Source organism: Limosilactobacillus coleohominis (genome assembly GCF_016901675.1).
In the GTDB taxonomy this organism is placed as follows: domain Bacteria; phylum Bacillota; class Bacilli; order Lactobacillales; family Lactobacillaceae; genus Limosilactobacillus; species Limosilactobacillus intestinavium.
The window spans coordinates 1-42,724 of the sequence record NZ_JACJKU010000003.1 but is presented as its reverse complement, the minus strand read 5'-3'; the positions used below and the strand labels follow the sequence as shown (position 1 = coordinate 42,724).

General features: G+C 38.9%; 38 protein-coding genes, 3 pseudogenes and 1 riboswitch. Of the genes and pseudogenes, 18 read left to right on the top strand and 23 right to left on the bottom strand.

What is annotated here, in order from left to right; translation table 11 throughout:
* From H5975_RS00655 to H5975_RS00640, 4 genes and pseudogenes are all read right to left on the bottom strand, one after another.
* Positions 1-241 (bottom strand): annotated as a pseudogene (locus tag H5975_RS00655) (hypothetical protein); the annotation flags it as partial.
* Between the two features lie 63 nt (positions 242-304).
* Positions 305-748 carry a Fur family transcriptional regulator gene (locus H5975_RS00650; RefSeq protein WP_178660911.1) on the bottom strand — a complete coding sequence of 148 codons (444 nt, stop codon included), beginning with the start codon at positions 746-748 and terminating at the stop codon, positions 305-307.
* A 10-nt stretch (positions 749-758) separates the two neighbouring features.
* Positions 759-1,313 (bottom strand): guanylate kinase, encoded by a 555-nt coding sequence (locus H5975_RS00645; protein WP_178660913.1) that lies wholly within the window; start codon positions 1,311-1,313, stop codon positions 759-761.
* Positions 1,313-1,734: pseudogene (locus tag H5975_RS00640) on the bottom strand (bis(5'-nucleosyl)-tetraphosphatase). The gene H5975_RS00645 and the pseudogene H5975_RS00640 overlap by 1 nt, the downstream one beginning before the upstream one ends.
* Positions 1,735-1,846: 112 nt before the next feature.
* Between H5975_RS00640 and H5975_RS00635 the strand changes: the two are divergent.
* From H5975_RS00635 to H5975_RS00620, 4 genes are all read left to right on the top strand, one after another.
* Entirely contained in the window at positions 1,847-3,241 is a 1,395-nt protein-coding gene (locus H5975_RS00635) for an amino acid permease (protein ID WP_204784458.1), read from the top strand.
* 180 nt (positions 3,242-3,421) lie between these two features.
* On the top strand, positions 3,422-5,821 hold the full coding sequence (locus tag H5975_RS00630; protein WP_204784457.1) for a Xaa-Pro dipeptidyl-peptidase: 2,400 nt from the start codon (positions 3,422-3,424) through the stop codon (positions 5,819-5,821).
* 172 nt (positions 5,822-5,993) lie between these two features.
* A complete protein-coding gene (locus tag H5975_RS00625; protein ID WP_204784456.1) occupies positions 5,994-6,905 on the top strand; it encodes a proline-specific peptidase family protein in 912 nt (303 codons plus the stop codon).
* Between the two features lie 210 nt (positions 6,906-7,115).
* Positions 7,116-7,760: an HAD family hydrolase gene (locus H5975_RS00620; RefSeq protein ID WP_204784455.1), complete on the top strand. Its 645-nt coding sequence runs from the start codon at positions 7,116-7,118 to the stop codon at positions 7,758-7,760.
* A 60-nt stretch (positions 7,761-7,820) separates the two neighbouring features.
* Here the strand turns inward: H5975_RS00620 and H5975_RS00615 are convergent, their stop codons facing one another.
* On the bottom strand, positions 7,821-10,148 hold the full coding sequence (locus H5975_RS00615; RefSeq protein WP_204784463.1) for a glycoside hydrolase family 31 protein: 2,328 nt from the start codon (positions 10,146-10,148) through the stop codon (positions 7,821-7,823).
* Positions 10,149-10,326: 178 nt separating this feature from the next.
* Here H5975_RS00615 and H5975_RS00610 point away from each other — a divergent pair, with 178 nt between their 5' ends.
* The 3 genes and pseudogenes from H5975_RS00610 to H5975_RS00600 all read left to right on the top strand — a co-directional run bounded on the left by H5975_RS00610 (position 10,327) and on the right by H5975_RS00600 (position 12,591).
* Complete coding sequence (locus tag H5975_RS00610) at positions 10,327-11,310, top strand: LacI family DNA-binding transcriptional regulator (protein WP_204784454.1); 984 nt, start codon at positions 10,327-10,329, stop codon at positions 11,308-11,310.
* Positions 11,311-11,364: 54 nt separating this feature from the next.
* On the top strand, positions 11,365-11,904 hold the full coding sequence (locus tag H5975_RS00605) for a L,D-transpeptidase (protein WP_204784453.1): 540 nt from the start codon (positions 11,365-11,367) through the stop codon (positions 11,902-11,904).
* A 118-nt stretch (positions 11,905-12,022) separates the two neighbouring features.
* Positions 12,023-12,591 (top strand): annotated as a pseudogene (locus tag H5975_RS00600) (L,D-transpeptidase).
* Between the two features lie 6 nt (positions 12,592-12,597).
* Here the strand turns inward: H5975_RS00600 and H5975_RS00595 are convergent.
* Genes H5975_RS00595 through H5975_RS00585 form a run of 3 tightly spaced genes read right to left on the bottom strand, consistent with a single transcriptional unit; the run spans position 12,598 to position 16,039 of the window.
* Positions 12,598-13,554, bottom strand: a complete 957-nt coding sequence (locus tag H5975_RS00595) for a zinc-binding alcohol dehydrogenase family protein (protein WP_204784452.1) — start codon at positions 13,552-13,554, stop codon at positions 12,598-12,600.
* A 12-nt stretch (positions 13,555-13,566) separates the two neighbouring features.
* The gene (locus tag H5975_RS00590) at positions 13,567-15,099 is read right to left on the bottom strand and encodes an ABC transporter permease/substrate-binding protein (protein ID WP_428832672.1); all 1,533 of its coding nucleotides are present in this window, start codon (positions 15,097-15,099) and stop codon (positions 13,567-13,569) included.
* A complete protein-coding gene (locus H5975_RS00585; protein ID WP_204784451.1) occupies positions 15,092-16,039 on the bottom strand; it encodes an ABC transporter ATP-binding protein in 948 nt (315 codons plus the stop codon). The genes H5975_RS00590 and H5975_RS00585 overlap by 8 nt, the downstream gene beginning before the upstream one ends.
* 159 nt (positions 16,040-16,198) lie before the next feature.
* Here H5975_RS00585 and H5975_RS00580 point away from each other — a divergent pair, with 159 nt between their 5' ends.
* Together H5975_RS00580 and H5975_RS00575 are read left to right on the top strand one after the other, a co-directional pair.
* Entirely contained in the window at positions 16,199-16,636 is a 438-nt protein-coding gene (locus tag H5975_RS00580; protein ID WP_178660932.1) for an Rrf2 family transcriptional regulator, read from the top strand.
* Positions 16,636-17,508, top strand: a complete 873-nt coding sequence (locus H5975_RS00575; protein WP_204784450.1) for an SDR family oxidoreductase — start codon at positions 16,636-16,638, stop codon at positions 17,506-17,508. Before H5975_RS00580 ends, H5975_RS00575 begins: the two co-directional genes overlap by 1 nt.
* A gap of 52 nt (positions 17,509-17,560) precedes the next feature.
* Here the strand turns inward: H5975_RS00575 and H5975_RS00570 are convergent, their stop codons facing one another.
* From H5975_RS00570 to H5975_RS00560, 3 genes are all read right to left on the bottom strand, one after another.
* Positions 17,561-18,640 carry a DHHA1 domain-containing protein gene (locus tag H5975_RS00570; RefSeq protein ID WP_204784449.1) on the bottom strand — a complete coding sequence of 360 codons (1,080 nt, stop codon included), beginning with the start codon at positions 18,638-18,640 and terminating at the stop codon, positions 17,561-17,563.
* An 84-nt stretch (positions 18,641-18,724) separates the two neighbouring features.
* A complete protein-coding gene (locus H5975_RS00565) occupies positions 18,725-20,116 on the bottom strand; it encodes an SLC45 family MFS transporter (RefSeq protein WP_204784461.1) in 1,392 nt (463 codons plus the stop codon).
* 242 nt (positions 20,117-20,358) lie between these two features.
* Positions 20,359-21,909 carry an ABC-F family ATP-binding cassette domain-containing protein gene (locus H5975_RS00560; RefSeq protein ID WP_204784448.1) on the bottom strand — a complete coding sequence of 517 codons (1,551 nt, stop codon included), beginning with the start codon at positions 21,907-21,909 and terminating at the stop codon, positions 20,359-20,361.
* A 142-nt stretch (positions 21,910-22,051) separates the two neighbouring features.
* On the opposite strand from H5975_RS00560, the gene H5975_RS00555 reads away from it, so the two are divergent.
* The 3 genes from H5975_RS00555 to msrA all read left to right on the top strand — a co-directional run bounded on the left by H5975_RS00555 (position 22,052) and on the right by msrA (position 24,289).
* Positions 22,052-22,552, top strand: coding sequence for a flavodoxin family protein (locus H5975_RS00555; protein ID WP_239459505.1), 501 nt, complete (start codon positions 22,052-22,054; stop codon positions 22,550-22,552).
* Positions 22,553-22,907: 355 nt separating this feature from the next.
* On the top strand, positions 22,908-23,753 hold the full coding sequence (locus H5975_RS00550; protein ID WP_204784447.1) for a MetQ/NlpA family ABC transporter substrate-binding protein: 846 nt from the start codon (positions 22,908-22,910) through the stop codon (positions 23,751-23,753).
* Positions 23,754-23,767: 14 nt separating this feature from the next.
* Positions 23,768-24,289, top strand: coding sequence for a peptide-methionine (S)-S-oxide reductase MsrA (gene msrA / locus H5975_RS00545; RefSeq protein ID WP_204784446.1), 522 nt, complete (start codon positions 23,768-23,770; stop codon positions 24,287-24,289).
* Between the two features lie 65 nt (positions 24,290-24,354).
* On the opposite strand, the gene sufU is transcribed toward msrA, so the two are convergent.
* From sufU to deoC, 8 genes are all read right to left on the bottom strand, one after another.
* Positions 24,355-24,798 (bottom strand): Fe-S cluster assembly sulfur transfer protein SufU, encoded by a 444-nt coding sequence (gene sufU, locus H5975_RS00540; RefSeq protein ID WP_204784445.1) that lies wholly within the window; start codon positions 24,796-24,798, stop codon positions 24,355-24,357.
* Positions 24,785-26,014 carry an aminotransferase class V-fold PLP-dependent enzyme gene (locus H5975_RS00535; RefSeq protein ID WP_304134173.1) on the bottom strand — a complete coding sequence of 410 codons (1,230 nt, stop codon included), beginning with the start codon at positions 26,012-26,014 and terminating at the stop codon, positions 24,785-24,787. Before H5975_RS00535 ends, sufU begins: the two co-directional genes overlap by 14 nt.
* A gap of 321 nt (positions 26,015-26,335) precedes the next feature.
* Positions 26,336-27,685, bottom strand: coding sequence for an L-fucose:H+ symporter permease (gene fucP / locus H5975_RS00530; RefSeq protein ID WP_204784444.1), 1,350 nt, complete (start codon positions 27,683-27,685; stop codon positions 26,336-26,338).
* A gap of 21 nt (positions 27,686-27,706) precedes the next feature.
* Positions 27,707-28,102 carry a D-ribose pyranase gene (rbsD, locus tag H5975_RS00525; protein WP_204784443.1) on the bottom strand — a complete coding sequence of 132 codons (396 nt, stop codon included), beginning with the start codon at positions 28,100-28,102 and terminating at the stop codon, positions 27,707-27,709.
* 25 nt (positions 28,103-28,127) lie between these two features.
* On the bottom strand, positions 28,128-29,051 hold the full coding sequence (gene rbsK / locus H5975_RS00520) for a ribokinase (protein WP_204784442.1): 924 nt from the start codon (positions 29,049-29,051) through the stop codon (positions 28,128-28,130).
* Between the two features lie 343 nt (positions 29,052-29,394).
* Complete coding sequence (gene rbsK / locus H5975_RS00515) at positions 29,395-30,345, bottom strand: ribokinase (protein ID WP_204784441.1); 951 nt, start codon at positions 30,343-30,345, stop codon at positions 29,395-29,397.
* Positions 30,346-30,363: 18 nt separating this feature from the next.
* A complete protein-coding gene (locus tag H5975_RS00510) occupies positions 30,364-31,383 on the bottom strand; it encodes an aldose 1-epimerase family protein (protein WP_178660567.1) in 1,020 nt (339 codons plus the stop codon).
* Positions 31,384-31,407: 24 nt separating this feature from the next.
* On the bottom strand, positions 31,408-32,061 hold the full coding sequence (gene deoC / locus H5975_RS00505) for a deoxyribose-phosphate aldolase (RefSeq protein WP_178660569.1): 654 nt from the start codon (positions 32,059-32,061) through the stop codon (positions 31,408-31,410).
* A gap of 142 nt (positions 32,062-32,203) precedes the next feature.
* Between deoC and H5975_RS00500 the strand changes: the two genes are divergently transcribed.
* A complete protein-coding gene (locus tag H5975_RS00500; RefSeq protein WP_204784440.1) occupies positions 32,204-33,157 on the top strand; it encodes a sugar-binding transcriptional regulator in 954 nt (317 codons plus the stop codon).
* A gap of 52 nt (positions 33,158-33,209) precedes the next feature.
* Here the strand turns inward: H5975_RS00500 and trxA are convergent, their stop codons facing one another.
* The 3 genes from trxA to H5975_RS00485 are packed head-to-tail and all read right to left on the bottom strand — an operon-like array spanning position 33,210 to position 35,205.
* Positions 33,210-33,527 (bottom strand): thioredoxin, encoded by a 318-nt coding sequence (trxA, locus tag H5975_RS00495; RefSeq protein WP_178660661.1) that lies wholly within the window; start codon positions 33,525-33,527, stop codon positions 33,210-33,212.
* Complete coding sequence (locus H5975_RS00490) at positions 33,517-34,311, bottom strand: TerC family protein (protein WP_204784439.1); 795 nt, start codon at positions 34,309-34,311, stop codon at positions 33,517-33,519. Before H5975_RS00490 ends, trxA begins: the two co-directional genes overlap by 11 nt.
* Complete coding sequence (locus H5975_RS00485; protein WP_239459503.1) at positions 34,312-35,205, bottom strand: RluA family pseudouridine synthase; 894 nt, start codon at positions 35,203-35,205, stop codon at positions 34,312-34,314.
* A gap of 120 nt (positions 35,206-35,325) precedes the next feature.
* On the opposite strand from H5975_RS00485, the gene H5975_RS00480 reads away from it, so the two are divergent.
* The 3 genes from H5975_RS00480 (at position 35,326) to H5975_RS00470 (ending at position 39,243) form a co-directional block, all read left to right on the top strand.
* The gene (locus tag H5975_RS00480; protein WP_204784437.1) at positions 35,326-36,246 is read left to right on the top strand and encodes a magnesium transporter CorA family protein; all 921 of its coding nucleotides are present in this window, start codon (positions 35,326-35,328) and stop codon (positions 36,244-36,246) included.
* A gap of 29 nt (positions 36,247-36,275) precedes the next feature.
* Positions 36,276-36,373, top strand: a riboswitch (purine riboswitch).
* 44 nt (positions 36,374-36,417) lie between these two features.
* Positions 36,418-37,728, top strand: a complete 1,311-nt coding sequence (locus H5975_RS00475; RefSeq protein ID WP_275086933.1) for a nucleobase:cation symporter-2 family protein — start codon at positions 36,418-36,420, stop codon at positions 37,726-37,728.
* 78 nt (positions 37,729-37,806) lie between these two features.
* Positions 37,807-39,243, top strand: a complete 1,437-nt coding sequence (locus H5975_RS00470; RefSeq protein WP_204784436.1) for a C69 family dipeptidase — start codon at positions 37,807-37,809, stop codon at positions 39,241-39,243.
* Positions 39,244-39,308: 65 nt separating this feature from the next.
* On the opposite strand, the gene H5975_RS00465 is transcribed toward H5975_RS00470, so the two are convergent.
* Positions 39,309-39,962 (bottom strand): histidine phosphatase family protein, encoded by a 654-nt coding sequence (locus tag H5975_RS00465; RefSeq protein ID WP_204784435.1) that lies wholly within the window; start codon positions 39,960-39,962, stop codon positions 39,309-39,311.
* Between the two features lie 124 nt (positions 39,963-40,086).
* Here H5975_RS00465 and H5975_RS00460 point away from each other — a divergent pair, with 124 nt between their 5' ends.
* Together H5975_RS00460 and H5975_RS00455 are read left to right on the top strand one after the other, a co-directional pair.
* The gene (locus H5975_RS00460; RefSeq protein WP_204784434.1) at positions 40,087-40,347 is read left to right on the top strand and encodes a hypothetical protein; all 261 of its coding nucleotides are present in this window, start codon (positions 40,087-40,089) and stop codon (positions 40,345-40,347) included.
* Between the two features lie 134 nt (positions 40,348-40,481).
* Complete coding sequence (locus H5975_RS00455; RefSeq protein WP_204784433.1) at positions 40,482-42,614, top strand: LTA synthase family protein; 2,133 nt, start codon at positions 40,482-40,484, stop codon at positions 42,612-42,614.
* Positions 42,615-42,724: the final 110 nt, after the last annotated feature.

Genomic DNA, 42,724 nt, shown 5'->3' with positions numbered 1-42,724 from the left:
GATCCTGACGTGTAGTGGAGGAAGACGATGATTGATCATTATCACGATCACTATTGTCATTACGACTACTACTATTACTATTTTGCTGGTCATCTGAATTTTGGCGCACTGTCCTTGTGTTCGTGACCTTTGCCCCTTCATTAGTATGGGTGGTTTTATTAACTACCACGTTCGTTGCACCTAATGCTAACACTAATGACACTAGCGCAAAGGGGGTAACAAATGGTGGTGTTTTTAACATTTTTACAGCTCCTTTAGTACCCAATTATAATCAACTTTCTCCTCAATAAAGTTTAAAGATCTCCTAAGATTTTTTAGCCATCTCTCGTTGGCAATCTGCACAGTAACCATATAATTCAAAACTGTGTCCTGTAATTTTGGCTCCTGGTAGCTGCTGTTGATATTGCTGGTAGTTAAAGTTTGGCATCGTAATTTCTTGAACTTTCCCACAGCGCTGGCAAATAAAATGATGGTGGTGGTGAACATCGCATTCTAGTTTAACCATTAGTCCTGCAGTTCCACTATTAAATTCCACGAGTCGCAGCTTTTTAAATTCCTGCAGGTTACGGTAAATTGTATTATGGCTAATTCCTGGATATTCCTGACGCATTTGCCGATCCACTTCTGTAATGTCGACATAGTGATCCATAGCATTACTCAAAATCTGAATTAAAGATCGACGTTGTTTTGTCCACCGCAACCCATTGGATTGTAATATTGATTTAGTACGTCCCGTAATCTCCGTCATATTTAACCTCTTATTTCTGACGCATAATTCGATCCAATGCTTTTGTTGTTCGTTTCCAATTGTCGTTAACAATGACATGAGCCCGTCCCTTTAATTGACGAGGTAGTGTTAAATCACGCCTATACTCATTACTATTCAGGCGTGATGAAATAGCAGCTTTCAAATCACCACGGGCCTTTAGGCGTTCTGCTAACTTATTTAATCGGGAAACCGTTAAGAAAATAATCACAGCTTGATCGCCTAATTTTTCTTTATACGTGATGGCTCCCTTAGTGTCTAGCACAATAACATCATAATCATGGTTTTGCCACCCCTTTTGCAGGCCTTCCAGTGATGAACCATACCAATGATGGTCATATTCAACTTTTTCCAACAAATGGAGTTTCTCCATTGATTGTTGATCTTCAAAATAGTAGTCGATACCGTTTCTTTCATTACTTCGTGGCGTTCGGGTAGTATGGGTTATTACCTTAAACATATCATAATGTTTTTTCAGATAACGAGCGACCGTTGTTTTCCCAGATCCCGTGGCGCCAGTAATCACAAATACTTTTTTCTTATCCATTAGTCTGCTCGGTGTACCAAGTGTGCATGGGCCTGATCTAACAATTCTTTCGGTTATTGTAGGTTAGCCGTTGGCGAGCTTCATCATAGTTAAACCATCCGGCATTCTCAATTTCTTCGGCTTGAAGATGAAGGGCTTCTGGCTCAGGTACCTCAGCGGTATATAGTGTCATTTGCTTATGGTTACCGTTTGGTAAATCATATTCTGTATAAACATTAAAACTAGTATCAATGGGAAGATCTAAAGACGTTTCTTCTTTAATTTCACGATGTGCCGTTTCTTCCAGGGTTTCATTTCCTTCAACGTGTCCCTTAGGGAACCCCCAAAAATTACCTTTATTAGTGCTTTCAAGTAAAAGATACTGAATTTCACCATTTTGTTGTCGATAAACTACCGCACCAGCAGTGACTTCAATCGCCATTATAAACACTCCTTAATGATATTTTAATTGACTTTTAATATTAACTCAACTTATTATAGTCCTAATATGGAAACTATATTATAGAACATTATAGCAAAGGTGGTTAGTGATTATGCATTTAAAGATTTTCAGAAAGGAAAGTCTTTCAAACTACTTAGGAGCCGACCAGTACTTCGTTAAATCGCTCTCCGCTTTCGATTTAATGACTTTAGGTATTGGGGCCGTAATTGGAACAGGGATTTTTATTCTTCCCGGGACTGTAGCCGCAAACGCTGCTGGTCCAGGAGTGATTTTGTCATTCTTGTTTGCAGCAATTGTTTGTGCACTTGCTGCAATGTGTTACGCTGAATTTTCATCTGCACTTCCAGTTGCCGGGAGTGCTTACTCATATGGAAACATTATTTTTGGTGAGTTCATCGGCTGGATCCTCGGTTGGGCACTAGTTTTGGAATACATGTTAGCCGTGGCAACTGTTTCTACTGGATGGTCCGCCTACTTTAACGCGTTAATTGCTAGTTTTGGAATTCACTTGCCAAAAGCAATTTCTGGCCCGTTTGATCCTGCTCACGGAACTTACTTTAACCTAGTCGCTGTTTTAATAGTTATTATTGTTAGTTTAATTCTCTCGCGCGGGATGCAATCTTCCAAGCGGGTTAACAACGCAATGGTTATTCTTAAAATTCTGATTATTCTGATGTTCATTGGAGTTGGTTTCTTCTTTATCAAACCTTCTAACTATCATCCATTTATGCCATACAAATTGAGTGGGGTTTTAAAGGGAGCAACTACCGTTTTCTTTGCCTTCCTAGGTTTTGATGCTGTTTCTAGTTCTGCTGCGGAAGTTAAGAACCCCAAGAAGAATATGCCAATCGGGATTCTAGGAACCCTTCTGGTAGCAGCAGTTTTATACATGGGTGTTTCAGCGGTGCTAGTTGGAATGGTTAAGTACACTAAATTAGACGTAGCCAACCCCGTTTCTTATGCCTTAAACCTTGTCCACCAAGGCTGGTTAGCTGACACATTGGCAATTGGTGCCTTAATTGGAATGTTTACTATGATGATTACAACTGTCTTTGCTAGTTCTCGATTAGTATATTCCATTGGTCGTGACGGTTTATTGCCAAAGGCCTTGAGTAAATTAAATAAGGATAAAGGTGAAACTCCAGAAAATGCCTTAGTCTTTGTTACCATTATTATTGTAATTATGGGTGGGTTTGTTTCGTTAGATGAATTAACTAACCTGGTTAACATCGGAACTTTACTAGCATTTACTTTCGTTTCATTTGGAATTATTCCATTACGGAAACGCAAAGATATCGAAAATCGGGGTGGCTTCCAGGTTCCTCTTTACCCAGTTCTACCAATTGTATCTGGTTTAGCTTGTCTCTGGATGATTTCCCAATTATCAATGACCACTTTTATTGGTGCCGGAATCTGGTTCGTAATCGGAATTATCATCTACTTCAGTTACGGCTATCACCACAGTACGATTGCATCAGACAAATAATTGATCGATGCCACAATTAATTTAACAATTTAAATCACACTAACTGTTAATAGGGAGTATGGTAAAAGTCTTTATCGGCTGCTACCACGCTCCCTTTATTTATTCAGTGAAGAATTACTACTTTTCTAGTATCTGACGTGTCATAATAATGATAATTAAGTTATGAAAGGTGTCGATCTTATGAAAAACAATCAATTTGCCATTGCACCAACTGACCATGAAACACGGGTAGCTGAATTACAACGGATTCGCTTATTACAACCAGATGAATTAACTACATTAACCCCTAACGAATTATGGACAAAATTATTATTACGGATTCATATTGCTGACCATAGTCAAGCATTAGATCACGAGTGGTTAAACAGTCTACTAGCTACTCCTGACCTTTCAATTACTGACTGGTTATCCCAATCACAACCAATGACCAACGAAGTATTCTATTTGGTTGCTCTGCAAATTTTGCAGTTTGAACCTGCTATCGATTTTTCTATTCATGCCCCAATAGATGGTATGAACAAAATCCAATTGCCAATGGAACAGCATGAGCAATGGACAAACAATGACATTATTGATGCCTTCTACCTGCTTTTAAATACTCGTACAAAACTAGGGCAAAATCTCTTAGACCGCTTGACTAGTCAAGGAATGTTCACCTGGACTTACTCATTACCAGCGAGCGAAAAACCACTGTATTTTAACGGCAAACCAATCGCTAGTTTTGATCCAGACCGCTTTATTCGTGAAGTAGTTTATGTTGAAACCGATATGGATACTGATTATGATGGCATGGCCGACCTAGTAAAAGTCGAAATTATGCGGCCAGCTGACACCAATAACGGTTTAAAAGTCCCAGCGGTGTTCACCGCCAGTCCCTATAATCAAGGAACTAATGACAAGTGGGGAGAGGAAATCACCCATAACGTTAACGTTCCATTAACACATAAAGATCCTCATTATCAATCTCCTAATGAACCTGACTTTCCAATGTCTTATCAAAAACACCAGGTTAACGGTGAAAGTCAAACGGCTAGTGAGTCTTTTAGTTCCACTCCTGCATACACCTTAAATACTTACTTAAGTGTGCGCGGTTACGCCATCGTCTATGCCTCAGGAATTGGTACTAAAAACTCCGATGGACTGCAAACCTGTGGTTCCCCAGAACAAACTGATTCTATGAAGGCCGTCGTTGAATGGTTGCATGGAGATCGGCGTGCGTTTACTGATCGGACTAGTGGGATCGAAATCCACGCTACCTGGTGCAATGGCAACGTCGGAATGACTGGACGTTCTTACTTAGGAACTCTTGCTACAGCCGTCGCCACAACTGGTGTTCCCGGATTAAAAGCAATTGTTAGTGAAGCCGCCATTTCTAATTGGTATGACTACTACCGAGAAAATGGCCTAGTCATGGCACCGGGTGGTTTTCAAGGTGAAGATGCTGACGTATTAGCTGCAGAAACCTTTAGTCGAACTAAGTCACCTGCCGATTACCGACGCATTGAAAAGACCAATAATAAGTACATGAAGGGCATTGAAGCCGCCGAAGATCGGCTTACTGGTAACTATAACGGATTCTGGTCACACCGTAACTACATTCCAAACGTCGATAATATTAAATGTGACGTAATGATGGTCCACGGACTAAATGATTGGAATGTAAAGCCGGTTAACGTTAAAAATCTTTATGATTCATTGCAAGAAATGCCTAACACAAGTAAGTTAATCTTACATCAGGGTCAGCATATTTATATCAATGCCTTCCGTTCACTTGATTTTTCAGAAATGATCAACTTATGGTTTGCCAATAAGTTATGGGACCTAGATAACAATGCGGACGAAATCTTGCCAGATGTGCTAGTTCAAGATAACGTCCAACCAGAAACTTGGCGAACCTATACTAATTGGTCAGGCAACCACTCTACTACCCTCTTCCTAACTGATAATGCTTTGACACCAACTGAGCCTAATTCAGTATCAGCAGTTGAATTCGACGACCATCAAGATGACAAAACATACCATGCATGGTGTGACCAACAATCTGAATGGGCTAAAGCATTATTGAACGATATGGATGGCAAATTCAGTGCCCACTTTGTTGGGACTCCATTAGATCAGGATTGGGTACTCCGTGGTACTCCAACCTTGAAAGTGCGAGTAGCTTCTTCAGCAGATCATGGACTCATCAGTGCACGATTAGTGGACCGCGGTCGAGCAAAACGACTTACTATTTCTCCAGTTATTTTGGCTAAGGACGGCTTAGAATTAGCTTATCACTTTGGAAAAGATGATCTCCGCGAATTTGAATTACAAAAGCAATTCACTGATGCCAAGGTAATTTCTTATGGTCATATTAATCTGCAGAATCGTCACGATGCATCTACTGTAGATGACCTTAAAGCTAACCAATTTGTGGATGTCGAGTTACCACTACAGCCAGTATTCCATACCTTGAAAGCCGGACACCAATTAGAATTAATCATTTATGCTACTGATTATGAAATGACTTTACGAGGTAATGAAGCAATTAGTTACCAAATTGCTCCGGAACACTGTCAATTAATTATCCCTAATAACTAACCATCCGCTAATCTGTAAAATCCTTTAATCAATCTCTAGTTTGAACAGTTGAGTGTGACAATTTCGTCATTGATGACAATTGCCACACTCTTTTTGATACACGGTTTGTTTTTTAAAGAAGAATGAGTTAACATTTATCATATTCTAATAATTAAGTGAGAGGAAAATTGATATGAAACAAGGAACCAAAATATTAACCTTAGATAATGGCTATCATCTGTGGACCAATACCCAAGGTGAAGGTGATATTCATTTACTAGCACTTCATGGTGGACCTGGTGGCAATCATGAATACTGGGAAGATACTGCAGCTCAATTAAAAAAGCAGGGATTAAATGTCCAAGTTCACATGTACGATCAGCTAGGCTCACTATATTCTGACCAGCCTGATTACAGTGATCCTGAAGTAGCTAAAAAATATTTAACGTACGAATACTTCTTAGACGAAGTTGAAGAAGTTCGCCAAAAGTTAGGCTTAGATAATTTCTACCTGATTGGGCAAAGCTGGGGTGGCCTACTAGTTCAAGAATATGCTGTTAAATATGGACAACACCTTAAAGGGGCTATTATTTCTTCCATGGTGGACGATGTCGATGATTATGTTGAGCACGTTAATAAGATTCGTGAAGATGTTTTGCCAGCTGAAGAAGTAGCTTTCATGAAAGAATGCGAAAACAACGGTAATTGGGATAATCAACGTTACCAAGATGATGTGCAGGTATTAAATAAAAACTTCGTTGACCGCAAACAGCCTTCTAAACTGGACCACGTTAAAAGCCTGGATGGTGATGCCGTTTACCATGCTTTCCAAGGTGATAATGAATTCGTAATTACCGGAAAACTGGCTGACTGGCACTTTACTGACCAATTGCACAATATCAAAGTACCAACTCTCTTAACATTTGGTGAACACGAAACAATGCCACTTAGTGCTGCTCGACGGATGGAAAAACTGATTCCAAATTCCAAATTAGTAACCACCCCTAATGGCGGTCACCACCACATGTTAGATAATCCTGATGTTTACTATAAGCATCTTGCTGACTTTATTCGTCAAGTTGAAAATAACACTTTCAACCAATAAAGATCACATTATTGGTTAATGGGCCCAAGTGTTCGGGATTTCCGAGTGCTTGGGCCCATTTCTGTACCGTGCTATTAACTTTTAGCCTGTATAAGGGGCCTTTATTGTTGTTAATATGTTGAGTAGCAATAATTGCTGCTTTCATCCTTTTGGTTTCTACTGAGATAGCGTAAAATATTATTTAGTAATTCAAGTGGGAGGAATTATTGTATGCCACAAATTCATAATTTTATTTTTGATATTGATGGAACATTAATCAATACTATCGATATGTATATGCCTGCGATGTTTGAAATTTTGGCAAAGCATGGTTATACATATACACCTGAGCAACACGACAAAATTTTTAAAGAGGGTTTTGGAATCACTGGTGATGATGCATTGCGAATGGGTAATGTCAGTGAAAACGACATCCGCCCTATTCAAGAAGAATGGTTTAAGCTAGCTTATACTCGTCAAAACCGTGTCTCTGTTTTTCCAGGCATTAAGGAAATGTTGGATGACCTTTCTAAACGAGCCGATGCGCACCTCGCAATCGCTACTTCAAAGTTAGCGTATGAATATGCCAACTTTAAACACCGTTACTTCTTTGCAGACCTTTTTAAGACTGTCATTACTTCAGAAGATACTGATAAGCACAAGCCAAATCCAGACCCGATCCTTGCCGCTGTTGACAAAATGGGAGCAGACAAACCTACTACTGTTTATATTGGTGACACGATTAATGATCTGAAAGCAGCCCATGCAGCAGGTGTTAAATTTGCTGCTGCAGTATATGGATCTGCTAACCCAACTGCCATCCAAGATGGAGCAGATTTCATTCTGAAAACACCAACAGACTTAGAAAAGTATTAATTGAACTAAAAAAGCCTTCCTAGCCGGTCCTCGGTTTGGAAGGTTTCTTTTACTGCCAAATTATTCTGCATTAACTAACTTATACTCGTTATCAGTAGAGTCAAAATCAAACTCGTACCGTTGTTGGTTAGTTTCTACATAGATCTTATCATAAGTTGGTTTAAAGCCATGCTTTGTTAATTTAACGGTAACTTTCCCGTCTTCTGCCACTTCAATGTAGTAGTCATTGTATTCACCTTGTTGATACTTAAAGTCTTGACCATTGTCTTGATAGTGCAGGTATGAACCACATTCACCATATAGTTTGAATGTCATTAACTTTTCTTGTTCATCACTGACATGCATTACTTTATTCCCCCATGGGAGAATCGTATTCTTTTTAATGAACAATGGTAACTTTTCAATTGGTGCATCTGCCATAATATATTGCCGACCAGCGTATTCTGCATGATTCCAAAAGTCAACCCACTCACCTGCTGGTAAGTAGACTAACCGCTTGGTAGAACCTTGATCAACAATTGGTGCAACCAAGATATTGGTGCCAATCATATACTCATCATTCAAATTACGGGTTTCATGATCATCAGGATAGTTTAATACTAGTGGGCGCATTACTGGTAATCCTGACTCAGTTTCGTGGCGGAATTGATCATAGAGATACGGAATAAAACGATAACGAAGGTTAAGGTATTTCCGGTAAATATCTAGCGTTTGTTTATCAAATGCCCACGGTTCCTGATACCGCGATCCTAAAATGGAATGATTCCGGAACAATGGTACTAATAGTGAGGCCTCAATCCACCGGGTCAGCAACTCTGGCGTAGTATCTTCTTGGAATCCCCCAATGTCCGTTCCAGCAAAGGCAAATCCACTTAAGCCTAACCCATTTAACTGTGGAATTGCTAGTTGTAGGTGAGACCAAACAGCTGTATTATCACCAGTCCATACTGTGGAGTACTTTTGAGTACCTGAATAAGCAGCCCGGGTAATGATGTATGGACGTTTGCCTGTGGCCCGTTTCATTCCTTCGTATGTTGCTTGCGCCTGCAAATGACCAAAGACGTTATGCATTTTGGCATGGGTACTAATATTCACACCGTCGTGAAATACCAAGTCATCAGGTAATTGACCCTTAGCACGGAAGTTTGCCGGTTCATCCATGTCATTCCAGACACCACATGCTCCCATATCAGCAAAAAATTTCACATGCTTAGCCCACCATTTTCTAACATCGGGGTTACCGAAATCTGGGAAGACAGAGTCACCAGGCCAGACTGAACCAATATAAACCGTTCCATCAGGATTAGTTACAAAATACCCTTTTTCAATTCCTTCTTTGTAGATGTCATACTGATCATCCACTTTGACACCGGCATCCAAAATTGGCATTAAACGAATTCCCCGTTTACGCATCTTACTTACGAATGCCTTGGGGTTATTGTATTTAGTAGTGTCCCATGTAAAGTCACGGTATCCGTACATGTAATCAATATCCAGGTGAATGACATCAATTGGTAAATCATGTTCAGCAAAACCATCGGCAATACTTTCAACTCGCTGATCACTGGTGCTGTATCCCCATCGTGATTGTTGATAACCCAACATCCATTTTTGTGGTAATGGAACTACTCCAGTTAAGTAGGTGTAGTTTGAAACAACATCCTTTAGAGTATGACCACCCAAGATGTAGTAATCAACATTACCACCCACTGCTGAGTAATAGTAGTAATTTTCACTTTCTTTACCTAGGTCAAAATGACTTTTATAGGTGTCATCAAAGAATAAACCGTATGGATGACCATTTTTTAATCCGTACATAACTGGAATGGATTTGTATAAGTGCGTTTCAGATTCATTGTGCAAAACAGGAACGTCACTGTTCCAATTATCATATTCATAACCACGTTTGTTGAGAAATCCTGTTTTCCCACCTAGACCATAAAAGACTTCATCCTTAGCTAAGGATTTAATTATTTCAAAGTTCACATTGTCCGGATTCTCTTTAGCATGAACCGCATGTCCTTCTGACATCACAGTTTTCCGGTGTTCATCATCCATATCTGTTGGCAATGGTTTGCGTTGGCCTCGATAATCGAGAACGAGTGGATGATTTTCAGCATCATAGACATCAATTTTAGCGTCATCAAACGCTTTGATAATTAAATCACTAGTCCGAATTTCAACATGATCCCCCTGATTTTCAACTGTGTAGTTAGTTTGACGCTGCTTATCCCCCTCAATGGCATAGGAGTTAGTTGGACAACCATGATCTTGAAAAACTTGAACAATTTCACTAGTTAAGATCTTAAGAATAATGCTTTTGCTGTTTTCATAATTTAGTGTAATAGTTTGATCTTCGTCTTGATATCCTGTTAATTGATTACTCATCATAATGAATCTCCCTTTCAGTGAACCTGAAGTTGAATGTAATCCGTTTACAGTGAATACTGTATCACTTTACGTAAACGTTTACAATAGCTAAATATCAATAATGCAAACGCTTGCTAGTGCTGGAAATTAGTTTATAATGTAAGTAATGAAAATTTTCTGAAGGGAGGGAATATCGATGAAGGCTACGATCAAAGACGTCGCTAAAGCTGCCCACGTTTCTACCGCAACGGTTTCACGAGTGCTATCCAACAAAAAGGGCACCTACCGTGAAGATACAGCCAAAGTCGTCCGCAAAGTATCGGATGAACTCGGGTACCATCGTAATATTTCAGCAGCTGAATTAGCTTCCAATGAAGTTAAAACTATTGCTATTATCATCAACAATACCAAGACAAATTTCTGGCAAAAAGTTCTGGATGGCATTCAAGCAGCCATTAAAGAAAATCACCGTAATTCCATTATTTTTTATGCTGGCAATAATGATGAAGCAATGCTTACGGAAGCCATTAATTCTGCGCTAGCACGATCAGTTTCAGGAATTTTGTTAATTGCCGCCAAGGCTAATCACCAGCAATTGCAGTTATTAAATCGTTCTGGTCTGCCCTATCGGTTTGTTTCAATCTATGGCAGCGATGATCACGAAACCAAGTTTATTAGTTCCAATAATATTAAAATTGGTGAATTAGCTACCCAATATCTAATTAACCATGGACATACGCGGATCGGATTGATTGGAATTGATAAATCTAATACTGGTAAACAAAGATTATTAGGCTACGAAAAAGTAATGACAAAAGCAAATCAAGTCGTAGAGCCCGGTTGGATTCAGTATGGAAATTACAGTTTTGAATGTGGTGAAAAGCTTTTTAAACGAGTGCGTAACTTAGGACTCACAGCAGTGATTGCTGCCAGTGATATGACAGCTGCTGGAATTCTCAAAGCAGCTCACCAATATGGTTATCAGATACCACAGGACCTTTCTATCATCAGCATTGATGGTACATTCATCTGTAACATTACGGCTCCGCAACTCACCAGTATTTCACAGGAATTTGAAAAAATGGGAAGAATAAGTGTTGAAAACTTAATTCAGGGTGCGAAGTCTCAATTTATTCCAGTAAATGTTAGAGAACGAGAAAGCGTTCAAAATATTGATTAACATGTTCTAAATTGTGGTAGAATGGACTCTGTATTTTAAGGAGAGGTCATTCTTATGAAAACCATATTCAAGAAACTAATCATTAGCTTTACAGTTGCTTTTGTTGCCTGTGTTAGTTTAGCAGGAATGGTAAATACTGCTCACGCTGCCAATATTGATTACCGGAAGCCGTCAGAGAATAAACCATACCCAGATGTCCAGAAAAATCCAAATATGTGGATTCACGTCAATTTAAAGAAACAGCGTGTTTACTTAATGAGCGATCACAACAAGACACTGTACACTATGTACTGCTCATCCGGAGCAAATAATGCCACTCCTACTGGCACCTACCATATCGAGGACCTTCGTGGTGATACCTTCTATAATCAATCCGAAAAGGCCGGCGCTAACTATTATGTTGCCTGGAAAGGATCTGATTTCCTATTTCACTCAGTTCCAATCAATGATAAGGGCCAATATGATAAGAAACAAGCTGCGGAATTAGGCAAAAAGCCCCTTTCCCACGGTTGCATCCGCCTTTCAGTTCCTGATGCTAAATGGATGTATCAAAACATTCCAACAGGAACAAAGGTTGTTGTTACCAAAGATTAACTAAAAAAGCATCAGCTAACGCTGGTGCCTTTTTTAGTTAAGTAAGTATTAATAGTACCCCTTTAATCAGTAACTGGTGCTACAATCTATAAACAAAATCTTCAAAGGAATTAAAATTATGAAAGTAATTCGTAACTTCTTTATAATACTTATCATTTGTGTAGTTGCCATAATTGGTGGTCGAATGACCTATCATCATCACCTAGAAAGTTCTTCACCAGTTAGCGCTCAGCAACCCAGCAATAATCAATGGCAACATTCTTCAGAAAATCGTCCTTATCCAAACGTTAATCAATACCCGCGCCTTTGGATTTTAGTTTCCAAAAAAAACAACGGGTATATTTAATCAATCACGGTAAAGTTTTATACACAATGTACGCCTCAACAGGAACGGGGAAAAACAATACCCCAACTGGAACGTATCATATTCAAGCTAAACGGGGATTATCGTTTTTTAATGCCAAAAGTGGCGAAGGAGCTCGCTATTGGGTATCTTGGAAAAATCATGGTGAATACCTTTTTCATTCTGTTCCTGTTAATCGTCAAGGACAATATCTCATTAACGAAGCTCATAATCTCGGTAAAACGGCTAACTCACATGGTTGTGTCCGTCTCTCCGTTCCGGATGCTAAGTGGATGTATCAGAATATTAAGCAAGGCACCAAAGTAGTAATTACCAATCATTAATCATACTTAACGATTCAGAACAATCACTTTGCCTAATGAGTTGTGGCTTGCTAAATATCGATGAGCCTCAGGCACTTCAGATAATGAATATATTTTCTCTGGTTTTACTTGGACATCATATTGTTCAACATATCGCAACAAATCATCTATTTTTTGCTGGTTAACGTTTCCTGAATAGAAACTGGTCAAGTAACCATTCGCCGCAATATCCATAATGGGATCAAAGTGTTCTAAATACCACTGGTTGCCTAATTGTCCGGTACTGCAAACGATTCCACCCTCATGAACATGTTGGAAGGTATCCTGTATCGTTGCCGGCCCAATTAATTCCAACACTCTATCGAATTCTTCGGTAGACTGTAATTTACCATCCTGGTCAAGAATGACTTCATCATAACCAGACTGGATTAATAACTGCTTTTTATCATAACTCCGGGTTGTGCCGGCAATATGAATTTGCGGATCCTTGGCTTTGACGAGGTTGACAAATGCTGTACCAACACCACTGGTGCCTCCACGTACCAGCACTTTGTTTCCTGATTGAATACGTAAGTTTAACAATGATCCATAGGCAGTGTAATAAGTTTCTGGCAACGTCGCTAATGTCGCCCAATCTAAGTTACTCGTAACTGGGTAAATTTGTTCATTTGGTAATAGAACGTACTCAGCATATGATCCATCAAATTGACGCCCCATTTCACCCATAATTGAAATCACTTTCTGTCCAACTGGTAATCGGGCATCATCCGTTGTCTGTGTAATAATTCCTACACATTCAATTCCTAAAATCCTTGGAAATTGTACATCCGGGGACAATCCTTTTCTGGTAAAAATTTCCGAGTGGTTAATCCCAAACCCTTTAACTTGGACTAATGACCACCCAGGTTTTACTTGTGGTGTGGGAACGTCAGTATATTGTAGTTTTTCAGGTCCCCCTGCTTCACTGATAACAATTGCTTTCATCTGCTCATCTCCCTACTTATGAAGTAAATGATGTTGAACAAGGTAGCGGTGCGCAACCTTTGCTGCGCTTTCTTTTTTAACTGTTACGTCGTAGTTCATTTGCTGCATTTCTTCCGTCGTCACTTTTCCAGAGAGTTTGTTTAATGCCTTCACCACTTTAGGATTATGCTTTGCAAATGATTCTTTCATTAATGGTGCTCCTTGATATGGTGGGAAGAAATGCCGATCGTCCTTTAACATTTTTAAATGGTATTGTGGAATCTGTGGATCCGTTGTATAGCCATCTACAACATTAACTCGATTATTGGCAATTGCCTTATAACGAATGGTTGGCTCCATTGTTTTAACGTTTTTAAAGTCATAACCGTACGGACCCTTTAACCCAGGGTAACCATCATGCAGTTGATAGAAGTCAGGGTCAAAGCCAGCGGTAATCTCGTTGTTGTAGCTTGCTAATTGACTCATCTTTGTTAAGTGATGTTCCTTAGCAAATTGAGAACTGACCACTAGTGCATAACCGTTTTGATATTGCATCGGTTTTAAGTAACGCATTTGATAACGCTGCTCTAATTCTCGCTTTGCAAGGCGGTAGGTCTTTTGAGGATCGGAACCTGTTTTTTGATTAGTCTTAATAATTTGTTGGTTAACCGTTCCCGTAAATTCTGGATAGATATCAATCTGATTGCTTTGCAACGCTTTAAAAAGAAAAGTAGTCCCACCAAAATTTGGCTTTAAGGTTACTTCAGCTCGGGGATCTTCTTGTTGAATCAGGTCTTTATACATGTGAATTAAAATATCTGGTTCACTCCCCATTTTCCCGGCAATAACAACTTTTGTAGGAGCTGGACGGATTGCTTGATAACCTTTGTATCCGCCAAAACCACATATTAGGATTAATATTGCAACTAAGCCAATCCGCATTCGGTGAGTATTGGTACTAATGAATTTTAATAACCAGCTGAAGAAAAATGCTAAGATGGCTGATAAAATCGCCCCAATAATAACGTACGTATTATTGTTGGATTGGATTCCGGTTAATATAAATGTTCCTAATCCACCGCCCCCAATTAAGGCTGCTAAAGTGGCGGTTCCAATAATCATAACAAGTGAAATCCGGATACCAGAGAGAATCATGGGCATGGCAAGTGGCAATTCAAGACGTTGGAGTTTTTTCCATTTGGTTAACCCAAATGCAGTGGCGGCTTCTTCTAAATTAGGCGCAATCTCGGTCAATCCAGCGTAAGTGTTTTGGAACATTGGCATAATCGCATACAGTACTAAGGCAATGACAGCTGGCACTGTTCCAATTCCGACGATTGGAATTAATAGTCCCAGAATCGCCAAGCTAGGAATCGTTTGAATAATTCCTGCCACCTGCAGACAAGCTTCTGCAATTTTGTGATGATCTTTCAGTAAAATCGCTAATGGGATTGCAATTAACATGGCAATCAACAACGAGAGCAGAGAAATGCTAATATGCTGTTCTGTGGCTTTGATAATCGCTCCTTGCTGGCTCTGTAAGGTATGTAAAATCGAGTTATACACGTTCTTGCTCCCTCCTAATCAGATAGTTCCAAAGATTGCTTTGATGGATTACATATTGGTTTTGATCGGTTTGTACGATAAAGGTTGGATTATCATGATCACGGCAATATGACAGCAAGTCTGCAAATTGACGGCATTTTACAACGGGTAAATCGGTCTGTTTAATAGCTATCTTCTCACCCAAGCCATTATCTAAAATATCAGTTAAACTAAAATGAAAATTATGTCCATGGAAAAATTCTTTTACAAATTCAGTTGCTGGACGGTTAATAATCTCCTGTGGCATGCCAACCTGCTGTAAGATTCCATCCTTTAGGACAGCAATCTTTGTACCGAGTCGTAAAGCTTCTTGCATATCATGAGTTACAAATATAATGGTGGTATGAGTCTGCTTTTGCAATCTTAAAACTAAGTCTTGAAGCTGATGACGGACTACTGGATCCAGTGCACTAAATGGTTCATCCATCAAGATTACTTCTGGCTTGGCAGCTAAAGCTCGAATTATACCAACCCGTTGCTGCTCACCACCAGAAAGTTCATTCGGCATCCGACGTGCATATATTTGGGGATCCATTTCGACAGCCCGTAGCAATTCTTGGGCCCGATGATGCCGCTGCTCCTTATCTACTCCTTGTTGTTCTAGTTGAATCGCAATATTGTCTTGAATGTTGAGGTTCGGAAACAGACTGCTTTCTTGAAGGACATACCCAGTCTTCAAGCGAAGTTGTTGAAGATCATAGTCCTTAATCTTTTTGCCCTGGTAGTAAACATCACCATCTGTCGGGACAGTTAAACGGTTAAACATTTTCAATAAAGTGGTTTTCCCGCTACCACTAGGACCAACCAAAACAAATAAATCCCCACGATTAATTTCAAAAGAAACATCTTTGAGGACCGGGATATCTGTATATGTTTTGGCAACATGATCATATTTAATCATTGTTATCCTCCCTGTCGTAATTAATTAAGTTACGTCAAGAATATTATTATCCCTTTACTTTGTCAAATGTTTTTTATTTATGTAATTTGATTAGTTACAATAAGCATTATATAATTAATGCATATTCATACTAAAGCAATTATAAAAAGGAGGATAAAATTGAAAATCTCTACAAGATTCAGTGATGCAATTCATATCTTGGCTTTCTTGAATATCTATCAAGATACCAAATTATCAAGCGAAAACATCGCTGCTAGTGTAATGACATCTCCAGTTGTAGTTCGCAGAATCATGGGTGCCCTCCAAAAAGCATCATTGATTAGCACTACTCATGGATCGCCAAATCCTCATTTAGCCAAGGATCCAAGTGAAATTTCTCTACTCGATGTTTACTACGCTGTAGAAGGTCATAAACAGCTTTTTAGTGTCGATCCTAAAACTAATCCTCAGTGTATCGTTGGTGGTAATATTCAAAAGGTCTTAGGTAGGTATTATCAGGAAACTCAAAACGCCGCAATGGGCCGGTTAGCACGGATCACGCTAGATGACGTCATTAACGATATCCTAGTTGAACAGTCAAAAAAGGAGGATAAATAATGAAATATTTAATTACTGGTGCAAGTGGTCACTTAGGACAAAAAGTGGTTACTCATTTAAGAAAATATGTCGATGAAACAGAAGTCCGAGTTGGCATTCATAATATGAAGAAGGCATCTTTATTTGAAAACACTGGTTTGGAAATTAGTCATTTAGACTACTTTGATTCATCAACAATCGATCAAAGTTTTCAAAATGTTGATGTCTTAGTATATATTCCAAGCATTACTTATGATTTAACTAGACGTGTCCAAGAATTTGAAAATGTTCTTACTGGTGCTCAAAGAAATCACATTGAAAACTTTATTTTTGTTAGTTTCTTTGCCGACCAGGTTAACAATACTTTTCAAATGTCACCATTCTACGCGTACGTTCCTCGGCGGTTAGCTGGTAGTGGTTTGGCGTATGCTTACGTTCGAAACACAATCTATGCAGATCCACTGATTCCTTACCTACCTGAATTAATTGAACGGGGACATGTCATTTATCCAGTTGGTGATCAACCACTCAGTTTCATCAGTCATGATGACAGCGCAGAAGCGATTGCCCGCTTAGCTACTGAACCAGCATTACGCGGGCATGGGCAAAGTTATTTATTATCTATGCCCCAAAACTACAATATGGTTGAATTGGCTCAATTGATGACTGAAGTGACTGGCCACAGTATTTCCTATCGTCCTGTAACTGTAGAACAATTTGGTAGAATCTATCAAAATGACGGTGGTGCTGAACTAGCATCAATGTATGAAGCTGGTCAACGTGGTTTAATGAAGGAAACCAGTAATGATTTTCACAGGTTAACTGGTATGACGCCTACTGATATGGCTAAATTCTTGCATGACCACTATGGTAAAGAAAAAATAATCTATTAAAAGCTTAAAGGGGACAAAAAAAGAAGTCGCTAGCGACTTCTTTTTTTGTTCCCTATTCTTTTTTGCCAAATAATGCGGCCAATTTATCAGCTACTGCTGGATCAATATTATCTGCCAACGTATCTTGCTGGGCTTTAGCCTCTTGTTGTGAACTGTGGATGGCCTCTTTAACATGATCGATAACGGCCTGTTCACCCACTTGAATCATGTTGATATCAATTCGTCCTCCTGCAGCTTCTGCATGGCCACCGCCATGAAAGTATTTTTCAGCAAATTGAGCAACATCTAACTTACCGTTGCTTCGCAATGAGACACTCTTTGGACTAATTACCATGGCAGCCTCAGCATCCGGATGCTCTTGCAATAATTGATGTGCAATCTCTGATTTATAATCATCCGCATATACAAATCCCCAGCGATGTCCATCCAGTTCATCAATCAGAACGTCCTTTAAATGATGGTGAAGATAATGCGTACGGCGATCATTTAAAGTTTGAATTAACAACTGATTTGCTTGGCGATATTTTTCCCAACCATCATGTAAGACTTTTTGAATAAATTGAGCAGAATAATCAATTGGATAGAACCAAAACAACTGATCTAATTCATCAGCTCCCGTTTTAATCTCTGAAGCCAACGTCGGATCATTTTGCCAGTCCCACGTATCATAAGCACGAATTAATTCGACCACAACCCCTAATTGAGATTGATACTCAGCACTTAGTTTGCTAAACCGTGGTTGGTTTTTGAGCCAATGCCATACCAAACTAGTGGCACTCTGCTCTTGATCACTATTTACTGTAACAGCATTTGCCGAATATTTTTGCCGAGCATCAGCTTCAGTTTCATGATGATCAAAAATCAGCCAATGATTAGCAAAATGCTGGTTTAATTCATTAAAAGTGTGTTCACTATCTGGAGTCATATCCATAATGTAAAGATCAGAATAAGCACCTAAATCAGTGTGTGTGAACCAATAGTCTAGTTCTTCATCAATTTTACCAGCCCCAATGTTTGTAATATCAAAGTCCACTTCTGGGAACATCACTGACTGGACCTCTTTTAATATAAAAGGTGCTCCAAACCCGTCTAAATCATTATGGGAAAAAATTTTAATTCGCTGGTTAGTCATTTCAATTCGTCCTTATCATTTTCCTTTATTATACAAAAAGTCCAGGACAACAACCAGCCGTCTTGAACTTCCATTTTAAACTTGTTAATCAGCTTTAGCAGCCACACCTTCATGAATTTGACGAACCAGCAAAGCACCGATAATTAATGAAATTCCGGCGATCAGCATCATTGTTGGTTGGTTCTTTCCAGTGAGTGGAAAAATGATGAAGCTAAGCAGTGATGCAGCAATTTGTGGTAAACAAATTCCAATATTAAATAGTCCCATATAAGCACCTTCATTTTCACCGTTGAGTGATGAAGTCAACAGAGTAAATGGAATGGTGTGAATGGTAAAGTATGAAATACCAAAGAGAATAAATGCAACAATCGTTAATGCTTGGTTTTGTGCAAATGATACTAAGATTAAACCTAAGCCACCAAGTGTGAGCCCTAATGTGTACCATTTCTTCCGATCATTAGCTTTTGACTTGGAGTATAAGAATCCCCAACAAATCCCGGCAACGCTTAGGATGGCTGTTAATACACCATACCAGTTTCCGGCAGCCTGGAAACCAGCGCTCGTTGGGTTGGTAGTTCCCCAAACGTTCTTAGCCAGCGTTCCAGTAGAATATGTCCAGACATACATTACACCAACCCAACTAAAGAATTGAACTAAACAAATTTCATAGAAGGCCTTAGGTGCGGTCCGTAACAAATACCATAGTGAAACAGCCTTCTTATTAGCCGCTGGATCAATTCCATGGTATTTAGCATATGTTGCTGGATCATATTCTTTAACGTTAAAGACAGTCCACATACTAGTAATTAATAAGACTGCCGCAGCCACAATGTATGCCCAAATAACAGTATTTGGTACAACACCCTTCTTAGCTGTATTGTGCATTCCAAAAGCAGTAAAGATAAATGGTAAGAGTGAAGCTAAGATCCCACCAGTGTTGAAGAAGATTTGTTGCCAGGACCATGCAAAGTTCTTTTGCTTATTGTTGACCATATCACCAACAATCATCCGGAATGGTTGCATACAAATGTTATTAAACAAATCCATGAAGCATACCGCACAGGCAGCAAAAACCATTGCGGCCATTGATCCATATCCAAAACCAAATGAACCTGAAAATGGTAGCATCAATAAAACTAATGCAGCAATTGGTGCACCAAATAGTAAGTAAGGCATCCGCCGACCAAAACGGTTCCATGTCCGATCAGAATATTTACCAATCAGTGGTTGAACAACCATTCCCATTAATGGTGGAAAAATGAAGAAGAAACCTAAACTATTAGGGTTTGCACCGATTGACTGGAATATCCGGCTCATTTGAGAACTTTGTAACGAAAAGCCCATGTTAATACCGAGAAAGCCAAAGGTGATTGCAAAAATTACCCGCTTGGATAAATCTGGTAAACCTGCATCTAGGTCTACCCGTGCTTTTTTAACAGGTTGTTCCAGATGGGTTTGATTCCCCTTGTGTGTCATATCCATGATTACACTCCCTTAAACAAAACTGGAAACTATGTTTTTCAAAAAATAATAATTGCAAATGATGAAAAATTAACTTCTTTAGACAACTTGCTTCTGTAAACGTTTACATTAACTACAATTCTCATCTTAGCACCTTTTTACCAATTTGCAACCATTTTTGCGTAAACGTTTACATTTTTCTGCTAATTTATATAATGCAATCAAAAAAGCAGGTGTACCCCGCCACTCACGTGACCTTACATCTGCTCTTTTAAACTCAATTTTTCAACGTTTAATACTTTATCAAACCAACCATTCGTAAAGCTAGCTTCGTGGCTGACCAATATTAAATTCCCCGGAAACTGTTGTAGAGCTTTCTTAAGCCCTTCCTTGGTCTCATCATCAAGGTGGTTTGTTGGTTCATCCATAATTAAAAAGTTGCTTGGCGTTAATTCAAGAATCGCCAACTTAACTTTGGTTTGTTCCCCACCAGATAATAAGTGAAGCGGCTTTTGAGTATTGGCAGCGTTAATTCCTGCTCGCGCTAATCGTTGTCGAATCGTTTTCGGCATCATAGTAGGAAACAGGTTTTGAATTGTCTGTAATGGGGTTAGACTCGGATCATCCCATTCCAAATCCTGATCAAAGTAATTAACAATTGCTGACGGTGAAAACTCTGCATTTCCTGATAATGCAGGAATCTTACCTAGTATCGACTTGATCAATGTTGATTTACCAACACCATTAAATCCCGTAAACAGTAATTTTTCACCCATCGTTACTGAAAAAGTAACTGGTTTGAGAAGTGGATGACCATACCCAACAGATAGTTCATTCACGCGTAATGCATTAGCAGATCCCGTATTTTCATATGGAAATTTAAAAGCTGCTTTTAAATTATCTGTAGGGGGATCGATGCGCTCCATTCGTGCCAGCATCTTTTCACGTGACTTAGCCAAATTTGATTTAGACCCAGCCTTATTTTTACGGATAAATCGTTCCGCCTTCTCAATTTCCTCTTGCTGCTTTTCATATTCCCGCTGTTGCGTTTCTTTGCGTTCTTTCTTTTGACGCATCGCCTGTTTGAAACTGCCACGGTACTTGGTGATTTTACCAAAAGCAACATCGACAATACTATTAGTAACCCGCTCTAAAAAGTCATAATCATGGGAAATAATCATTGCTGCCCCATCGAAGCTGTTTAAATAATCAATCAACCATTCAATATGAGCAGTATCTAGATAGTTGGTCGGTTCATCAAGTAGGATGACGTCCGGTTTTTCCAAAAGCATTTTGGCCAAAATAATTTTAGACCGTTGTCCACCACTCATTTCAGAAACAACATGGTCTTTACCAATTTCATTTAAACCTAATCCAGACATCACCCGCTCGATTTCAGTCTCAATATCGTAAAAATGATTTGCATCTAGTTTTTCCTGCAATCGTCCTGCTTTAGTAAGAAGATCGTCTTCCATCTTACTAGCATAATCAGCATATAACCGATTCATTTGTTCATTAATGCGATATAGATCTGCAAAAGCTGTATGGAGAAACTCAATCAATGTCATTCCATGTGGGATATCAACATATTGATCTAAGTAACCAATTTTGGTGTTTTTCTGCCACTTAATCTGCCCGTCAACGGGAAGCTCTTTACCGATTAGGATTTTAATCAGAGTAGATTTACCAGCACCATTTTGGCCAACCACTCCCATGTGTTCGCCTCTTTCTAGTTGGAAACTGGCGTCCTCGTATAATTTTTTATCAGCAAAACTCATTGTTAATCCTGAGACATCAAGAATTGCCATCTTATTTCACGTCCTATTATTTTTTCAAATACTTTTAATCATACCAATTTATGTTAAAGAAAACAACATATTTTTAAGATAAGTGCTAAGATATATGTTAGAACATTTAGCAATCTATAAATAGGAGGGAACTACGGTGTGTATGTTAATTATTAACGGCAGTCCACTAAAAAATGGTGCTGTTCATGCAATTACTAATCGATTTAGTGATGGTGCGCAAGATGCCGGTCAGCAAGTTATTCAATTTGACGCTGGCTTGGATCCGCTCCCGATGTTATCAGTAGACAGTAATAATCAATTTCAAATCGACAACGCACGCCTTAATCAGCTAAAAAGCGACATGGTTAAAGCGAACACAATCGTTTTTTCGACTCCATTATACCTATTTGGGATGTCAGCTCAAATGAAAACAGTGATTGACTACATGCAATTCTGGACTAAAGAATTGCATCAAGAAAAAACTGCGGTTTTAATAGCGGTTGCCGATACTGATAATTTTGACAATGTTAAATCTGAATTTAAAGAAATTTTTGATGACCTGGGTTGGCGCTTTGGAGGACAAGTGCTCGCTGGGAAAGTTACCGGCCCTGATCATTTACGTTTCTATCCAGAAGTGGCATACGAACTAGGAAATTCTTTTTAAAATGTTGACAAGCATGAACTAATCTTTTATTATAATGACAATTAAATTAAAAAATGATTAGAAAAGATGAGTAATCTCTTATTTCTCGTCCAGAGAGTCACTTAATTGCTGCAAAGTGATCCTGAAATAGTTGATGAAGATGGTCTTTAGTAAATCTAGTTAATGAGCTTCTGCAAATTAACTACGGTATGGCAACCGTTATTCAATGCCTCACTTTACTGAGTAATTGGTGAAGTGGCTGAGGGTGTCTTCTGCAGATACTAAATTAGGGTGGTAACACGTGATCAACGTCCCTAGGAATAAAATTTTATTCCTAGGGACGTTTTTTCTTTTCTAATTAAAGGAGGATTTTCTTATGAAAAAACGTCATTCCGGATTAATTGCTTTAGTTGTTATTGTGATCATTGTTATCGGCGGATTAGTAGGCTTTATTCATCAGCGAACGACCCAGCAAAACAAAGTTGTTCGCCTTGGATTAGTCGGAACCGATTCACAGCCGGTCTGGAATAATGTCCGTCAGCGTTTAAAAAAGCAAGGCATTACTATTAAATACGTTACTTTTAATGATTACGTTCAACCCGACGTGGCACTGAAGGAAGGAAAGATTGATATGCATTCTTGCCTGACCCGTTACTACTTTGACTCATATAACAAACGTGAACACGCCCACTTAACTTCTATTGGGAATACCGTGATTTCGCCATTAGGTGTTTATTCTAAAAAATATCAAAATATTAAAGACCTCCCTGACGGCGTAACCGTTGCAATTCCAAACGAGCCAACTACTTTGGGTCGTGGACTAAATGTACTCCAATCTGCTGGACTGATTAAGGTCAAGAAAAGTTCTGGAATCAAGCCTTCACTCAATGATATTACCAGTAATCCAAAGAATCTAAAATTTAAGGAAGTTGATCCAGCCACTGCCGCCCGCGCTTTAAATTCTGTTGATGCTTCAATCATTAATGGAAATTATGCTGAAGCAGCCAATCTGAATCCTAAAAAGGATGCAATCTATTTAGAACCTGTTAATCAAAAAGCAAAGCCATACGTTAACATTATTGCGGTTCAAGCCAAAAATAAAGATAACAAAACATACAAGAAAGTTGTTGAAGCATACCAAACTGAAGCTACTAAAAAAGCCATTGAAAAAACTTATCATGGTTCAGAAGTAGCTGCATGGCCAATTTTTGGTAAAAATTAAAGGAGGAATGGATAATGAAATACGAAACAGCAATCTTTGCCGGCGGTTGTTTTTGGTGCATGGTGGAACCTTTTGACACCTATCCTGGAATTATCAAAGTGGAATCAGGTTATACTGGCGGTCATGTAGCTAATCCAACCTATGAACAAGTTAAAAGCGGAACTACCGGACATACGGAGGCCGTCAGAATTACCTTTGACCCTAATAAAATTTCCTACCAGAAATTAGTTGAAATTTACTGGCACCAAACAGATCCCACCGATGCTAGCGGTCAATTTCAAGATCGCGGTGATAACTACCGTCCTGTAATCTTTGTTAAGAATGCTCAGCAACGTGTCATTGCCGAAAAATCAAAACAAAATTTACAAGCAAGTGGCCTTTTTGATCAACCAATTGTGACTCAAATCGAAGACGCTCAACCGTTTTATTTAGCTGAAGATTACCATCAAGACTTCTACAAGAAGAATCCTGAAAGGTACGCACTCCAAGAAGCTGGCGGACGAGAGCAATTCAAAAAGGCACATTGGCATGATTAGTTTTTAAATTAAATTTAGGCCCACCGTTTCGCAATGTTAAACGGTGAGCCTCTTTTTTGCTTATCCTATTTTTGCTGATTTAAAATATCTTGAACTGCATGCCAAGCCAATGTTGCACATTTAATCCGCGCTGGAAATTCAGCGACAGTCCCCATTACCGCTGCGTCTCGTAAGCCTTGCTTCAGCTCATCAGAAATTGGTTTACCCATACAAAGATTCAGGAAACCTTGGATTAATTTCTGTGCATCATCCGCACTTTTACCATCCAAAGTATCAGTCATCATACTGGCTGATGCTTGTGAAATCGTACAACCACTTCCGTTAAAACACAGGTCATTTAAATAACCATCTTTGATTTGCAAAGAAACGTTAATGGTGTCTCCACATGTTGGATTATGAAGTGTTACTTGATGCCCATTTGTGGGCAAATTTGCTTCATAATGGTGGGGCGATTTAGCATGCTCTAATACCAACGTTTTATATAAGAAACTTAAGTTAGCCAAGCCCATTACTGAAAAACTCCTTTACTGCTACAAGTGATTGAATAAACTGATCACATTCTTCTTTAGTATTATAAAAAGCAAGACTTGCCCGTGCAGTTGCTGTTACCCCCAATGTATGCATTAATGGTTGGGCGCAATGATGGCCCGCCCGTACTGCAACACCTTCTAAATCTAATCCGGTAGCGACGTCATGGGGATGAAGTCCATCCAAGTTAAAAGCAAACACTCCAGTATGATGATCTTGTGGTCCATATAATGTTAAATGATCTATTTTTTGCAGATGCGGTAATAAATAATTTGCCAAACTTTGTTCGCGCTTTTCAATATTTTTAATTCCAACTTTATTCAGATAGTCAATAGCAGCTCCCAGGCCTACTGCACCACTAATGTTGGGAGTTCCCGCTTCAAAACCAAGTGGCGACTTCTTAAAAGTTGTTCGTTGCCGTGTAACATCCTCAATCATTTCTCCACCAAATTGGACTGGATGCATGATATTTAATAAGTCTTGTTTGCCATATAAAACACCAATCCCCGTAGGACCCAGCATTTTATGACCAGAGAACGCAACAAAATCAGCGTCCCAATCTTGTACGTCAACTACATGATGGCCAACATATTGAGCAGCATCCACTACTACCCATGCATGTGCATGATGAGCCAATTGAACAATTTGCTTAATTGGATTGATAGTTCCAAGAACATTAGAAGCAGCGGTCACCGCCACGATTTTTGTTTTTGGAGTAATTTGCTCTGTTGCACTATTTAAATCAAGTTCCTGATGATTATCAAGTTCAATATATTTTAATTTAGCACCTGTCCGTGCTGCTAATTCCTGCCAAGGCACTAAATTACTATGATGTTCCATAATCGAAATAACAATTTCATCACCCGGTTGTAAGATATTGTCTCCTAATCCTCGTGCAATGTCATTTAAGCTTTCAGTGGTTGACCTGGTAAAAATGATTTCGTTCGAACTGGCCGCATGAATAAAATCAGCGACTTGTTGACGAACCCGTTCATAATGCTCCGTGGCACGTTCTGCCAATGTATGAACTCCCCGATGAACATTAGCATTTTCTTTTAAATAATATTGGCAAATGGTATTTAATACGGGTAACGGAGTTTGTGAGGTTGCCGCATTATCAAAATAAACCAGCTTTTCGCCATTAACTTGTTGATTGAGAATTGGAAAGTCTGCACGAACTTGTTTGATGTCAATCACAATTACTCCTCCTTTTTTCTACTTACTAAATTATAGTCCATGGTTCCTGATCTACAATCATGAATTTAAGATTCTAGTAGATATTACTTAACATCAAGAAAAGCGTGATTATAGTCGTTTACGATTACAATCACGCTTTTTAATGTTAAATACTAAATTATTGCTTATGATGGTTTTTCTTGTAACTCCATACTGTTCCAATAATAAAGCAAAGCACCACAATAATGATATAAATCCAAATCAAAATGTTTTCCCCCAATTAAAAAGAGGCTTGGAAACCCCTGTTTTCAAACCTCTTTATTATATCATTTTACTGAACAATTAGTGTTCTTGAACTTGGTCTGGGTGAGCCATTTCCCAACGGTGTTCGCTGAAGAAGTAGATAGCAATCAAAGCGAAGCAGATTGCAGGAACAACGAAGGAAAGTTGCATTGAACCAGAAAGGTCAGATACACGACCCATGATAAGTGGAACTAATGAACCACCGATTAAGGACATAACCATGAAGGCACCACCAGTTTCGGTGTACTTCTTTTCGTGAACTTGGTCCAAACCGTGAGCATAGATAGTTGGCCAGAATGGTCCGAAGAAGAAGTCACTCATTACGGCACCCCAGATAGCTGCAGTACCATGGTAAGTAAATGCGAATACTAAGCTTAATGTACCAAGAATACCGTACCAAGTCATAACCTTAGTGATTGAGAAGCGGTGCATCAACCAGGTAGCAGGAAGCTTACCAACGAAGAATGCAGCATAACCAATCATCATGTAGTTAGTTGCGGCGTGGTCTGTAATACCAGGAATAATCCGAAGAGCAAAACGAATTGTGAAGGACCATACACAAGTCTGCATACCAGCGTAAAGGAATTGTGCACCAACAGCCTTCATGAAGCGCTTGTTGTGAACTAAGTAGCTGACAGATTCACCAGTTGATGGCTTCTTTTCTTCAACACCATTAGCGTCCTTCTTAGGAGCAGCCTTTGAGTATGGCATGTGAGTAACGGCGATTAAGATGAAGAGTACGATCAAAGCACAGAGGATGTACTTGTATGGCTTCAAAGTTAATTGCAAAACTTCTTTGTTGTAAGCTAACTTTTGAGCGGCATTCATACCCTTAACTTCGTCTTCCATGTTACCGTGGCCGGCGAAAACTAAGTACTTACCTAAAACAATACCAGTAATGTTACCAATTGGAATCAAAAGTTGAGAAATGTTGATTCGTAAGTTAGCAGTACTCTTAGGACCCATCATTGTGGAGTAAGTATCACATGAAGTTTCCAAGAAACTTAAACCAATGGCGATAACGAACACGGCTGCTAAGAACATTCCATAAGTAGCCATGTGAGAAGCTGGGAAGAACATTGCACATCCGATGATGAAGAATGTCAAACCAGTTAAGATCGCTGTCTTATAAGTATTCTTACGAATAATTGATGCGGCTGGTAAAGCAATTAAGAAGTAACCACCGTAGAAAGCAAATTGAACAAGTGCAGTAGCCGTATCGTTTAAAGTAAAGACAGTCTTAAATTGAGTAATTAAAATATCGTTTAGCGCAGCGGCCATTGCCCAAAATGGGAAGACCAATGTAACTAAAATGTATTGCCAGATAGGCGTTTTACTAAGGTAACCATCGGGAAATTGTACCCATGATTGCTTTTTTGTGTTATCCATTTCCTTACCTCTTTCTTAGTTCTAGAATGTAACTCCAGATTCAAGGATGATGTTGGAGTATGGAGTCATTTCACCAGTCCGAATGAACGCATGGGTTTTAGCTAAGTTCTTCTTCAAGTCTGAGTGAGGCATGAATTCAATTTCAACATCAGGCAATGCCTTTTTAATGTTTTCCAATTGTTCAGGGTTTTGGTCCTTAATTTCATCAGCTAAGTAGATCTTTTGAACCTTCATTTCCTTCAAAACATTTTTGAGGACATCCATGAAACTAGGTAATTCTTTATCAACGCAAAGGTCAATCTTCTTAGTTCCCATTGGTACTGGCATTCCTGCATCACCAATTGAGAGCCAATCCATGTGACCCATGCCTGCAACTACAGAAGCAACTTCTGAATTTAAAATTCCAGTTTTTTTCATTTTAAAATACCCCTTTCATTAATTATTACTTTTCAGCTAGTGCTGCTTTAACTTCATCATAAGTTGGAATAGAAGGCGCAGCACCCATCTTTTGAACGGTCAAACTTGATGCCCGTTGAGCATATACCAATGCATCTGCGATGTTACTCAAATCTGTCTTTAGTTGAGAAGCCAAAGCACCGATGAAAGTATCACCTGCAGCGGTAGTATCCACTGGCTTAACTTTAAATGCTGGTACTAAACCATGATCATTTGGTGTTGAGTAGAAAACACCCTTAGATCCAAGAGTGATTAATAAATTATCAACACCCTTGTTCTTAAAGTATTCCGCTGTCTTGATCATTGAATCTTCATCAGTAATTTCAATCCCAGTTAATAAAGCACTTTCGGTTTCGTTAGGAGCAATGACATCAGTGTACTTTAATAATTCTGGATCAATTTCTTTAGCTGGTGCTGGATTCAAAATAGTGGTAACACCGTTGGCCTTAGCACGCTTGAAAGCTTCTGCTGAAACCTTTTGTGGTGTTTCAAATTGAGTAATGATGAAGTCAATATCTTTGAATAATTCATCTGTACCCTTTAAAACATCAGTCGTCATGGATTGGTTTGCTCCACCATATACCATAATGTCATTTTGACCATTGGCATCCAAAGTGATCATTGCGGTACCAGTACCATGCATCTTGTCAATTCCAACAAAGCGAGTATCAATACCATCTTCTTGCATAGATTCCCGCATGAATTGACCTTCTTGGTCTGCACCAACCATTCCAATGTGATACGTTTTAGCACCGGATCGAGCGCAAGCTACTGATTGGTTAGCACCCTTACCACCAGGTGCTGATGACTTATCGTTAGCTTGAAGTGTTTCACCAGGTTCTGGGAAACGATCCATGTGGTAAGTCGTATCAACATTAATACTACCTAGAACGGCAATTTTGTTTGACATTCTGTAATCCTCCTTGTTCAGTAAAATCACGTAAATCGTTTTACATTTTGTTGACGATCATAATTTAACATATCAAGAAATCGTTTGCAAGCCTTTTCCATCAACAGGTTTAACGTTTTAACAATGAAAACGCCATGAAAACGTATACGCTCGGGATTTCACAGATCTAAAAATTTTTAGAAAAAATTTATTTCAACAGTTTAAACGATGATACCGTTTACATTGCTTTACCAAGGTATGCTAGTCTCATTAATTGTGAAATAATGAACCAGCTTTAACAAACAATGGAGACGCATTTCAACAAATGTGTCCTGCGTCTCCATCTTCAATCGCTAGTTATAAACTACGCACCTACTAATTCGTCGGTTACGTCGATACCCAATTGTTTTTGTAATGCAGGTAATTCTGCAGCAGTTGGGTAGGAAGTTTGGCTACCTGGTCGGGTAACTGTAACTGCTGCATAAGCGTTAGCATGCTTAAGTGCTGTGCTAATATCTTCACCTTGAGTGTAATAGTGAGAGAATGCCCCTACAAACGAGTCACCGGCACCAATAGAATCAACCGCCTTAACTTTATATGAAGGGATTAATTCTTCATGATCCTTATTTACCCATAATGCACCACGAGAACCAATTGTAACGATAACGTTCTTAACTCCTAAATCAACTAATTTATGAGCAGCTGCCTTGATTTGTTCAATCGTTTCGATTGGCATCTTGGTGAGTCGTCCCAATTCAGTTTCATTAGGTGAATAGAATTCGCACATTGCGACGTGCTTAATGTCAATATCATCATTAGCAGGTGCAGGGTTAAGCATTACGGGAACACCGTATTCATGTGCAATTTCAATGGCTTTATAATCTGTTTCTAAAGAAATTTCTTGTTGTAATACAATTAGCCTAGAGTTTTTAATAATGTCCCGGTAATCATCTAAAACATCGGGTGTTAATTCACTGTTAGCCCCTTGAACAATGATAATGCTGTTCATGTTTCCTTGAATAAAGCAAGGTGCAACACCATTGCTTTTCTTACCAACACTAACACCTGATACATCAATGCCGCTTTCTTTGAAGTGCTTTAGATACTCGCGACCCAGCATATCGGATCCAACTTTTGAAATCATCGCTACATTGGAGCCAAGTTGAGAGGCAGCGTATGCTTGGTTAGCACCCTTGCCACCAAAGGCCATGTGAAAGTTAGGTGCCGCTACGGTTTCACCTAATTTTGGCATCCGGTCAATATCTGTTGAAAGTTCCATCATGTTGGAACCAATTACTGTAATATCGTGAGTCATCTTAACACCCTCCTATATTTATTTTTCGAGTCCTGTTACTACGTGGAAGTCTTTTTCTTCACCTGGTTGAAGCATAATTAATGTACCAGCCTTCTTAGCAGCAGTTTGTCCTTCTGGGGTACAAGTTCCAGGTAAGCAGTAAGCTGCAACTTGTTGATCCGCATTGAAGAGAATCCACCGAGTAACAATTGGTAAGTTCTCAGTATCAAACGTTGTTAAGAAGCTGTGTCCATTACCTAAGTCCATCCGGAATTCGGCTTTGTCAGTGTACTTCCGTAAATCCTTGGAGAAGAAGACAATTTCTGGATCATAATGACTAGCATCATCCAGCTTATCAATCATCTTGCCACTCTTTTCCAATTCATCCGTAAACTTAGTCCATTCTGGAGTTGGGTGAACATGGGCAGGAACTGAAGTCCGAAGTTGGAAGGCTTCATCAGGAATATTAGAAGTCATCACTGCGTTATCAACGTAGGCATAGCATAAGTGGCACATGTATTGAAGGGTCATTGGTGCATAGCCAGATAAGTTCTTAACATGTTGACGAATGTCAAATAATCCACTGTCTTTGTGCAGAGTTACTGATGGCTTTTCAATGTAGTGATCACCAAAGCCCTTGATATATTCATAATCACTTTGAACAGTGATTGAGTCATCATCGCCAACTTCTAAGTAAGCATGATCCATCCGTGCTGTGGCCGCTTCACCGTGTTGAACGTGGTGGTCTTCTGGGCCAGGGTTACCATTAGCTAATAATCCAGAGGTAAATTCAAATGCACCATAGGTATCAGCAATTTGATTACCCCAGTGAGGTTGTTTGAAACCGTCCTTTTCCTTTAACTTAATGCCATCAAAAACAGCATCCCAAACGATTAATCCGTAAAATGGTAATAATGTTAAATATCCACGGCTATTAGAAACCTTAAGGGCTTCAATTCCATCAGGGAATTTGTAAGTCTCTGCTTTAAAGTTATCATCTTCATAGAGCAAATACTTAGCATCTGAAAACATTGCATGATTTAAGTTAAAACGTTTCATTATTTTCACCCCAACTATTCTAAATTATTCTTTACCAATAATTGCCATACTATGACTAACACCAAGTCGAGTTGCACCAGCATCAATCATTGCTTGTGCATCAGCTGGTGTGTGGATACCACCTGAAGCCTTAACGGCTGTGTTACTGCCCTTAACAGCAGCTGACATTAATTCGATACCGTGAACAGTAGCCCCTTCAGTGGAGAAACCAGTTGATGACTTAACAAAGTCAGCACCAGTCTTGGCAACAATTTCAGAGGCCTTAGTAATTTCGTCATCAGTTAAAAGACATGTTTCAATAATGACTTTAACAATTTTATTAGCAGCGTGTCCGGCATCCACAACAGCTTGAATATCTTCTTCAACCTTGTCATAGTGGCCTGACTTCATTTCACCAATGTTCATTACCATGTCAAGTTCATCAACACCGTTGTCAATTGCATCTTGAGCTTCCGCAACTTTGATCTTAGTTGTGTTAGCACCAAGAGGGAAACCAATTACACAAGCAGTTGCTACATCAGTACCCTCAAGTGCCTTGTGAGTTTTAGCAACCCAATATGGGTTAATCATGACAGTGTGGAAATGGTTATCAATTGCTTGTTTAATAACCGTATCCACTTGTTCTTCAGTAGCATCTGGTGCTAGTAACGTATGATCAATGTACTTATTGAATTCCATAATCTAAGATCCTCCTTCACAGCCAAAATGGTTGCGCTTGCATTTCTTGAATACGCTTACATAATACCCCTTGATTTTACATTTGTAAATAGCTAAAATGAAAAATAGTAAAAATAAAGCGCTTTCAAAGGAGGCCAGAATAATGCCACTTACTAGTAAAAACAATGCTCAGCTAAAGACGGCCGTTCAAGTTAGCAGGTTATATTACATTGATAAAATTAGTCAGACAGCCATTGCTAAAAAACTAAAGTTGTCACGTCCAACAATTTCTCGGCTTCTTCAATTAGCTCAAGATCAGCAAATTGTACAAATCAAGATTAACAACCCATTTGAAGAGGCTTCGGATTTGCCAAACGAATTAGCTAGTAAATATGGCCTACAAAAAGTATTAATTGCGGATCAAATCGGCGATTCATATGCTAGCATTTTAGATCAGATTGGTCAGATTGGAGCCCAATATTTAGGACAAGTGGTTCGCGATAATGACATCATCGGTTTAACATGGGGAACCACAATGGCGTCCATTGCGCGTTACTTACAACCGAGCTCGCATCAGAACGTCCAAACAGTGTATTTGAAAGGAACAGTTTCCAATTCAACCCATAACAATTATTCCAGTATCATTACTCAACGTTTTAATTCTGCTTTTCATACCCAAACTGAAATTCTTCCTGTCCCGGTTATTTTCGATAATCAAAAGACCCGTGACTTAGTGCTCCAGGACCAGTTTATTAAACGTATTATTCAAAAAGGAAAAGATGCTCAAATTGCCCTTTTTACAGTTGGAACTACTCGTCCAGATGCCATGCTTTTTCAGTTGGGCTATTTTAACCAAAAACAGACTGCTTTTTTAGAAGAACATGCTGTGGGAGATATTTTGTCACAGTTCATTGACCGTGATGGTCAATTAGCATCGCCAAAAATCGCTCAGAGAACTGTTTCATTATCATTAGATGAATTAAAACACAAGCGTCAATCTATCCTGGCAGCAGGAGGTATTGAAAAGGTTCCCGCCATTCATGCTGCTTTAGTTGGCGGTTACGCAAACGTCCTCATTACTGATATCAGAAGTGCGGAAAAACTGTTAGAAATGTAAAAACAGTGCTAATGAGTATCACACCATTGTGATAAATCATCAGCACTGTTTTTTATTCAGCTAATTTTCGTTCAAAATAATGGCTTAATTGTTCGGCATTGTATAACCCAGTTACCTTTTCTTTAGCCTGTCCATCCTTAAATAATACCAGGCTAGGAATGCTCATCACTTTGTAACGTTGTGGAATTTGCTTGTCATCATCCACATTGAATTTAACGAATTTAATCCGATCGCCATATTTTTGCTCCATTTTTTCCATAACTGGTGCCATCATCTTACATGGTCCACACCAGGGAGCCCAAAAATCAACAATGGTTACAGGACCACCAGTTTGTTGATCAAAATCTTCAGCTGACGCATCAATCATTATGATCTTCCTCCTTTTTATCTACTTGGGGTTGTTCACCTTTACCCTTGGGGTTACGAATGAAGTGAACAATAAAGGTCACAATAAATACACCAACAATGAAAATTCCAAATTGTCCAGAAGGAATTTCAATATCAATTGCTGGAATGGTTAAGAATAATTTAATGGCAATCAGAAAGATCAACACGTAGGCCATCGGTTCCAATTCCGGAATTTTACGCATCAACCGCATGATAATTTCCGCAACCCCACGCATACATGCAATTCCAATGAAGCCACCAATTAACACAATCACTGGGTTAGAAGAGATGGCCAAAGAAGCCAATACAGAATCAATTGAAAAGACAATGTCAATAAATTCAATTTGGGCCACTACCATCCAGAACCTTTTGCGCCCTGTCCAGCGACTAGCTATTTTGTTCTGGCTTCTACGTCGTTTTTTGTTACCAGTCAACTGACTACGGAAAAAGCGGAAAGAAAGGTACATAAGATAGACTGCACCTAGTACTTTGATTTCCCAGAAATTAATTAAATACGTTCCAATACCGATGATTAGGAAACGAAATAAGTATGAACCCCAAATTCCGTAAAATAGTGATTCCTCTTGTTCCTTCAATGTTGGCAAAACACGGGTTTGAGCAGCTAGCACAATTGCATTATCTACTGACAGCAAACACTCTATTAAAACCAACGATAAAATTACTAACCAATCTTGACCTGATTCAATTACAGTTAACCAGTTATGACCATCAAAGAACGGTCCATATAGTTCACTTAAAAGTGACAATTAGTATCCCCCTTGTAATTCTTTCTGATCATATTTTACCAAAGCATTTGGAAAATATGCAGGGATTGGTGCAAAAATTTGTTTAAGACTTCCTTTAAAAGGAATCACTAATCGTTGACTTCTTCCATGCAATAACATGTGAGAAGCTGGCTCATTGCCATACAATGGATCACCGACAATCGGATGACCACTATAGGCTAAATGAACCCTAATTTGGTGTGTTCTTCCCGTTGCTAATCGTAACTTCACCAGACTTTGTCCATCTGCTACCCCTAACGTTTGATAAAAGGTCACTGCGGGCTGCGCACCAAGTCCACTTACTTTTCGCTTGCGTGGATCATCCGGATCTTTTCCAATTGGCCAGTCAAAACAACCGGTCCCATTAGGTATTTCTCCGTTGACGACTGCCAGATACTCCCTATGAATTTGATTGGTTGCAATTAACCGGTCTAGGACTGGCACTACTACAGGATTTTTGGCTACAATCAACGCTCCGCTAGTTGCTTGATCAATTCGATGAACCATATATGCCGCGTCACTTTTACCAGCTAAATATCCTGCGACATCATTCATCAATGTCCCAGTTTCTAAAGGCTGATTAGGATGGGTCTTTTGACCAGCTGGCTTGTTGACGACCAGCAAATCCCGATTTTCATACAATACTTTCAGTTGAGGATGAATGGTTTTTCGGTAATTTGATTGAGCGGTTCGAAACTCATCTCCATAAAAATGCATTGTAACCTTGTCACCAGGATAAACATTCTCATTCATATAACGGTATTGATGATTAAATTCTATCTGGTGTCGACTCCGCAGATAATGAATAAACCTGTTTGGCAGAAGCCATTGTTGATGTAATAATTGGCGTACCGAAATCGTTGCTTGATTTGGCATTAGTTCTTCTTCAATTGTCCAACGCGCTTTTACCAAAAATTTTCTCCTTAAAATCATTTCAATTATTGTAATTATATAGCGTATAATAAACCCTGAGTTATAAAAATGGGAGGCGAAATTGTGCTTAGTTCAGTTAAAATTAACGATCATGGTTACTGGGTAAGTGTTTTTGAACCATTACCAAACGAACGAGAAGAACTATTTGATAAATACGAAGTGACCCAAGAGCTACTGGACTATGCTATTGACCCTTACGAAAAGGCACGGGTAGAAGTTGATCCCGACGCAGGAGTTACATTACTGATTTTTGATGTTTATATTCCTACCCATGAGTTGTCGGCTCCACAAACTGCACCAATTGGTATCATGTTAACTACCAATAATGTTTTAACATTTACAAATGCTCAAACAAATTTTGTAAATGGAATTATTGCTCGACAACTGGATAAACTTAAAAAACGCGATGCGCAAACTGACCAATTTGATTTTATTTTGCCGATTCTCTATCAATTATCAACGGCTTACTTTGGCCCCATCCGCAGGGCTGACCAACAACGGCGAGAAATTCAAAAAAATTTGCAACACCGCACTGAACGCAAAGCCATTACTGAATTCATGGAAATTGAAACTGGTTTAGTTTATATTCTTACTTCATTACAAGGTAACGTCTCATTGCTTCAAGAGTTTAAACGGCGGTTTGCTAAACTAATGACCCGTCGGCAACGGAATGATTTAGATGATGTTATTGTCGAAGCTCAACAGGGGCTTGAAATGGCACAAATGACATCAGACGTTTCTACACGAGTTTCTGATGCATACAGTAAGGTTCTGGATAGTAACCTAAACCAAACCATGAAGTTTTTAACTGTTTATTCAATTGTCTTGGCAATTCCACCCATTGTATCAGGATTTTATGGTGAAAACGTTAAGTCTCTGCCATTTGCACAAAATGATTTTGCATGGCAGATCACTATCATCATTACCCTAATTTTAATGGCGCTTTCCATTTGGTTCGTCTTTAATCGGCATTGGTGGAAGTGATCATTGCTATTGTTCGCAAGTCATGCTAAAATTCTAACAATATTTATGCCTATATAATTCCGTAATATGGTCGGACGTCTCTACCTCATGCCGTAAATATGAGACTATAAGCACTTTTGAAGTAACGAGTCCGGGCTAATGGACTCGTTTTTTTATTAAGGGAGGATTATTTTGAATCGTCAAATTGTACACGAAGCACCAACAACTAATTTTGGGAAAAATTTATTATTAGGTTTTCAACATTTATTAGCAATGTATTCTGGTGACGTGTTAGTTCCGTTACTGATTGGGAATTTTTTACATTTTAACCAAACGCAAATGACCTACTTGGTTTCTATCGATATTTTTATGTGTGGTATCGCAACCCTCTTACAATTACACCGCACACCACTCATGGGAATTGGTCTCCCAGTTGTTCTTGGTTGTGCCGTACAATCGGTCGCCCCACTAGAATCTATTGGAAGTAAGATGGGCATTACATATATGTATGGTGCGATTATCTGTGCCGGTATTTTTATCTTCTTAATCGCTGGTTTCTTTGCCAAAATGAAAAAATTATTCCCACCAGTTGTTACTGGATCATTAATCACTGTTATCGGTTTTACATTGGTACCAGTTGGCTTCCAAAACCTTGGCGGCGGAACTGCAACAGCAAAATCTTTTGGTAGTACTCAAAACTTGGTAATCGGTTTTCTAACAATTATCATTATTGTTCTTATCAACCGGTTTGGAAAAGGATTTATTAAATCCATTGCCATTCTATTAGGAATCTTAATTGGTTCCCTGGCAGCCGCTGTTTGGGGAATGGTTTCAACCCAACCAGTGACAAGTGCTGCCTGGTTCCACTTGCCACGCTTCTTCTACTTTGGTGTTCCAACGTTTAATACCGGAGCTATTATTACAATGATGTTAGTGGCAATCACCACCATGATTGAATCCACTGGTGTTTACTTCGCCCTAGCAGAAGCAACCCACCAAAATATTACTGAAGATGATATGAAACGTGGCTACCGTGCTGAAGGAATTGCTGCTATTTTAGGTGGCTTGTTCAACACATTCCCATATTCCACCTTCTCACAAAATGTTGGCGTCCTTAAAATGTCTGGTGTCCGCACCCGTCGTCCTGTTTACTATGCTGCTGTCTTGCTATTAATTTTAGGACTGTTGCCTAAAGCAGGAGCATTAGCAACGATGATTCCTGATCCTGTTTTAGGCGGTGCCATGGTTGTAATGTTTGGAATGGTTGGTATCCAAGGAATGCAAATTCTCCATAAAGTTGACTTTTCAAAAAATAGTAATTTAATGGTATCTTCACTTTCCATTGGCTTAGGTTTGGGAGTAACCGTTTATCCACAAATTTTCCAGCACCTCAACACTGAACTTCAAATTATCCTTGGTAACGGTGTTGTTATGGGGAGCCTAGCCGCTGTCATCCTAAACTTGATCCTAAATTATGATGAATTTAAATCATCCAAGAAATAGTTATGATTTTAAACACTCCTAATTGATTGAGATGTATAATAGGTTTTATACACAGTTATAATCAAAGGAGTGTTTTTTATGGGAAAATTTAATCGACTTAGTTCTGATTGTACGGCAATTATTGTCGGCAAAAAAGCTTCTATTGACGGTTCAACAATTATTGCAAGAGATGAAGATGCGCACACGGCCATCAATACAAAGAAATTTGTTGTAGTCCCCTCCAAAGATTATGATTTAACTTACAAGTCTAAGTACACTGGTTTAGAAGTTCCGGTTAAGGGTCACGGATATCGTTATACAGCTACTCCAAATGGCAACCCTAGTGAAGGCGACTGGTTTGAAGCTGGTATTAACGAGAAAAACGTTGCAATGTCCGCTACTGAAACTGAATTAACTAATCCGCGGGTTTTAGGACATGATCCACTGGTGGAAAATGGGATTGCTGAAGACGCAATGGTGACCCTTGTTCTTCCTTTTGTTAACAGTGCTCGTGAAGGTGTTCAACGACTGGGAGCATTAATTGAAAAGTATGGTACTGCCGAAACAAATGGGATTGCTTTTAGCGATAAAGATGAAGTATGGTACATGGAAACTGCTGGTGGTCACCAGTGGGTTGCGGAAAAGCTACCAGATGATGCCTACGCAATTTGTCCGAATATCATGGTGATCGAAAATATTGAATTTGGTGATCATGACAATTTTATGCATTCTGAAGGCATCCGCGACTTTGTTAACAAGTACCATCTTAATCCAAATCCAATTGACTTTAACTTCCGTAATATTTTTGGTTCACAAAACGAAGCGGACAGTTACTATAACACCCCGCGGACTTGGTATGGTCAAAAACTATTCAATCCAAGTGTAGAACAAGAACCAACTAGTCAAAACATGCCATTCTGTCGGAAACCGGAAAAAAAGATTGCCATAGAAGACGTCCAATACTTTTTGAGTTCACATTATAACGGTACAAAGTACGATCCATTTGGCACTCATTCATCTGGTGACGAAAAGGATCAAAAGAAGTTCCGTTCCATTGCCTTGGATCGTAATCAAAGCTCTTGTATTTTACAAATTAGAAATGACGTCCCAGCTAATATGGCTGCAGTTCAGTGGATTGCTTTTGGATTCTACAACTACAGTCCATACGTACCGTTCTACACCAACATCATTGATACCCCTGCAAATTACAAATTTGCACCAGATAAATTCAATATGGATAGTGCTTATTGGATGTATAAATTATTGCCGGTAATTATTGAACCGAAGTACCATCAATTCATTAATGAGGTCAATGCCTACCGTGATGACGCTCAAAGTTATGCAGTAGGACGATTAGATTCGGTAGATGAAAAGGCTAAAACATTAACTGGTAGTGATCTTCAAGAATTCCTAACAAATGAAAATATTAAAACTGCTGATCATATTACTGAAAGTACCACTAACTTGATTGACAGTCTCATTCATCAAACATTATTATCTTCTAAGATCGCTTTTAACTTAGGTGATGGGCTTTAAAAAACAGAGCGCCTGATGACGAGGAAGTATACTACAACTTCCTGGACGTCTCAGACGCTCTTATTTTATTTTCTGTTATAAAATTCGAACTTGATATCATTCTCAGTCATTACCAATTTAGATAAGCTCCCATTATCTGGCCGTTTAGTAATGTCGTATTTTCCTTCGCCAAATCGTTCTACCAAACTCAAACAGGTATTCCCATGGCTAACCCAAAGAATATTCGCTCCGTCTGGCACTTGAACATTTTTAATCAGTTCAATTCCTTGATCCATACGGTGCCAATACTGTTGATTGTTTTCTGCATCATGAAATGGGTCAGCATCATGGAGCCAATCCTTTGCTGTTCCAATCGAGTGTTGAGAAACGATTTCTTTAAAAGTTTTTAATCCGTGCGGTGCACCAGCCATGTACCATGCTTGGTCCATGTTAGTGCCTTCGTAGACGCCATAAAATTCTTCTCGGAAAAATGGTGAAATCGTTGGTGACTTTACTGAATTAGCACCATTACCATCTAAAATAGTCTGACAAGTTTCAATTGCCCGTGGTAAATCTGAACAAAATGCTGCATCAAAATGCGTATTCTTTAAACGTCGCGCGACTTGCACAGCATCTTGCTTTCCCTTTTTGGTCAATGGAGAGTTACTCCACCCTTGGAGTTTATTATAAATATTATAGTATGTTTGCCCGTGTCTTACTAAATATATATTTTTAATCATTATGGCATCCCCTTCATAATTTATGCTTATTTTAACACCAAACTTAATGTTACCTTACTAAATCAGCCACACTTTCTTCATATTTAATCGATATGATTATTTACATGAAGGGAAGGATGAATTTATGAAGTTAAGACAAGCGAATGCAACTACTAATATTGCCGCTGCACAAATCATCGGTTTGTCAGGAAAAAATGTTATTGTCAAAACCGAAAGTGGTCAAATTTTAAGACTCCCTCTATCTCCTAAAAAACAACATGATCAAGTTTTTCTCGCCTCATTGAAAGATATTTGGCACAATAAAATTTGGATCCCCGTTAACACTCACCTGCACCAGCTCTTTCAGTTTGATTGGTTAATGGAGCCAGTTAGAGCAGATCATTAAGATTATGCAACAGTTTAACTGATATCCCTTGTTTTTTCCCGAATGTGTTAAAATGAATATCGTTGATATTTTCGCTAAATAGGCGATATTACCTATTAAATAATCGAAATTCTGGAACTGCGAGGAATTACCTAATGAAAAAAATAGGTCAACTTGTGGACACCCGGATTGGCTTTTGCGGCCTCCTGGTAGTCCTTTTTTGGTTTAAAACGCTCATTGCGTACTTTACCGATTTCAAACTAGGTGCTACTGGTATTGTCCAATACACCATCTTACTTTTAAATCCATTAGCAACAACTCTTTTCTTATTTAGTCTTGCTTTTTATTTCAAACGCTCCCGGTTTTTCTATCCGGTTTTAATGGGTTTAGATATTCTCAATACGTTATTACTGTACTTAAATGTCATTTACTATCGTGAATTTACAGATTTTATGACTATCGCCACAATGACAGGTTATTCCAAGGTTAATGAAGGATTGAGTGGTAGCTCACTTGCTTTAACCAACGTCCATGACTTGTTATATTGGATTGATATTGTTGTAATCCTTATTTTGATGATCTTTAAGAAAATTAAGTTTGATCCGCGAGCAATTAGTGGACGCCTTGCCTTTTCTTTTACATCATTATCCGTATTACTTTTTGGTATCAACTTAATGGTCGCTGAATTCAACCGTCCCCAATTACTAGGACGTACTTTTGACCGTTCCTATATCGTTAAGTATCTCGGTGTAGATGCATTTACCGGTTATGATCTTGCTAAGTCTGAACATACTAACAGCATGCGTAAGAGCGCCAAGAAGTCGGAATTACTTACTGTTAAAAAGTTTACCGATCACCACTTTGCTCCAGCTAATCCTAAAATGTACGGTATTGCTAAGGGGCGAAATGTAATTGTTATTCACTTGGAAAGCTTCCAACAGTTTTTAATTGACAAGAAAATCAATGGCCAGGAAGTTACTCCTTTCCTTAACTCGCTTTATCATGGCAAAGACACATACGCCTTTGATAATTTCTTCCACCAAGTTGGTCAAGGGAAAACCTCAGATGCTGAAAACATGCTTGAAACTAGTACTTTTGGTCTCCCTCAAGGATCATTGTTTGCCACATTAGGGAGTGATAATACTTTTGAAGCTGCTCCTGCTATCTTAAACCAGCGTGCCGGCTATACTAGTGGTGTTTTTCATGGTAACGTTGCCAGTTTTTGGAACCGAAATAATGTTTATAAAAATCTTGGTTTTCAATACTTCTTCGATGCCAGCTATTTTGATACATCTGGTGATAAAGCAATGGGATATGGTCTGAAGGATAAGTTGTTATTTGCAAATTCCATCAAATATCTACAAACTCTTCAACAACCGTTCTATGTTAAGTTTTTAACGGTTTCTAATCACTTCCCATTCACTTTAGATGATGAAGATAAAGATCCAAATTTCCAAACAACTAATACCGGTGATTCCACGGTTGATGGCTACTTCCTAACAGCCCATTACCTAGATCAATCATTACAAGAATTCTTTGCATACTTGCAAAAAACTGGTTTAGACAAAAAGTCTGTCATTATGATTTATGGTGACCACTATGGTATTTCTAATTCTGAAAATAAGAATCTAGCAAGTGTCCTAGGAAAGAGTGCTGATAATTGGACCGACTTTGATAATGCCCAATTGCAGCGGGTACCAATGATGTTTGTAATCCCTGGATCTGGCGGTCATGGTGGAATAAATCATACCTACGGAGGAGAAATTGACGTTCTACCAACCTTATTACACCTCTTAGGAATCAGCTCTAAACGGTACATTATGTTTGGAACAGATCTGTTTAGCGCTCAGCATAGTCAAACTGTTGCCTTCCGTAATCATGATTTTGTAACTCCGCGTTACACCAGTGTTAACAGTACTATTTATGACAACCGTACGGGTAAGGAAGCTAAATTAACGGCTAAACAAAAGAAGAGACTCGAAGCTCAACAAAAGCTAGTTAATAAAGAATTACGTCTCTCTGACTCACTCAATGAAAAGAACTTGCTACGTTTCTATACTCCAAAAGGTTTCAAAAAGGTTAACCCTAAGAACTATAACTACTCTAATGGTCTTAAGAAAGCCAAGGCAATTGAAAAGAAGAAAGGCACTAAATCCACTAGTATTTATAGTGAAAATGGCAACCGTTCAACTGTTAACGATTACTCAACAACTGCTCCTGAACAAAATCATTCACGTACCGATTCAAACCGGATTAAGATTACCAATCAGGATGCTAATAATAATTAATATATTTGGGAGATAATATGAAGTGACCTCCTTAATTGTTAATGCAGGGATTTAGACACATAATTAATGTATAGCGAAAAAGCATTAGTTAAGGTCGTTACCCTAAACAA

What these genes read in the sequence shown, in the direction of transcription:
- rbsD (WP_204784443.1), bottom strand. Translation starts at nt 28,102, where the DNA reads ATGAAAAAAACTGGAATTTTAAATTCAGAAGTTGCTTCTGTAGTTGCA.
- H5975_RS00595 (WP_204784452.1), bottom strand. Translation starts at nt 13,554, where the DNA reads ATGAAAGCAATTGTTATCAGTGAAGCAGGGGGACCTGAAAAACTACAA.
- H5975_RS00615 (WP_204784463.1), bottom strand. Translation starts at nt 10,148, where the DNA reads ATGAGTAATCAATTAACAGGATATCAAGACGAAGATCAAACTATTACA.
- H5975_RS00455 (WP_204784433.1), top strand. Translation starts at nt 40,482, where the DNA reads ATGAAAAAAATAGGTCAACTTGTGGACACCCGGATTGGCTTTTGCGGC.
- deoC (WP_178660569.1), bottom strand. Translation starts at nt 32,061, where the DNA reads ATGGAATTCAATAAGTACATTGATCATACGTTACTAGCACCAGATGCT.
- H5975_RS00565 (WP_204784461.1), bottom strand. Translation starts at nt 20,116, where the DNA reads ATGACACACAAGGGGAATCAAACCCATCTGGAACAACCTGTTAAAAAA.
- H5975_RS00570 (WP_204784449.1), bottom strand. Translation starts at nt 18,640, where the DNA reads ATGACTAACCAGCGAATTAAAATTTTTTCCCATAATGATTTAGACGGG.
- H5975_RS00500 (WP_204784440.1), top strand. Translation starts at nt 32,204, where the DNA reads ATGCCACTTACTAGTAAAAACAATGCTCAGCTAAAGACGGCCGTTCAA.
- H5975_RS00465 (WP_204784435.1), bottom strand. Translation starts at nt 39,962, where the DNA reads ATGATTAAAAATATATATTTAGTAAGACACGGGCAAACATACTATAAT.
- H5975_RS00485 (WP_239459503.1), bottom strand. Translation starts at nt 35,205, where the DNA reads ATGCCAAATCAAGCAACGATTTCGGTACGCCAATTATTACATCAACAA.
- H5975_RS00585 (WP_204784451.1), bottom strand. Translation starts at nt 16,039, where the DNA reads ATGATTAAATATGATCATGTTGCCAAAACATATACAGATATCCCGGTC.
- H5975_RS00550 (WP_204784447.1), top strand. Translation starts at nt 22,908, where the DNA reads ATGAAAAAACGTCATTCCGGATTAATTGCTTTAGTTGTTATTGTGATC.
- H5975_RS00460 (WP_204784434.1), top strand. Translation starts at nt 40,087, where the DNA reads ATGAAGTTAAGACAAGCGAATGCAACTACTAATATTGCCGCTGCACAA.
- H5975_RS00630 (WP_204784457.1), top strand. Translation starts at nt 3,422, where the DNA reads ATGAAAAACAATCAATTTGCCATTGCACCAACTGACCATGAAACACGG.
- H5975_RS00605 (WP_204784453.1), top strand. Translation starts at nt 11,365, where the DNA reads ATGAAAACCATATTCAAGAAACTAATCATTAGCTTTACAGTTGCTTTT.
- H5975_RS00560 (WP_204784448.1), bottom strand. Translation starts at nt 21,909, where the DNA reads ATGGCAATTCTTGATGTCTCAGGATTAACAATGAGTTTTGCTGATAAA.
- fucP (WP_204784444.1), bottom strand. Translation starts at nt 27,685, where the DNA reads ATGGATAACACAAAAAAGCAATCATGGGTACAATTTCCCGATGGTTAC.
- msrA (WP_204784446.1), top strand. Translation starts at nt 23,768, where the DNA reads ATGAAATACGAAACAGCAATCTTTGCCGGCGGTTGTTTTTGGTGCATG.
- H5975_RS00620 (WP_204784455.1), top strand. Translation starts at nt 7,116, where the DNA reads ATGCCACAAATTCATAATTTTATTTTTGATATTGATGGAACATTAATC.
- rbsK (WP_204784441.1), bottom strand. Translation starts at nt 30,345, where the DNA reads ATGACTCACGATATTACAGTAATTGGTTCCAACATGATGGAACTTTCA.
- sufU (WP_204784445.1), bottom strand. Translation starts at nt 24,798, where the DNA reads ATGGGCTTGGCTAACTTAAGTTTCTTATATAAAACGTTGGTATTAGAG.
- H5975_RS00555 (WP_239459505.1), top strand. Translation starts at nt 22,052, where the DNA reads ATGTTAATTATTAACGGCAGTCCACTAAAAAATGGTGCTGTTCATGCA.
- H5975_RS00635 (WP_204784458.1), top strand. Translation starts at nt 1,847, where the DNA reads ATGCATTTAAAGATTTTCAGAAAGGAAAGTCTTTCAAACTACTTAGGA.
- H5975_RS00575 (WP_204784450.1), top strand. Translation starts at nt 16,636, where the DNA reads ATGAAATATTTAATTACTGGTGCAAGTGGTCACTTAGGACAAAAAGTG.
- H5975_RS00625 (WP_204784456.1), top strand. Translation starts at nt 5,994, where the DNA reads ATGAAACAAGGAACCAAAATATTAACCTTAGATAATGGCTATCATCTG.
- H5975_RS00470 (WP_204784436.1), top strand. Translation starts at nt 37,807, where the DNA reads ATGGGAAAATTTAATCGACTTAGTTCTGATTGTACGGCAATTATTGTC.
- H5975_RS00650 (WP_178660911.1), bottom strand. Translation starts at nt 748, where the DNA reads ATGACGGAGATTACGGGACGTACTAAATCAATATTACAATCCAATGGG.
- H5975_RS00610 (WP_204784454.1), top strand. Translation starts at nt 10,327, where the DNA reads ATGAAGGCTACGATCAAAGACGTCGCTAAAGCTGCCCACGTTTCTACC.
- H5975_RS00510 (WP_178660567.1), bottom strand. Translation starts at nt 31,383, where the DNA reads ATGAAACGTTTTAACTTAAATCATGCAATGTTTTCAGATGCTAAGTAT.
- rbsK (WP_204784442.1), bottom strand. Translation starts at nt 29,051, where the DNA reads ATGTCAAACAAAATTGCCGTTCTAGGTAGTATTAATGTTGATACGACT.
- H5975_RS00645 (WP_178660913.1), bottom strand. Translation starts at nt 1,313, where the DNA reads ATGGATAAGAAAAAAGTATTTGTGATTACTGGCGCCACGGGATCTGGG.